This window comes from Streptomyces sp. NPDC038213 (genome assembly GCF_055600495.1).
In genome coordinates this window covers 1-54,621 of record NZ_JBVJYM010000015.1, presented here as the reverse complement: position 1 = coordinate 54,621, position 54,621 = coordinate 1, and the positions used below count along the sequence as shown (strand labels likewise).

Genomic DNA, 54,621 nt, shown 5'->3' with positions numbered 1-54,621 from the left:
GAGCGGCCCGTGCGTGGCGGGCGACGTTGGCCAGCGCCTCGCCGAGCACCGCCAGAGCCTCGTCGGCGACGGCCGGCGGGACGTCGGTGTCGATGAGCCCTTCCATGCGCAGCGCCGGGGCGAAGCCGAGGCCGGCGGCGGCCTCGTCCAGGGTCTGGACGGCGCGGGAGCGGAGCTTCGAGCCCGTGGCCGGGGATTCGTGCTCGCGCAGCCCGAAGATGGTGGAACGGATGATCTTGATGGTGGTGTCGAGGTCGTCGACGGCGCGGGTGAGCCGTTCGGCCGCCTCGGGGTGGTCGACGAACCGCTGGGCGCTCTGAAGGGTCATGCCGGTGGCGAAGAGGCGTTGGATGGCGAGGTCGTGCAGGTCGCGGGCGATGCGGTCGTGGTCCTCCAGCATGCTCATCTGCTCGGCGTCCCGTCGGCGGTCGGCCAGTTCCAGGGCCAGGGCTGCCTGCCCGGCGAAGCCCGGGAGCGCCGCGACCGCTGGGGGCGCGAACACGGGGCGTCCCTGGCGGCGGGCCAGCATCAGGACGCCGCTGAGCTTCTCCTTGGTGCCGACCGTGACGGCGACGGCGGGGCCGAAGCCCTTCCATCGTTCGGGCTGCACGGTGACGCGCCCGTCCGACTGGACGTCCGTCAGCGTGATCAGGCCGTCCTCGGCCAGGGCGGCTTCGGCCAGGGTGCCGCGGGTACTGGGCAGGACGATCCCCCGGTGCGCGTCGGCCCCTTCCCCGAGGGCCAGGGAGCCGCGTAGTTCTCCTCCGGCGCCCAGGAGGTAGAAGACGCCCATGTCCGCGCCGGTGATGTCCTTGGCGCGCTCCAGCATTCCTTGGAGGACCTCGTCCTGAGGGGTGCCGGAGAGCAGGGCGCTGGTGATGTCCGCACTGGCCTCGAGCCAGCGCTCGCGCAGGCGCACCTCCTCGAAGAGGCGGGCGTTCTCGACGGCGATGCCGGCGGCGACGGCAAGGGTGGACAGCACGGCCTCGTCCTCGGGGTCGAAGTCGGCGCCGCCGCGCTTCTCGGTCAGGTAGAGGTTGCCGAAGACCTCTTCGCGGACCCGGATGGGGACGCCGAGGAAGGAGTGCATCGGCGGGTGATGGGGAGGGAAGCCGTACGAGGCGGGGTGCTCGGACAGCTCCGGCAGGCGCAGGGGCTCCGGGTGGCGGATGAGCTCGCCGAGGATGCCGTGGCCGGACGGAAGCTCGCCGATGCGGGCGCGGAGTTCGTCATCGATGCCGACGGGGAGGAACTCGGCGAGCTTCTTGTCGTCGCCGATGACGCCCAGGGCGCCGTACTCGGCGTCCACGAGGACGACGGCGGCCTCGACGATGCCGCGCAGGACCTGGGGCAGGTCGAGTTCCCGGCCGACCGACATGACGGCTTCCAGGAGGCCGTTGAGGCGGTCGCGGGCGCCGCGCACTTCGTCGATCCGTACCTGGAGCTCGTCGAGGAGCTCGTCCAGGCGCAACCGGGGCACACCCGGTTCGGCAGGCCGGTCGCCTGCGCTCATGACCCACCTCCGGCCGGCGGCAGCGGTGCGGCACCGCATCCCTTCTTCACCGTAGTCCCGGCCGCAGGCGGGTGCCCCGTTCAGGGCCGGCGGGTGTGGTGCAGGTGGCGGACGCGGGCGTCGGGTCCGGGGAAGAAGACGGTGGTGCGGCCGGTGTCGGACCAGCGCACGTCGTAGGGCGGGGTGCCGTCCTCGTGGTGGAGGGCGACGACTTCCCCGTCCCTGCCGGGCTTGCCGACGGCGGGGCCGCCCACGACGATCTGGTCGCCGGGTTCGGCGCGGATCCCGGAGCGGTCGTCCCGTGACGGCATGTTCATGATCGTGCCTTTCTGTGGAACGCGCCCCGCAGGAGGCGGGCGGCGGCGAACGCGGCGACGGCGGCGGCCGAGGCGAGCCACACGCCGGACCAGCCCACGGGCTCGGTCCCCAGCAGCGACTGCAGAGCGGGAATGAAGAGGGCAGCCGCGGCAAGGAGTGCCGAGCAGGCCACGGAGACGGGCAGGAACAGGTTCGCCCTGGTCAGGAGGCGGGCCCTCAGACCGAGGGCCACCCCCAGCTGGGCGGCGAGCAGGGACAGGAAGAGCACGCTCTGCCAGGGCAGGCCCATGGCGCGCGCTGCGGTGCCGGCGAGGAGCGATACGACGGTCACCGCCGTGGCGAGGACGAGGAGGCGCTGCCAGACGCCTGCGGCGAGTATGTGCTGGCCGGGCGGCCGGGGCGGGCGGCGCATGGCGTCGGGGGCAGCGGGTTCGGCGCCCATGGCCACGCCGGTCAGGCCGTGCGTGAGGAGGTTGATCCACAAGATCTGGCCGGCCCGCAGGGGCAGGGGCAGGCCGAGCAGCGGGCCGGCCAGCATGACCAGGATCTCCGCGGTCCCGCCGGCCAGGCCGTAGACGAGGAAGCGGCGGATGTTGTCGTAGACGCGCCTGCCCTCCTCCACCGCCGTCACGACGGTGGAGAGCTCGTCGTCGGTGAGGACGAGGTCCGCCGCCTGCCGGGCCACCTCCGTGCCGCGGGCGCCCATGGCGACGCCGATGTCCGCCCGGCGCAGGGCGGGGCCGTCGTTGACCCCGTCGCCGGTCATGGCGGTGACCGCGCCGCGGGCACGCCAGGCGTGGACGATGTCCAGCTTCTGCTGGGGGTCTGTGCGGGCGAAGACCCGGACGGCGGTCAGGTCGGTGTCCGGTGCCGCGGCCAGCTCGGGACCGGTGAGCACGGCGCCGGCCGCGCCGTCCTCGACGACTCCGGTGCGTACGGCGATGGCGTGGGCGGTCGCCGGGTGGTCGCCCGTGATCATCACCGGGGTGATGCCGGCCGCGCGGCAGGCCGCCAGGGTGGCGGCGGCCGTCGGCTTCGGCGGGTCGCTGATCGCGATCAGGCCGAGCAGGCGCAGGCCCCGTTCCGCCCGGGTGGCGGGCAGGGGCTGCGAAAGCCGCTCCGCGCCCGCCACGGCCAGGACCCGGAAGCCCCGGCGGGCCAGGGTGGCGGCCTGTCGGCGGGCCGGCTCCAGCACACCCGGCTCGGCCGCCAGTACCTCGGGGGTCAGCACGCGCTCCGGTGCGCCCTTGAGGCAGACCAGCACGCGCCCGTCGGGCAGGCGGTGCAGGGTGGTCATCCGCTGGCGCAGGGAGTCGAAGGGCGCTTCCGCGATCCGGGGGCAGAGCCGGTCCAACTCGGCCCCGGAAGGGCAGTGGGCCTTGGCGGCAGCCGACAACAGGGCCGCCTCCATCGGGTCGCCGACAGGCGCCCAGGCGCCTGTCGGGTCAGGCGGCGGCCGCAGGCCCGCGTCGTTGCACAGAGCCGCCGCCGTGAGCAGCTCCCGTACCGGACGGGCTTCCTCGGCTGTCAGCTGCCGTCCGTCGCGGAGCAGGCGGCCGTGCGGCTCGTAACCGGTGCCCGAGACATCGGCGGCGCCCTCCGGCGTCCACACGAGCTGGACGACCATGCGGCCCTCGGTGAGGGTGCCCGTCTTGTCCGTGGCCAGGACACTGACCGAACCGAGGGTCTCGACGGCGGGCAAGCGGCGGACGAGGGCGCCCCGGGCCGCCATCCGACGCGCTCCCATGGCCAGGGCGAGGGTGACCACGGCGGGCAGGGACTCGGGGACGGCGGCGACGGCAAGGCTGATGGCAGTGACTGCCATCGTGCCTGCGGGGAGGCCGCGGAGCAGGCCCAGTGCGAAGAACAGCAGGCAGAGGGCAAGGGTGGCGGCGGCCAGGGCACGTCCGAGGGAGGCGAGACGGCGCTGGAGCGGTGTAGGTTCGCGGCCCGCTTCGAGCAGGGCGGCGATCCGGCCGAACGTACTGGCCGGGCCGGTGGCCGTGGCGGTGGCGACGCCCCGGCCGCGTACGACGACGGTCCCGGCGCTCACCGTCTCCCCCACTGCCTTGCCTACGGGCTCGGACTCGCCGGTGAGCATCGATTCGTCCGTGAGCAGCGCCGACGCTTCGGTGAGCTCGGCGTCCGCGGCGACGATGTCGCCCTCGCCCAGCAGCAGGGTGTCGCCGGGCACCACCAGGGCCGTGGGCACGTCGCGGGGAGCGCCGTCGCGCAGCACCCGGGCATGGGGAGCGGACAGGGCGGAGAGCGCGGCGACGGCGCGGTCGGCCCGGACCTCCTGGGCGACCCCGACCGTCGTGTTGACGACGACCACCAGGGCGATGACCACGGCGTCGGGGTGGTCCCCGATGGCGACGGTCAACAACGCGGCGCCGAGCAGCACCATGATCAGCGGGTCGCGCAGCTGCGCCAGGACCCGGCGGTGCAGCGGTACGGGGCGGGGTGGCGGCACCTCGTTGCGCCCGTACCGGGCGAGCCGGCGCTCCGCCTCGGCCTGGGTCAGGCCGGCCGCTTCCCGGGAGGGAAGGGCCGGCGCGTCGGTCGCGCGAGGGGTCATCGCCCGTCCGTCCTGCCGGTGGGGACGGTGATCACCGGGCAGTGCGCCCGGTGCAGGAGGCCGTGGGTGACGGAGCCGATCCGCATGCCGGTGTATCCGCCCCGGCCACGGCGACCGACGACCAGGGCGAGGGCGTGCTCGGCGGACCCTGCGAGTTCCTCGACGGGGCGGCCCGTGAGGACCTCGTGGGTCACGTGCACGTCCGGGTACTTGTCCGCAAGGCCTGCCGTGGCTTCGCTGAGCAGGAGCCGCTGGGCCTTCAGCGCGGCCTCTTCGTCGTCGAGCATGAACAGCGGCGGCTGCCGCACGCAGACGACACGGAGGGCGGCACCGCGCCGGTCGGCCTCGTCGAAGGCGAAGGCCAGGACGTCGGTGGCTGCCGCGCTGCCGTCTATGCCGACGACGAGATAGGCGGGCTGCTGGGTGACGTGCTCGGCGTCACCCACGACGACGACCGGGCACGGAGCCTGCGCGGTCAGCGGGACCACGGTCGAACCGACGCTCAGGAACTCTGCTGCACGGCCCAGGTGGCGGGAGCCGACGACGACGAGGCGGGCCTGCCGAGCCTGTACCCCCAGCACCTGGGCGGGGAACCCTGCGAGCAGGCTGCTGGTGACGCTCACCTCCGGGTGCCGGTCGAGGGCCCAGGCCTGGGCCTCGTCCAGCCTGTGGGCACCCGCTCGCCCCATGGCGGTCTGCCCCGGGGCATCGTCGTCCTGGCGGGTGTGGTGCTGCGGCGGCACCGCCAGCACCAGGCGCAGCGGCAGCCTGCGGCGGTGGGCCTCGTCGACGGCCCAGGCCAGGGCAAGGTGCCAGTCCCTGTCCGGGTCGATCCCCGTGACGATGTCGCGGGCGCCTTCCCAGGCGGCGGTCACGACCCGCCGCCGGAGTGGATACCCGACCGGGGGATCAGGAGGACCGGGCAGTGGGCGTGGTGGAGGACACTGTGCGTGGCCCGGCCCAGGTTTCGGCCGAGACCGAGCGCGGTCGGGGCACGGCGGCCGCCCATGACCAGCAGGTCCGCGTGCCGGGAGGCCTCGACCAGCGCTCCGGCCACCGACGTGCCCTTCTGGGCGGTGCCCTCGACGGTCAGGTCGGGGAACTCGTCGTGGATCGTACCGGTGACGGCGCGAAGGGTCTCCTCGTGTCCTGCAGCGATCTCGTCCACGCCGTCGAGCATGGTCGCCACCTCACCGACGGACCGGAGCGTGTTCCACACGTGCAGCAGGCGCAGCGATGCCGTGCGCAGTACGGCCTCCTGGGCGGCGTAGCGGGCGCACACGAGGTCGTGTGCGTCGCGGACGGCGGCAAGGACCGCTCCCCGCTCCTCACCGTCGTCGATGCCCCGGACCACGATGACGGGGTTCTTGGCCACAGCCGCCACACCCAGGCCGACAGAGCCGAGCATGAGGGAGTTGAACCCGCCCAGGCCCCGGTTGCCGACGACGAGCGTGCTGTACAGGCCGCTCGCCCGGTGCAGGGTGGCGACCGCACCCGTGCGGCCGAACTCCGTGGTCACCTGGAGGCCGGGGTGTTCGGCGGCCACGGCCTTCGCCGTGTCGTCCAGGAGTTCGCGGCCTGCGGTACGCACCTTCTCGACGGTCTCCGCCGACAGGTACAGGGCCCTGCCGTCGGTATCCGCTCCGTAGACGATGTGCAGGGGGCGGCCGCGGCGTACGGCCTCTCGGGCGGCCCAGAGGGCGGCGGCGCGCGCCTGACGCGAGCCGTCGACGCCGACGACGACAGAGCTGGTGTCCGGGGTACGGACGGTGCTTTCCACGGTTCCTCCCCACCGAGGAGCGGACGGTGTCACTCATGACGCTGGCACGGGCGCAGGGCGCGGCAGAGGGCCGTCAGGGGACGGGCCGGGGGCCAAAGGTCCCCATCGGGCCGGGTCGGTCCCGTCCAGGCCGGGTCGGGTGGTCCTTCCGGTCCCGGGACGGGACCGTTCGGCCCTCGAATCCCCCCTGGGACGCGGCGGAAGGTGGGGGCCACACACCGAATACCGGCTACGCCCACCGCCGGTACGGCGGAGCAGGAGGGCCTCATGCACCACATCAAGGTGGCGGACCTCATGACCGACGAGGTGATCTCCGTTTCCCCGGTGATGGCCGTGAAGGAGGTCGCGAAGGTACTGGCCCAGTACGACATCAGCGGAGTCCCGGTGCTGGACGAGGAGGACCGGGTGGTGGGCGTCCTCTCCCAGACCGACGTCCTGGCCCTCACCGCACCCGGTGACCGTCTGCGGGCCGCAGCCCACGCCGCACCGCTCACGGCCGGCGAGACCATGTCCGCACCCGCCGTCACCGTCCATCCGGAAGAGACCGCGGTCGACGCCGCACGGCTGATGACCCGCAGCGGTGTCGAGCGGCTGCCCGTCGTCGACGTGGAAGACCGCCTGGTCGGCATCGTCACCCGGCGGGACCTGCTGCGGATGTTCCTGCGGCCGGACGCCGAGATACGCCGGCGCGTCCACGAGGTCCTGACGGACGTGCTCGCCGTACCTGCCGGTGATGTCGCCGTCCACGTCGTGGACGGCGTCGTCACCCTGGACGGTCGCATCCCGGAGCACAGTCAGCTGCATGCCCTGCGCAGCCTCGTCGAACGCATCGAGGGGGTCGTGGCGGTCGCCTCACGCCTGACGGCCCGCAACGACGGCACGGCGACCACGACTGCCCACGGCGGACGCAGCGCCATGCCCTGGTGAGGCGTGACTGGATCCCGCGAAGGAGCCCGAAGCCATGAGCAGACATGTGACCGTCGGAGTCGACGGCTCCGCCGAGAGCCGGGCGGCCGCCCGTTGGGCCGCGCAGGAGGCCGTCCTGCGACAGGTGCCGCTGCGTCTCGTCCACGCCGTGGACTGGCCCCTGGAACCGGTGCTCCCGGGTGCGGGCCGACAGGACGCCGACCGCTGGGCCGACCAAGCACTGGCCGAAGCCTCCGAAGAACTCCGCCGACGCCATCCGCACTTGGAGATCACGGCCGGGGCCCTCTCTGCCCACCCCGCGGCCGCACTGGCCTCGGCGGCCGCCGACGCGGACCTGCTGGTCCTGGGCTCCCGAGGCCTGGGCGGACTGGTCGGGTTCATCGTCGGCTCGGTGGCGCTGTCCACCCTGGCCGCGACCGACACGCCCGTCGTGCTCGTCCGCCCCGCCGACGGCCCGGACGGGCCGGGTACCGGAACGGCCGGCGAGATCGTCGTGGGGGTCGACATCCACGAGGCGTGCGACCGCGTCCTCGCCTTCGCCTTCGAGGAGGCCGCCCGTCGCAGCTGCCCGCTGCGGGCCGTGCACGGCTGGAAGATGCCATCGGCCTACAGCTACGTCCCCTTCTTCGACCCCGCCAACGAACGGGACATCGGTGCGAGCGTCACCCGGATGCTGGACGACACACTCCTGCCGTGGCAGCACAGGTTCCCCGATGTCGCCGTCACCCGGACGGTGTTCAGGGGAGCGGCCGCCGAGCGGCTCGTACCGGCGAGCCAGGGGGCACAACTGGTCGTCATCGGACGGCATCTGCGCCGCTCCCCCCTCGGCACCCAGCTGGGCCCGGTCGCCCACGCCGTCCTGCACCATGCCGCATCCCCCGTCGCCGTCATCGCCCACGGCTGAACCCCTCCGCCCGCCCACGTGCACCCCACCGCCCCTCGGAGGAAGACCATGCAGCACCTGCGCACCGTCGACGACGTCATGACACACGCCGTGATCCACGTCGACAGGCACACCGCTTTCAAGGACATCGCCGAGTCGCTGAGGATGTGGCGGGTCGGATCCCTGCCCGTGATCGCCGAAGACGGGCGGGTGATCGGAGTCGTCTCCGAGGCCGACCTGCTGCGCGCCACACAGGAAGAGGCCCTCACGCCCCACGACGTCACTGCCGAGCAACTGATGAACCGCCCTGCAGTGACCGTGACCGAGAAGACCACGATCGCCGGCGCGGGCCGCCTGATGGCACGGGGCCACCTCAAACGCCTTCCCGTGGTCGACTCCGACGGTCGCCTGGTCGGCATGGTCAGCCGCGGCGACCTGCTGAAGGTGTACCTCCGGCCGGACGCCGACATCGGAGCCGAAGTCCGCGAACTGATCGTGTACCGGCTCATCCCGCGCGGCCACGGCTCGGCGGAAGTCCACGTACACGTCGCGAACGGCATCGTCCACCTCCGTGGAACCCTGCCGGACCCCGCCCTCGAAGACGTGGTCGTACGGGCCGCCCGCACCGTGCCGGGAGTTGTCGACGTCAAGGCCGACTTCACCGTCTCCATACCCGCATGAGGGGACTCCCGTCATGAGACACCGCAGTGCCGCCGACCTGATGACGCCCTTGGCCGTCACCGTCCGACGCGCCACCCCGTTCATGGAGACCGCCCGCCTCATCAACGAGTTCGCGATCACCGCCGTACCCGTCGTGGACGAAGGCGGCCACGCTCGGCACGATCTCCGAGGCAGACCCGCTCCACCGCCGGGCCGCCGATGCCGGCCGTGCCGCCGCCGCCGAGCAGCTGATGACGAGCCCTGCACGCCATTTCACAGGTCGCCGTCGTCGCGCACGACTGAAACCCCACGGACAGGAACACCGCCATGGTCACCACCCGCCTCGACGCCGAAACCGCCGCCCTGCTCGTCGGCGACGCCGTCACCGCACCCTCGATGCACAACGCCCAGCCCTGGCGGTTCGTGTTCCGCTCCGGCACGGGCGTCATCGAACTCCGCGGAGACCCGGAGCGCGGCATGCTCCGGAGCGACCCCGACCACCGCTCCCTGCACATCGGTTGTGGCGCGGCCCTGTTCAACCTGCGGGTATCGGCGGCCCGGTACCGACTCGGCGCCCGGGTGGAGCTACTGCCCGACATCTCCGACGCCTGGCTTCTGGCGACCATCGCCTTCGGTGACCCCGGCAGCGGCAGCGGCCTGAGATCGCTGCACGGGGCTCTCCGAAGCCGGCACACCAGCCGCCACCCGTTCGCCGACGAGCGCGTTCAGCCAGCGATCCTGGACGGGCTGAAAGCGGCCGTCCGCCTGGAAGGCTGTCGGCTGACGGTCCCGGACGCCTGGCACACCGAGACCGTGCTCGCACTGGTGCACGACGCCGAGTACGAGGAGAGGACCGACCCGCCCACCCGGGCGGAGACCGCCGCCTGGACCGACGCCGCACCGGGCCGGGCCGGTCCGCGCCGTGACGGGATCCCGTCCGCCGCCTTCGGCCCGCGGGCCCGCGGAGGCTCCGCCCTCGTCCGGGACTTCGGCGGCGGCCGCCCCGTGCCGGGTCGCGGCTGGGCCGTGTTCGAGGAGCACCCCCAGATCGCCCTGCTGGGGACCCGTGGCGACAGCCGCACCGACTGGCTGCACGCCGGCCAGGCCCTGGAGCGCCTCCTCCTCCAGGCCACTGCCGACGGCCTGGCAACCTCGATGACGTCCCAGCCCCTGGAGTGGCCGGAGCTGCGCCGGACCGTCCGCGACCCGCTGGCTTCCATGGGCCACGTCCAGATGGTCCTGCGCCTCGGTTACGGCCCGGCGGGCCCCTCCACCCCTCGCCGCCCGGTGGCGGAGGTTCTCGAGATACAGTGAACGCCTGACCAGGCGGACGGGCGGACCCGACGCCTCACCGCGCCGAGGACGGCCGGTGGACCGGAACAGCCGCGGATCCGGCATAGCCTCGTCGAATGGTGCGGAGCGAGGCAGGTGACGCCGAAGGCTGTCTGGCCGGCGGCCCCAGGAGCGCCGACGTGCTGGCCGGGGTGCGGCGGCCGGGCCTGGCGGAGCTGGCGGGGTTCGACGAGGTCATGGCGCACGGAATGCCCGCGTACGAGCGGGACGGGGCGAGCGGGTTCGCGTTCGCCAGCCAGAAGCAGCACATGTCCTCCTACCTGATGCGCACCGAGGTGCGCGAGGACGAAACGGCCCGGCACGGACTGCTGAGCGCCTCGTGCCGACCGTCGTTCAGGGTGTGAAGTCCCTTCGCTGGAGCACCAGATGAGCGGCGAGGATGCCCAGCACGCCCGTACCGGCCAGGACGAGGAACGGCCCCCAGGGCAACGAGCCGTCGGCCAGGGCGTCGCCGGGGGTGTAGTAGTGGAAGGGGCTGGCGAACCGCAGCGGCCGGGCCGGTGCCCAGGCCAGGGCGATGAAGTTGACCGCGAAGCCGACCGCTCCGACCGCGATGACCGCTCCGATCACCGGCGCCCGCCGCCGCCCCGCCGCCGACACCGCCAGCGCCGGCCCGATCAGGCACAGGGCGAAGCCGAAGCCCATGGCCCCCGCCGCGAACACCCCGCCCAGCGGCACGGCGCGGCGGATGTCCGCCGACAGGGCCACGCCCGCCGCGACGGTAAGTGCGGCCGCCGCGTTGAGGGCCAGGGCGGCGACCAGCAGGGCGCCCGCCCGCTCGGCCAGCAGCCGGGTACGGCTGACCGGGCGGACCACCACCAGCTCCGCCGTGCCCGACTCCACATCGGCGGCGACCGCGGCCGCCGCGAGCGAGCCGATGGCGGTCAGCTGCAGGGCGATCCAGAACGGGTGGACGAGCCCGGCGCCGAGCAGACCGGGGTAGCTGGCAATGGACACCTCCCCGCTGGAGCCGCTGAACGCCCGGTAGGCCGAAGGCGGCCCCTTCCCCCCGACGGAGAACAGGTCCTGCGGCGTGATCGTGTTCGCGACGACCACGATCAGGGTCTCGAAGGCGATCATCCCGGTCAGCAGGGCGGTCAGCATCCTGCGCCGGCGGTAGAGGGCGAGCCACAGCAGCGGCCACCGGTCCTTCACGACTCCTCCGTCGCAGCGTCGCCCCGGTAGAGGTCCAGGAACGCCTCGTCGAGCCCGGCCTCCTCCACGGTCACGTCGGCCACCTCCAGCGCCAGCAGGCCGCGGAGCGCGTCCACCACCTCGCTGGGCGGTACGAACAGTTCCACACGGTCGTCCTTCCAGCGCGGAGTCCACCGGTCCCCTGCTCCGAGCGGCCGGGCACCCTGCCCGTCCGCGAAGGACAGCCTGATACGTCGGGCGCGTGCCTCGCGCAGGCCCGCCACGCTCTCGACCGTGACCAGCCGCCCCTCCCGCACGATGGCCACCCGGCCGCAGCTCCTCTGTACTTCCGGGAGCACGTGGCTGGACAGCAGGACGGTGCGGCCCGCCTCCGCCGCTTCGTGAAGGAGCATGAAGAACGTCTCCTGCACCAGCGGGTCGAGCCCCTCGGTCGGTTCGTCAAGGACCACGAGCCGGGGATCGTGCTGGAGCGCCTGCACCAGGCCGAGCTTCTGCTTCATGCCGCGGGAGTATCCGCCCACGGGGCGGGAGAGGACAGCCGGTGTCAGCCGCAGCCGGTCGCACAGCTCGCCACGCCGGGGCACGGGCGCGCCCTGCAGGGAGGACAGGAGGTCCAGCGTCTGCGCTCCCGAGAGTTCCGGGTAGAAGCGCAGCTCTCCCGGCAGGTAGCCCAGCTGGGGGGCGAGCCTGCGGTGGTCGGCGATGGGGTCGAGGCCGAACACCCTCACCCGTCCCGCGCTGGGCCGGACCAGCCCGGTCAGGCACCGCAGTGTGGTCGTCTTGCCAGCGCCGTTGGGGCCCAGGAAGCCGAAGACCTCGCCGGGCCGCACCGTCAGGTCCAGCCCGTCGACCCCCATGACCGGCCCGTACCTCTTGGTCAGACCAAACAGCTCGACGGCCTCCGCGCCGTCCGCGGATCCCGGCCTGTCCTGCAGCGGCATGTCCGCCCCCTCATCCATGGAACTTCCTGCTTCCGGCCCCTTGGATGCGGACCGTGACGGCGCGAAGTTCCTCGAACAGGTTGACGCCCCGGTTCCATCCGTCCGTGCGGAACATGGCGGTCCTCCTGACGCGGCTGCTCCAGGCCGTGGTGACCGTCCTCCTGGTCATGCCGCAGCGAGCTCGGCGCTGATGTGGTGGGCCCAGGTCCGGATGCGCTCGGGGTTGCGGTAGTCGCCGCCCTTGCCTTCGTGCAGCAGGGCCTTGGCGAGGAATCCGGGGGTGCGGGCCGTGATGCTGCCGCCGAAGGTCATGTGCTCGCGGGCGCCCACCAGTTGCATCTGCTTGGCGACGGCGGCGACGGGCGGGATGGCCTTCTCCTCGGCAGAGCGGTCCAGAGGGCCGCTGCTGAACATCCAGACGGGGCGGTGCCGCAGCAGGTCGGCGTTGCGTTCGGCGCAGCGCTTGGCCTTGCCGCTCCAGTGGCCCGCGTAGAGGGCGCCGCCGATGACGACCGCGTCGTATCCGCGGACGTCGTCGACGTCGTCGGCGGGGAGCACGACGGCGTCGAGGCCGTCTTCGCGGAGGGTCTCGCCGATCTGCTCGGCGATGCCGGCGGTGGCGCCGTGCTTGGTGCCGTAGGCGATCAGGACTCGCTTGGTGTTCATGGCGGTCGCTCCTCGTCCTGTGCTGCCCGCCCTCTGAGCGGGGTTGACGTCACTGTCGCGCGGTGGTCCGCTCGGCCGCTTGGGCCGGGCGGGTCCCGGCGGGGGCCGTTCGGCCCTCCAGGTAGCCGTAGCGCCGCTCCTCGGCCGCGGCGACGTGCTGCTTGACGGCCGGGAAGCTGTCGGGGGCCACGGAGATCGAGTCGATCCCGACGCCGACGAGGAAGGCGGCGAAGGCGGGGTCGTCGCTCGGCCGCTGCCCGCACAGGCCCACGGGGCGGCCGACGGCCTGGGCCCGCGGGACGAGGATCCGGATCAGGGCGGTGACGGCCGGGTCGTTCTCGTCGAAGACGTCGGCCAGGGCTTCGGAGTCCCGGTCGACGCCCAGGGTGAGCTGGGTGAGGTCGTTGCTGCCGATGGAGAAGCCGTCGAACCGCTGGCCGAAGTCCTGGGCGAGCAGCACGTTGGCGGGTATTTCGGCCATCACGTGGACCTCGAGCCCGTTCTCCCCTCGGCGCAGGCCCTCACCGGCCATCACTTCCAGGACCTTGTCGGCCTCCAGCAGGGTGCGGCAGAAGGGGATCACGACGATGACGTTCGTCAGACCCATGCCGTTGCGCACCCGGGACAGCGCCCGGCAACGGACCATGGCCTGGACGCCGACGGACAGGGCGACGCCCAACTGGCCGAAGCCCGTGCGCTCGCGGTAGTCGATGGCCCGGTCGGTGTAGAGGGAGGCGAAGCAGCGGTGTACGGCGTCCAGCAGCTGCGCGGTTCCACGGACGTTGAGGTACGTCTCCTGCTGCCCGGCGAAGCTTGCCTCCGGCAGGTCCTCGGCCGTGGCGGAGCTGCGCACGGCAACATCCGGGTCGGTCCTCCCCAGTTCCCGGGCGAGAGCCTCGTAGGCGGCGGTGACCTCGTTCCTCAGTGCCTCCGGCAGCGGCTCGGCCATGATCAGTGAACGGATGCCCGCGCCGACATCCTCGAGTGCGACGCCGTCGCGGAACCGGTCGAGCTGTTCCTCGATGCGGATGCGCAGGTCGTGCCGGTCGAGCAGTTCTCCGTAGGCGTCGGCGGTCGTGGCGAAGCCTGGCGGTACGGTCACGCCGGCCGGGGCCAGCTGGACGGTGAGCTCGCCCAGAGAGGCGTTCTTCCCGCCGACACGGCTGACGTCGCCGCGGCCGATCCGGGTGAGCGGTATCACGCGTCGCGTGTCTCCCATGACGTCCTCCGTGGCCTTCCTGTCGACAGGGCGTTCAGCACGGCAGGGGGCGGCCGGACGGTGTGCGCAGGTCCAGCGGGGCGGGCTTGTGGGGCTGCTTCGGCCGGGTCCGGATCCGTATCCGCTGCATCGTGGTCACCCTCTTCGGCAAGCGGCGCCCGGTGTGGCGTCCGGGTTCCACGATCACGCGCAGGGACGTGAGCTTCGCAGTGCCGAGGGGGCCCGTTGCGCGGGGCCGAGTGGCCCGCTCCGGCACGGGGCCGGTCGGCCCACCGGGGGCATGACGCGACGGAGCGCCGGCCGTGTCCGACCGGCGCTCGATGCCGAGTGGTACCAGGGCACTGTCGTGGCGGGCCGCGGCACGGCCGGCTGCGCCCGCACTCCACTCGCGCCGCTCAGATCGTCCACCGCCGCCCCCGAGGGGGCGGCGACCCGGGCGAGGGTGCCGATGGCAGGCCCGGCGTGGTTCTGCGGGTAGGCGGTGTAGCTGCCGTCTGCGCCGCCCTGCCTGCCCGGTTCTTCCCGGCTCAGGCGCCGGCCGACGGGTACCGGGCGTGGTGGATGTGCTTCATTGCGCTCACGCCTCCTCGGGCGGTACGGCGACGGTGTCGTGCTGCGGACCACCGAGGACGACCTTCAGGGCGCCGGTCTCGCCGGCCCGGGAGAAGACGTCGTACGCCTCCTCCATCTGGTCCAGCTCGAAGCGGTGGGTGGCCATCGCGGCGCCGGGCAGCCGGCCCGCGGCCATCATGCGCAGCAGCATGGGGGTGGAGTGGGTGTCGACGAGGCCGGTGGTGAGGGTGACGTCCTTGATCCAGAGGTCTTCGAGGTGGAGGACTGCGGGCTTGCCGTGAACGCCGATGTTGGCAACGTGTCCGCCGGGGCGCACCATGCGGGTGCACATCTCGAACGCCTCGGGCACCCCGACGGCCTCGATGACGACATCGGCGCCGAGTCCGTCGGTCAGGTCCTCGACCAGTTTCTCCGGCTCCTCCTGCGCGCTGGCGGTGGCGTCGGCGCCGAGGTCGCGGGCTGCGGCGAGCCGGGAGGCGGCGAGGTCGACCGCGATGGTCCGGAAGGGGCTGTAGAGGGAGGCGGTGGCGATGGCGGCCAGGCCGATGGGTCCGGCACCGACCACGACGACGGTGTCGCCGGGGCGGACGTTGCCGTTGAGGACGCCGACCTCGTAGGAGGTCGGGAAGATGTCGGCGAGCAGGACCGCCTCGTGGCTCGGCAGGGCGCCGGGCAGCGGGTGGACGGAGAGGTCGGCGAAGGGTACGCGGACGTATTCGGCCTGGGTGCCGTCGATGGTGTGGCCCAGGACCCAGCCACCGCCCCCGCGGCACTGACCGTAGCGGGCTTCTCGGCAGAAGCGGCAGCGGCCGCAGGCGGAGATGCAGGAGATCAGGACGCGGTCGCCGGGGCGTACGGTGCGGACGTCGCCGCCGGTCTCCACGACGGTGCCCACGGCCTCGTGGCCCAGGACGCGGCCGGGGGCCACTTCGGGGACGTCGCCCTTGATGATGTGCAGGTCGGTGCCGCAGATCGTGACGGCGTCGACCCGGACGACCGCGTCGGCGGCGTCCTTGATCGAGGGGTCCGGGACGTCCTGCCAGGAGGTCTGCCCGGGCCCGTGGAAGACGAGTGCCTTCATGGCGCGGCCCTCTCTCTGTGTGCGGTGTCGGAAGGGGGGTCACCGCCAGGCTGTGCCCGCATCCCGCTGACCCGCTTGGGCCGGTCGGCCCCACACGGGGGACCGGTGGGGCCCCTCCCGTCAGGCCCGGGCGGTGCGACGGTGGATTCCGGCATCCGTCCCGAAAGCCGGAAAGGAGGGGTCTGCGATGTCCCTGCCGGCCCCGTCTCCCACCTCCGCCCCCGCCGCGTCCCGACCGGCGCTCCTGAGTTTCCTGGGGGGTGTGCGGACGGTGACCGGGAGCAAGTTCCTCGTCGAGAGCGACCACGCCCGGATCCTCGTCGACTGCGGGCTCTTCCAGGGTGTCGCGGACCTGCGCCGCCGCAACTGGGACAAGCTGCCCTGCGACGCCTCGGACATCCATGCCGTCGTCGTCACACACGCCCACCTGGACCACTGCGGCTACCTGCCGCGCCTGGTCCGGCACGGCTTCCGCGGGCCGATCCTGACCAGCGCCCCTACGGCCCGGCTCGCCGAGATCGTGCTCCGCGACAGCGCGAAGCTGCAGATGGAGGCAGCCGAGCACGCCAACCGGCACGGCTGGTCCAAGCACCGGCCCGCCAAGCCGCTCTACGACGATGACGACGTCGACCACACGATCAAATACTTCGACCCGGTACCGGTGGGCAGCGAGATCGAGATCACGGCCGGCACGAAGCTGATGCTGCACCACGGCGGGCACATCCTCGGCTCCGCCTGGGCCCACCTGACCCTGGAGGACGGCCACACCCTCGCCGTCAGCGGCGACCTCGGCCGCCCGGGCCACCCGCTCCTCCTGCCACCGGAGCCCTTCTCCGGCGCCGACGTCCTGCTCGTGGAGTCCACCTACGGCAACAGGCGCCACGACCGCGAGACCGCCCAGCGCGCATTCGCCACCGTCATCACCCGCGCCCTGTCCCGGGGCGGCACGGTCGTCATCCCGGCCTTCGCGATCGACCGCACCGAGGTCGTCCTCCACGAGCTCGCCGCGCTGCGCAGCGACGGCACCCTGCCCCGCCACGTACCCGTCTACGTCGACAGCCCCATGGCCCTGGCCGCACTCGACGTCTACCGCGACGCCGTACGGGCCCACTCGCCCGAGCTGCGCCCGGAGATCCTCGTCCAGGGCGAGGCGGCGATCAGCCCGGAGCCCTTCCTGGCCGCCCGGACCGTCCAGGAGTCGATCGACATCAACAACGCCACCGGTCCGGCGGTCATCGTCTCCTCCGCCGGCATGGCCACCGGCGGCCGCGTCCTGCACCACCTCCACCGGATCCTGCCCGACCCCCGCAACGCCGTCGTCATCGTCGGATTCGCCGCAGCCGGCACCCGCTCCCGCGACCTGGTGGACGGCGTGCGAACGCTCAAGATGTTCGGCGAGTACGTCCCCGTACGCGCCGAGATCGCCGACGTCCCGCACTTCTCCGCCCACGCCGACGCCGGCCAGGTCATCGACTGGCTGCGCGCCGCCCCGCCCCCGCGCACCACCTACCTCGTCCACGGCGAGGAGAGCGCCGCCGAAACCCTGCGCGACCGGATCACGGACGAGCTGGGGTGGACGGCCGTCGTGCCCAAGTCCGGGGAGGCCGTCCTGGTCCGCTGAGGCGGGCCGGACGGTCCCGCGGTCTGCACCACGCGGCCCTCCCGGCGCCGACGGCGCCCCGCGCACCGTGATCGGAAGGGGTTGGAGGCACACGATGAGCACCATGCACAGCATCCTCGAACAGATGACTCCGAAAGCCCGCGAGGCCCTGCTCTCCCGCTCCGACCACGCCACGTTCCCGGCCGGCACACGGATCTTCAGGGAGCACCAGCGCGCCGAGAAGTTCTGGGTCATCGAATCCGGCACCGTCGACCTCGACACCCACGTGCCCGGCCACGAGAGCGCCGTCATCGAAACCCTCGGCTGCGGCGAACTGCTCGGCGGGTCCCGGGCAACCGCCTCCCGTGAGGTGCGCACCCCGGAGTTCGACGCCGCAGCCGTACGGAGGCTGTGCCACGAGGACTCGGCCGTCGGCCGGTCCGTCTCCACCGCCGTGGCCGCGGTCATCGCCGACCGGCTCGACTCGACCCGCACCCGTCTCCTCGACCTGTTCGCACCCCACGGCAGCGGAACCCCGCTCGCCTACGCACGCTGAGGACCCCGCCATGACCTCCACCCCGTACACCGTCGCCGACGTCATGACCACCAAGGTCATCGCCGTCACCCCGGACACCGGCTTCAAGGACATCGCCGCCGCCATGGGGCGCTGGAAGGTGACCGCCCTCCCCGTCATCGAGGGCGAGGGCCGCGTCGTCGGCGTGGTCTCCGAGGCCGACCTCCTGCCCAAGGAGGAGTTCCACGAGCACCGTCCCGGCCTGATCGAGCAGATGCGCCGCCTCGGCGACACCGCCAAGGCGGGCTCCACCCGCGCCGAGGACCTCATGACCACTCCGGCCGTCACGATCAGCCCCGACGCAGCCCTCCCCCGGGCCGCCCGCCTCATGGCCGACCGCCACATCAAGCGCCTCCCGGTCGTCGACGCCGACGGCACCCTCCACGGCATCGTCAGCCGCGCCGACCTCCTCAAGGTCTTCCTCCGCACCGACGAAGAACTCACCACCGAAATCCGCCGCACCGTCGTCGAGCGCCTCTTCCCGCTCTCCCACGAAGCGGTCGAGGTCACCGTCTCCCACGGGATCGCCACCCTCACCGGCCGGGTCAGGGATCACGCACTGATCGCCCAGGCCGAACACCTCACCCATTCCGTGGAAGGAATCGTCGACGTGCGCTGCCGCCTTGAAGCCGGCTCGGACGGTTGACGGCCGAACCGATCAGCGCCTTATGCGCCACAAGGGCAGTCCCCGGTGTCCGTGTGGACGAGCATCTCGTCCTTGGCCCGGGAATACGCCTCCCAGCGGGTGAGGGACTCCAAGTCCATCGGGGAGAGCTTCCACCGCCGCAGCGGATCCGCCACGCGCCTGCGGAAGCGTGCCTCCTGGACCGCGTCACTGACGGGTTGAGGTGCTCCGTGACGCGCTTGATCGTGCCTCCCCTTGCCCGCGGCGTCGTGTCCCTCGAAGACGACGACACGCCTCGTCCTGCGGCTTCCCGGCGCATCAACGCCGACGCGCACGTTCCTGGATGTGCGGATCCGGGTCCGCGACGAGGTGTTCTGCACCCTCTGTCTGAACGACAAGCGGAGTGGCGTCGACTTCGAACCCGAGGCAGCTGCTGAGCAGATCGGCTCAGTCAGATGCACACCGCCCGTGCGGGGTGTGGCGGCTCCGCCTCCAACCGGAACCCGGTGACGAGATCCGGGCGGATCCGCACGGCACCGGCCATCGGCCGCCCCACGCCGGGGCGCACGAGCTCCGCACACCGCTCTGCATCGCCGGCATCCGTGACCGGGCGCGCGTAGCCGGTGACGACGACGCTCCATCCCAGCTGCGTGTCGGGGTCGATGACGTCCGCTTCGTAGGCCACCACGACACCGGTGCCGTCCGGCGGTCCCACCAGGGAATCCAGGGCCCCGCCCTCGTGGATCCGGATGATGATGTCCTCGCCGTCCACGAGGTGGCTCACCGGGCGAACGGCGGGAAGGGCATGCCGCGTGAAGACGAGACGCCCCAATGACACCGTGGCCAGGAGCCCCAGAGCCTCTGCCCTGTCCAGTTCCCGCATGTAACAGGCGGTCCCCGTCGCCCCCGGCTGGGCAGCGCGTCGCGGATTTCCCTCGTGATCCATGATGAGTACCTTCGTCCGGCCCCGACCGATCCATGTGTACGCTCCCTCCCAGCCTCATTCCCGACGCCACCGTGGAACCAGGGCCGAACGGTCCCCTCGGGGGATCCGGATTCGGACAGATCGCAGATCACGAGTCCACGAGCGTCAGGTCACGGTCCGCAGCGAGCACCCGTATGGACCTCACCACCAGGGGCGGCGTGTCGCACAGGAGCAGCTGCGTCCCGTCTGTACGGCAGCGGCGGTTCAGGTCGAGGAACAGGTCGATGCCCGCGCTGTCACAGAACGACAGGCCCCGCAGGTCCACGACCAGCCGACGGTGGCCCGACTCGGCGAACTCGCGCAGCCGCGGCCCCACGTGCGCCGCGGTGTGGAAGTCCAGTTCGCCGGCGAGGGCGATGCTCAGACCGCGGTCGTCGCTCGCCACGGTCTTCAGGTCGATCAAGGCGGTCGTCATCGAGTTCCTCCGCGCTGCGTGCGGCTCCGTGGAGTCGCGTCGTTCCCCGTGCCCTGCCAGTCCATCCGGTCACTCGGTAACCCGGGGAGGGCCGGCAGGGTCCTCCGGCAGGGCCGAAGGTCCCTTCCCGGAGGGCCCTGCCGGCACCCGGCCGGTCCCTGCCGTGGTGGCCGGATCCGCTGCTGAAGGCCGATCGGCCCTGTCCGTCCCACCCTGCGGGCGGCAGGATGCCGGTGTTCGTGCGTACGGAACGGACCCAGGTGAAGGAGTTGCGACATGAACGGCAGTGGTGCCCCCTCCCCCGCGACGGAGCCGATCACGGTGTTCCTGCTCGACGACCACGAAGTCGTGCGCCGTGGGGTGCACGATCTTCTGGACGCGGAACCAGACCTGACGGTGGTCGGGGAGGCGGGCACGGTGGAACAGGCGCTGGTGCGCATCCCCGCACTGCGCCCCAGGGTCGCGATCCTGGACGTCCGGCTCCAGGACGGCGACGGGGTGAGCCTGTGCCGGGAGCTGCGCGCGCGGATGCCCGGGCTGGCCTGCCTGATGCTGACGTCGTTCGACGACGAGGAGGCGCTGCTGGACGCCGTGATGGCGGGGGCCTCCGGCTACGTCCTGAAGCAGATCACCGGTACCGACCTGGTGACAGCCGTCCGTACGGTGGCGGCCGGCCGGTCGATGCTCGATCCCGAGGCCACCACTCGGCTGATGGCCCGGATGCGCGGCGACGTGCCCGAGGAGGATCAGGCCCCCGGGCTCCCCGGCTTCACGGACCGGGAGAAGGAGATCCTCCTCATGATCGGCGAAGGCCTCACCAACCGGGAGATCGGCAAGCGCCTGTACCTCGCGGAGAAGACGGTCAAGAACATCATCTCGCGGCTGTTCACCAAACTCGGGGTGGAGCGGCGCGTCCAGGCGGCGGTGATCGCCAGTCACGCGCTCACCCCGCCCGGCCGGCTCCCGGCCTCGGAGTAGGCCTCGGAGTAGGCCTCGGAGTAGGCGTCGTCCGCCGGGATGGCAGGGCAGGTCGTACGGTCGCCTGCCCTGCCGTTCCCTGGTGACGGCCCCCGGATCAGTGGTGCGGGACGACTGCGACGGGGCAGGCAGCGTGGTGGAGGACGGCGTGGGCAACCGATCCGATGCGCCAGCCCGGGCCCGACCCGCGGATCTGCCGGCCCACGACGAGCAGTTGCGCGTCCGACGCTGCGGACAGCAGCACCTGGCCCGCGCTGCCCATTTCGACGTGCGCGACGACCTCGACTTCGGGGTGGCGCGGCCGCCACGCTTCCAGCGCCTCTTCCAGCGCGGCCTTCTCGTACGGTTCCAGCCCGCCGAACTGGTCGGCGATCCACATCGAGCCCGGGCTGTACCCGTAGACCGGCGGCAGGCTCCAGGCCCGGACGGCGCGGAGCGGCACCTTGCGTGCCGCGGCCGCCTCGAAGGCGAAGCGGAGCACCTCCGCGGACTCCTCGGCTCCGCCCTGCAGGCCGACGACTACCCCGCCCTCGTCGGGACCGGACACGGGCCTGCCGTTCCGGGTCCGGACGGAGACGACGGGGCACTCGGCGGCGGCGATCAGCTGCTGCCCGTACGATCCGAGCAGGAAGCCGGCCAGGGCCCCGTGCCCCCGGGAGCCGAGCACCAGCATCTCCGCACCCTTGGCGGCGCGGAGGAGGGCCGGCACCGGGACGTCCGGAACCACCTCCGTGGAGAAGGACAGTCGCGGGTGGCTGCGGGTGAGCTCGGCTTCCGCATCCTCCAGGATCTCCTGAGCCCTGCGGGCTTCGACGTCGCGCTCCTGAACGACCGGGAGGTCGAGCGGCTGCCACAGCCAGGCGTGGACCACGTGCACGTGCATGTCGCGGAGCACCGCTTCCCGGGCGGCCCAGTCGGCAGCGGCCCGGCTCTCGGGGGAGCCGTCCACTCCGACGACGAGGGTGCGCTTCACAGCTCTGTCCTCCGTACTGATGCCCGAGGCATCGGACGAGTCGGCGGGGAGTGCGTGGCGCCCGCCGGGGGAGGACCGGGCGCCACCGGGATCCAGCGTCGTCGGCCGCGGCCGGCTCGGGACAGGGCCGACGGTCCCTCCCCGAGGGACTGTCCTCCCCTGTCGGCCGCCCGCGGCCGGGCGCAAGGTGGTCGGTGTCGGCTCAGTCGACGGAACGTCCCGGACCGCGCCCGTAGGAGCGGACATGACCACGCTCACAGCACACGCCGTCTCGGCGCTGGACGCCCATTGGCGCGCCGCGAACTACCTGGCCGTCGGCCAGATCTACCTCATGGGCAATCCCCTGCTGACCGAACCGCTGCGGCCTGAGCACGTCAAGCCCCGGCTGCTCGGCCACTGGGGCACCTCGCCCGGCCTGAACCTGGTGCACACGCATCTCAACCGCGTGATCAGCGAACGCTCCCTGGAGGCCCTGTGCATCTGGGGCCCCGGCCACGGCGGACCGGCCGTCCTCGCCAACTCCTGGCTGGAAGGGACGTACAGCGAGACCTACCCGGACGTGGCACGCGACGCCGACGGGATGGCCAGGCTGTTCCGGCAGTTCTCCTTCCCCGGTGGTGTGCCGAGCCACGTGGCACCGGAGACCCCTGGCTCCGTCCACGAGGGCGGTGAGCTGGGCTACGCCCTGGCACACGCCTACGGGGCCGCCTTCGACCACCCCGGCCTGCTCGTCGCCTGCGTGATCGGCGACGGCGAGGCGGAGACCGGGCCACTGGCCGCGTCCTGGCACTCCAACAAGTTCCTCGACCCGGTGCACGACGGAGCAGTCCTGCCCATCCTCCACCTCAACGGATACAAGATCGCCAACCCGACGGTGCTCTCCCGGATCCCCGAGGGGGAACTCGACGCCCTGCTGCGCGGCTACGGGCACGCACCCCTGTACGTGACCGGCAGCGAACCCGCCCTGGTGCACCAGGCCATGGCACGCGCAATGGACCGGGCTCTGAACCGCATCGCGGACATCCAGAGTCAGGCCAGGACGGCGGGCACCTACCCGGGTCGGGAGTACGCGCGCTGGCCGATGATCGTGCTGCGCACTCCCAAGGGCTGGACCGGACCGGCGGCCGTGGACGGCGAACCTGTCGAGGGCACCTGGCGATCCCACCAGGTCCCGCTTGCCGGGGTCCGCGAGAACCCGACGCACCTGAAGCAGTTGGAGGACTGGCTGCGCTCGTACCGTCCCGAGGAGCTCTTCGACGCCGACGGGCGCCCGACGCCGCAGGTCCTGGACTGCGTCCCCGACAGCAACCACCGCCTGGGCGCCGTCCGGTACGCGAACGGCGGCCGGTTACTGAGGGCACTGCCGCTGCCCGCGCTCGACCCGCACGCAGTGCCCGTGGACAAGCCGGGCCGCACGGTCCACGAACCCACCCGGGTCCTCGGGCGCTACCTCGCGCAGATCATGCAGGACACGGCCGACCGAAGGGACTTCAGGGTCGTCGGACCGGACGAGACCGCCTCCAACCGGCTGGACGACCTGTACGCGGCCACCGGCAAGGCCTGGCAGGGCATCGTCGAGGCGACGGACCGGAACCTGTCGCGTGACGGCAGGGTCATGGAGATCCTGTCGGAGCACGTGTGCCAGGGCTGGCTGGAAGGCTACCTGCTGACCGGCCGACACGGCCTGTTCTCCACGTACGAGGCCTTCGCGCACCTTGTGGACTCGATGGTCGGCCAGCACATCAAGTGGCTGAAGACCTCGCGCGAACTGGCCTGGCGGGCGCCGATCGCCTCCCTCAACTACCTGCTCACCTCGCACGTCTGGCGCCAGGACAACAACGGCTTCTCCCACCAGGACCCGGGCTTCGTCGACCACGTCCTCAACAAGAGCCCCGAGGTCGTCCGGGTCTACCTGCCGCCGGACGCGAACACCCTCCTCGCCGTGGCCGAGCACGCACTGTGCAGCCGCGACCGGGTCAACGTGATCGTGGCCGGCAAGCAGCCCTGCTTCGACTGGCTGCCGCCCGCCGAGGCCCGCGCACACGTGGCGCGCGGCGCAGGCACCTGGGAGTGGGCGGGTACCGACGACGGCTCCCGCACACCGGACGTCGTCCTCGCCTGCACCGGTGACGTGCCCACCCTGGAGGTGCTGGCCGCCGCGGCCCTGCTCCGCGATCACCTGCCCTCGCTGGCCGTCCGCGTCGTCAACGTCGTCGACATCGCCCGCCTGATGCCCCACGGGGAACACCCGCACGGCATGACGGACACCGAGTACGACGCCCTCTTCACCACCGACCGCCCGGTGGTCTTCGCCTACCACGGCTACCCGTGGCTCATCCACCGCCTGGCCTACCGCCGGACCGGCCACTCCCAGCTGCACGTCCGCGGGTACAAGGAGTCCGGCACGACCACTACCCCGTTCGACATGGTGGTCCGCAACGACATGGACCGCTACCGGCTCGTCATGGACGTGATCGACCGCGTCCCCGGGCCCACGCCGCGCACCGAGAGGTTGCGCGAGGCCATGGCCGACCAGCGCCTGCGCCACCACGGCTGGATCCGCGAGCACGGCACCGACCTGCCCGAGGTCGCGGACTGGAGCTGGCCGTACTGAACCGCATGTGCGACGACGCGGGGGCGGTGGCCGCACCTCGCAGCGGCACCCGGAGGGACTGGAGACGGACTCCACACCAGGCAGGCCCTTACCCCGGATTCCGCAAGCCGGACAAAGCGCCCGCGGCAGCGCCGTCACCGCCCACCGTGCCGGACCGTGCCAGCGGTCCGGTCCCCGTCGGGGTTCAGCCGAGGACCGCGGTCACCTCTCGGCGGGATGCCTCCGACAGGAGCGGGCTCCAGCGGGTGAAGAGGGCAAGCAGGTCCGCGCCGTTGCGCTCGCGGAAGGACGCGTTCACCGTGGCCAGGTCCAGTTCGTTGGCCACCGTCAGCTCGGCGAAGTCGCGGCGCTGCTGCACGGAGGGAGTGAACTCCTCGCCCTTGAAGCGGTCGCGGAAGGTCACCGTGGCCGGGTCCGCCGCGGCGAGTGTGGGGTAGGAGGCCTTGCGGTCGCAGCTGGCGTAGAAGTACACGAGCTCCTCGGCCTCCGTACCGATGGCCTCGGCCAGGCGGTCGCGCTCCGAGAGGTCCAGGAGGCTGAGCGGCAGGCCGTCGGTGCCGTAGAAGGCGTGGCAGAGGGCCGCGGTGCGCAGGACGGGGCGGGCGCCCCAGGCGGCGATCAGCGTCTCGACGCGCTGCAGGTGGGTCAGGAGCGTGCCGCCGGAGTGCTTGGCGTCCCCGGCTCCCAGCTCTCTGAGCAGGGCGATGGCCGGGGCGTGGGCGTTCGCATCCCTCTCGTTCCGCTCACCCTTTGCATCCTTCTCGTCTTCGCTGTGCATCATGTGCACATCATGGCGACGTTGCCGGTGGGACGTCGGCCGGGACCGTCATGCGGACACCGGAGCCGCCCGCGCGCAGGCGCGCCGTTGCGAGCGCCCTGTACGGGGCGGCCGGCGTTCCGTAACGTTGAAGCGTCAAGCGTTCCTTCCCGATCCTCCGGATTTCTGCCCGTCTGCCCCGTGCGTACCGCAGAAGGAGACGGCGTGACGGCATGTCGAGACTCCCAGGGCTCCGCGGGCGCGCGTCGGACGGGAGGGGGGCGGGGGCGGTGGAAGCGGCGTGCCGTCGGCCTCTTCTCGGTCCTCGGGCTCGCCGCGGCGTCGGTGACCGTGGTGCCTGCCGGGCCGGCGGCCGCGGTTCCGCCCGGCGACTACGCCGTGACGGCCAACTACGGCAGCGGTACCGTGACCCTGCTCAACACCGCCACCCTCGCCGTCGATGCGACCGTCGCCGTGGGCGTCGCACCGCGCGAGGCCGCGGTGACCTCGGACGGTACCCGCGCCTACGTCTCCCACTACGTCGGCGGAACGCTCTCCGTCATCGACACCGCGAATGAGTCCGTGGCCGCCACCATCGGCGTGGGTTCGGGCTCGGAAGCGGTCGTCCTCTCGCCGGACGAGACACGCGTGTACGTCGCCAACAGCGCCGACCACACCGTATCGGTGGTCGACACGGCGGTCGGCACCACGGTGGCCACCGTCAATGTCGCAACCGTCCCGCGCGGCATGGCGGTCTCCCCCGACGGCAGCCGGGTCTACGTGACCAGCGTCTCCGAGAACAGCCTGTCCGTCATCGACACCGCCACCCATACGGTCACGGCGACGATCGGCGTCGGTCTCAGCCCGATCGCGGTCGCGGTGACTCCGGACGGCTCCCGCGCCTACGTCGTCAACGCGGCGGGCCGGAGCGTCTCCGTGGTCGACACCGCCACCCACACGGTCATCGCGGGCATGGGCGTGGGGATCAGCCCGCACGGCATCGCGATCAGCCCCGACGGGGCGCGCGCCTACGTCGCCAACTACGGCAGCAACAGCCTGTCGCTCATCGACACGGCGACGAACACGGTGAGCGGCACCGTCGGCGTGGGCCACCTCCCGTGGGGCGTGGCCCTGAGCGCGGACGGCAGCCGTGCCTATGTGACCAACAGCGGGAGCAGCAACATCTCGGTGGTGGACACGGCCACCAACACCGTGACGGCCACGGCCTCATCCGGCGGAACACCGCTCGGTATCGCCCGGCCCGGTGCGGCACCGGCCGACCTGGAGGTCGGGCTGACCGCTCAGGCCGGTCTCCTGCTCCCGGCCTCCATCGGCTACACGCTGACCGCCCGCAACCTCGGTCCCGGCACGGTCACTTCCGCCACCGTCACGGCGACCCTGCCCCCGGCGACCACCGCCGCGGGCCTCTCCCCCGGCTGCACGGCCCTCGGCACTGCCGTCACCTGCACCTTCACGACGATCCCCGCCGGGACGGTGTCCACGGCCACCTTCAGGGTGCCCCTCTCCCTGCTCAGCGCCGGACCCGTCACCGTCACCGCGGCCCGGACGGCCTCCCGGCCAGCCGACCCCGACACCGCGAACGACACCGCCTCGGACACGTGCACGGTCGTGTCGTTCCTGCTCGCACTGTGCTGAGTGCCCGCCCGCCCTCCGGAGGTCCGGCGGCCTCCGTGCAGGCGGGGCCGTCCGGACCGGTGGCTTCCGTGCCGGTCAGAGGGACCGGGCCCGGCGCAGCCGCTCGTCGAAGGCCTCGGCCACGGTCTGCGGGACGGCGCTGCGGTAGTACGTGACCACTCCCCCGGTCCGTACGAAGGTGACGGTCCGGCCCGGTTCCTCGAGCAGTCCCGGTTCCAGCGGCACCCCCGCACCCCCGGAGGAGCTGTCCCATTTCGGCGGGGCCAGGACGCGGTAGCCGACCACCTCGTCGCCCACCGGGTATCCGAACTCCGCGCGGTAGCCGGGCAGTTCGTCCCCCCGAGGCAGTACGGCCATCAGCTGCGCCGTGTCCACCGGCCGCGCGGCTCCGCCGACGGGCGCCGAGGCCGCCAGAACCACGGCCGCGGCCAGCAGGCCCGGCGCAGCCAGCACCCACCGCAGCACCCGACGACGCATCCGACCCCTCCCGCACCAGCTGCACCCCGGTGGCGCGACCGGAGGCGCACACCGCCGGGGCTGCGGATCCGGGCAGGCCCCCACCCGGCCGGCACGGGAAGTGTACGCACCCGCTGCGGGCCGCGGTGAAGTGCCTCCCTGCCACGGGCCATGCCGAACGCGCTGGTCAGAGGCGCTCGAATCCCGGGTGCGCGCCGGCTTCGGCGTGTGGCAGGGTGCCGGGGTGTCCAACGGCGTCTCCTACCCCGTCCTCCGCACCAGCGACCCGGCAGCGGCCCTCTCCGCGGCGCGCCGCCTCCTCGCCCTGGGCTGGCAGGAGTACGCGCGGGTATCGGTGGACGTGGAGCTCTTCACGGTCGCGGAGGTGGAGGAGCTGCGGCGGTCGCTGCCGGACGCCTGGTTCCGCACGGAGAGCGACGAGTTCTGGGCGCGGGAGTACGGCAACACCGATCCCGGTTTCCGGTGCGACTGGCACGCGGCCGAGCTCACCGGGGACGCCGACGAGTTGACGGCCCTGCTCCCGGTCTGGGCCTCGATGCTCGACCAGCCGGTCGGCAGCATCGAGGACCACTTCACCGCACAGGTGGGCACGAGGTACGGCACGGTCAGGTGGGAGGGGCTCGCCTGGCCTGAGGTGCCGGAGCACACGTACGACGGACGCATCGAACACGACGGCGTCACCGTGGTCTTCAACTGCAACGACCCGGGAACGGACCGGCAGGCCGGCACCCACACCGTGTGCGTCGACGTCCAGCGCACCGAACACGCGCGGAGCTACGCCGTCCTGCTGGCCGGGCGGATCGGCCGGACGGTCATCGGCCCCCCGTACCGGTAGGCGGGCGGGGACGGCCGTCCGCCCTCTCACGGGTGCCGGTGGTAGGCCTTGTTGGCGATGCGCCAGCTGCCGTCGACGCGGGCCAGCAGGAAGGTGTCGGTGAAGGTGTCCGTGCCGTGCCGGAGCGTCATGGTGGCGGTCGCGATGCTGCCGTGGACGTCTACGGCGTCGATCCGGCGGGAGCGGGTCGGCTCGTCCGCGGCGGGGTGGCCGCCGAAGAGGGCGCAGTACGCGTCGAGGGGCCACGAGACGAATTCGCCGTCCCGGATCCCCTCGACGCGGGCGGTGGGGAGGAACGCGTCGCGGAAGTGGGCCGGGTCGCCGGTGGCGTGTCCGCGGATGTAGGCGCGGAGCGGTTCGAGGACGGCGTCCGGTACGGCGGGGACCGTGGCGGCCGCGGCGATGTCGGCCTCGGCAGCGGCGGGGGTGTCGGCCAGACCGGCGGCGCTGCGCAGGGGCGTGCGGGAGGACTCGGCCAGCAGGGCCATGTCCTTGGCCAGGGCACCGATCGTGAAGTCGGCGGTGCCGGTCGGCCGCTCGCCCGTGAGGAAGGGGCGTTTGCGGGCCACGAGCCCGCCGAGCTGGCCCAGTTCGAGGACGTCGAGTACCTGGGCGCGGTGCAGGCCGAGGGAGTCGGCCTGGCGGAGTGAGTCGCGCAGGGCGAGGACGGCGCCGGCGAGGCTGCTGTTGGCGATCAGCTTGAGTGCGGCGGAGGTGGGCGCGTCGTCGACGCGGCGCACGGTGCCGAGGGTGTCCAGGACCGGCCGGGCGCGGTGCAGCGCGTCCTGGCCGGCGGCGGCGAGGATCTGCAGGGTGCCTGCGGCGGCGGCCGGCACGGAGCCGAGGACGGGGGCGTGGACGTAGGAGGGGCCGAGTCGGCGGGAGAGGTACGACGCCTCGGCCGGGGCGATGGTGCTGGTGTTCAGCACGACCGTGTCGGGCCGCAGGGAGGGGCGGACTTCGTCGAGGACCTGCCGGCAGGCCGCCCCGTCGAACAGCGCGAGGAGTACGAGACCGGCCCCTGCCACTGCCCCGTGCGGATCTCCGGTCGTCCGGACGGCGCCTGCCGTGCGCCCGGAGCGCGTCCAGCCCACGACGTCCCAGTCCTGTGCGGTGAGTCGGGTCGCGATCGCGCGCCCCATCCGGCCCAGGCCGAGGACGGCGATCGAGTGCGGTGTGGTCATGCGCACCACGGTGACGCACCCCGGGGGCTGCGACAAGCGCATACTGTGCAGGCCCGCCATGTGGGATGCGCATACCTACCGGGCATACTGGCGCCATGGAACTGACGGTGTGGCGCACCTTCGTGACCGTGTGCCGACTCGGGTCGCTGTCGGCGGCGGCCGCCGAGCTCAACCACACACAGTCGGCCGTCTCACGGCAGATCGCCGGACTGGAGCGGCAGCTCGGCGTACCGCTGCTGGAGCGGCATGCGCGCGGTGTGCGTCCCACGCCGGCCGGCGAGGTGTTCCGGCACCACGCCGCGGCCACGCTCAACGAGGCGGACCGCGCCGTGCGCGCCGTACGGGAGGTGCGCGACGGGACGTGCGTACGGCCGCTCGCCATCGGCGCGACGCCGTCCCTGGCCGCGGGGATCGTGCCCGAGGCCATCCGGGGACTGATCGAGCGTGCCGGATCCATGCGGTGGAGCCTGCTGCCGGACCTGAGCGCACACCTGCACCGCCGCGTGGCCGCCGGCGACCTCGACATCGCCGTCGTCACCGACGCACCGCCGGGGCTGCCCCACGACCCCCGGCTCGCACGCCGGTTCCTCGGGCTGGACGAGATGGTCGTCGCCCTGCCCGTCGGCCATCCGCTGACCGGGCGCGGCCCGGTGCCCATCCAGGCGCTGGCCGAGCAGACCTGGGTCGAGGACAACGACGGCTCGGCGGCGCTCCTGCGCCAGCACGCCGCCCGCGCCGGGGTCGGCGTCCGCATCGACCTCACCGCGGCCGACCTGGCCGGCAAGCTGGCCCTGGTCGCCACCGGTCACGCGATCGCGCTGATCCCCGGCGTGCTGACGGGCGCGCTCCGGACCGGCGTCACGACCGCGCCCCTCGTCGATCCCCCGACGCGCGGCATCTACGCGATCACACCGCGCCGTTCCCCCCACCCCTCCGCAGCGCCCCTGCTCGACCAGCTCGCCACAAGCCGGCTCGCCCACCGACGCGGACAGCAAGCCGTCGCAGCGCCGTAGGTGTTCGGCTGCGCGTACGGCGGCCTGGAGCCCGTACGCGCACGGAGCTCGGTGAACCCGGTTGGAATTCCTTCCCGTTCGGCGGCAACCTTTCGGGCTGCGGCGGCCACCAGGAGGTGAGCGCCCGGTCGGCGGCCCGTTGCGGCCGGCCGATCCGGGCTGCTCGGGCCGGCCCCGGCAGGGGGGTCGGCTTCTCCGACCTCTCCGTAAGGAAGCATTCAACGTGAGCAGCAGAAGAGCCGTACGCCCCCGCCGGATCCGGATCGCCGTGCTGGGCGGTGTGGTCACGCTGGCTGTGGCGGGGGGCGTCTGGACCGGTGCCGGGGCGAGCGAGCCGGTGTCCGTCCCCGCCTCGCCCGCGGCCGGCTCCCCCGCCGCCGGGGCGGCGGTGCAGGCGGCCGGCCGGAAGGCGGCGCGGTGGCCGAAGCCGGCGCAGGACGTGCCGGTGACGGCCACCCGCAAGGTCGGGAGGTTCTTCGACGGCGGCGGGCGGCGGTACGTCGGCCGGGGCCCGCTGGGCAGCGGCGGGCAGTCCGTGGGCCAGCCGCCCATGTTCGAACTCGCCGACGGTGCCGTGCTGCAGAACGTGGTGCTCGGCAGTCCGGCGGCCGACGGCGTGCACTGCAAGGGCAGTTGCACCCTGAAGAACGTGTGGTGGGAGAACGTCGGCGAGGACGCGGCCACCTTCAAGGGCACCGGGCCGGCCCAGGTGATGACCGTCGACGGCGGCGGGGCGCGCGGGGCGTCGGACAAGGTGTTCCAGCACAACGGGCCCGGGACGATGGTGATCCGCAACTTCCACGTCGAGGACTTCGGCAAGCTCTACCGGTCCTGCGGCAACTGCAGGAAGCAGTACGCGCGGCACGTGGTCATCGACAACGTGGTGGCCGCCGCGCCGGGCAAGACGGTCGCGGGGGTCAACTCGAACCTCGGTGACACCGCGCGGATCTCGCGGCTGACGATCGTCGGGGACGGCGCGCGCCGGATCACGGTGTGCCAGCGGTTCAGGGGCGTGACGAGCGGCGAGCCGAAGGCGGTGGGGACGGGGCCCGACGGGACGCACTGCCGGTACGGGGCCGGGGACGTGAGGTACCAGCCGTAGCGGCAGCGGACGGCCGGCCGCGGAGAGCGGGCAGCTGGTCGCCGGGGCGCTGACAACCGGTGCGGCTGCCGGGCGGGCCGGGGCCCCGGCTCAGGCGGCGGGTGCGAAGCCTCCCCGTACGGTGGCGGGCTTCGCACCCGGCGCGGTGGTGCGGGCGTCCGCGCGGTAGGTGTCGCCGGAGGCGTCGCGGGCGCCTTCGGCGTGGTTGTACTGGGCGGCGAAGACGTGGCTGCCCGGGGGGACCGTCCGGCCGGGTTTGAGGGTCCAGCGGTAGACGAGGGCGGGGCCGTCCCGGCGTACCGAGAGGGTGAAGTCCGCTCCGGGGCGGGTCTGCCAGCTGCCCGTGCTCGCCACCCCGCCGGTCTGGCGGACGCGCAGCTCCAGGGTGAGCGCACGGAGGGGTTCGCGGGTCTCCAGGGTGAGGTTGCTCTGCGCCCAGTAGCGGTTGCCGTGGGGATCGAGGGCGCCGGCGGCGGTCAGCGGGCCGTCCTGGGCGCGGGGGCGGGCGGGGGCGGGGCTGGCGGCGGGAGGGGGCGGGGGCGTGGCGGGTCCGGCGGCGGGCCGCTCCTGCGGTGGGCCGTCGCGGAAGACGGTGCCGACGGCCAGGGCGCTGAGGAGGAGGGTCGCGGCGGTGGCGAGGGTGGCGAGCGCGATGCGCGGCGCGAGCCGGGTGCGGCGGCGGCTGCCGCCGGGGGTGCTGCCGGGTGCGTGGACGGGCGCGAATGCGGGCGGGCGTGCGGGCGCGGTCGCCGTCATGCCGCGTTCGATGCGGGCGAGCATGCGGGTGCGGTCGGGCCGGTGGGCGGCGGCGGCGTCCCGGAGCAGCCGCGGTACGTCGGGCCGGGGGCGGTCGCCGTGCCCGTCGGGTCCGCTGCCGCCGTCGTGCCGGGTGCGGTCCATCAGCTCCTCCTCCCCGCCAGTGCGTCGGCGGCGCGTCCGCCCAGGATGCGTTCCAGTTCGGCCAGGCCCTTGGAGGTCTGGCTCTTCACGGTACCGACCGAGATGCCGAGGGCCCGGGCGGTGTCCCGTTCCGAGAGGTCGAGGGCGTGGCGGAGCACGACGCACGCGCGCTTGCGGAACGGCAGGCGGGCGAGCGCGGCGCGCACGTCGACGGCCCCCGCCACGTCCGGGGCCTCGATCCGGTCGGGGCGGCGGGTCCAGAACAGGGTGGTGCGGCGGCGCTCGCGGACGGCGCTGCGGATCCGGTTGCGGGCGAGGTTGGCGACGACACCGCGGGCGTACGCGGCCGGCCGGTCCGCCGTGCGCACCCGGTCCCAGCGGTGCCAGAGGGCGAGCAGGGCGTCGGCGGCGAGGTCGTCGGCCGCGTCCGCCTCACCGGTCAGCAGGTGCGCCAGCCGGGCCAGTTCAGCGTAGTGGCGCTCGAAGAACGCATGGAACTCCGCGGAGGCGTCGTCGAGGGGCATGCGGTGCGCCCCCTCCCGGACCGGGACCGTCCCTGACAGAAGGCGGCAGCGTACCAACCGGTCGGAAGCACTGCGGCAGGGGGGCGGGCGGTGGATCTCCGGCACGGGGCGGACCGACTCGGCTCGACGTACCGTACGGGGTCAGTCAGGCAGGGCCACGGTGAGATCCACCTCGACGAGCTGTCCGGGGAAGCCCAGCTGGGACACGCCCAGGAGCGTGCTGGCAGTGGTGAACGCTGGCCCCAGGGCGGATTCCGTGAGCCGGCGCCATGCGGATGCGAGGGTATCGCGCGCATCGCTCCGTACGTAGATCACCGACCGCACCACGTGGTGGGGCCGGGCACCCGCCGCGGCCAGGGCGGTGAGCGCGTTCGCGATCACCTGGTCGACCTGGGCCTCGAGGGAACCGGCGCCGACGAGGTCGCCGTCGCGGTCGAGCGGGCACTGTCCCGCCAGGTAGGCCGTACGTCCGGCCTCCACCACCGTGACGTGGTGGTAGCCGGGCGTCTGGTGCAGCTGCGCGGGGTTGATGCGGGTGATCTTCTCAGTCATGCTGGCGAGTCTGCCCGGTGCGGCGCGGCCGCGCACCGGGGTTTCCCGTCAGCCCCCGCAGGCGCGGTGGCCGCGGTCGAGGGCGGCGACCGCGCGGGTCCAGCGCCGGGTCTCGTCCGCAGCGACGCGAGCGGGCTGTGTGTCGACGGCTCCAGGGGCCGCGGGGAGCAGCTGGTCCAGAACCCCAGCGGCGACGGTCTGGGACGGACCTGGAAGATCCGCTCCCTTCCCGGCCCGACCGGCATGCAGCACGCCGCCTACCCCGGCCGGTGCGCGGACATCTCCCACTGGGGCCGCAGCTCGGTGGTCATGCGGCTCGCACGACACCCCTCCCGTCCCGCCGCCTTCAGCGCGCGCCGTGGCCTTCGGGGTCCGGCGGGGCGGGATCGTTTCCGGCGACGGGCGTGACCCGGGCGGTCCACGACCAGGGTTCCCGCGGCGGGTTCCAGATCACTTCGACGCCGGTGTCGTGGAAGTCGCGGGCCAGTTCCGTCACCATGCGGGCAGCGGCATCCCGGGCGTCCTGTGAGCCGGCGTTGGCCGGCAGCCCCAGGCGGCGCCTGCAGAGCATGCCGCCTTCCGGGGTGAGGACGCTGTGGCACCAGCCCTCCGGAGTCGCGAACAGCACGATCCCCTTCGGGACGCCCCAGTCGGGCCGCTTCCTCGGCTGCTCCTTGCGTCTCGCCATGCCGCTATTCAACACGGTCGCGGTCTCGCGCCCTCCGCCCCCCGCATGACTCTGCGTGGATGCCTTGTGGCGCGGGTGACGCCAGGGATGGGCGTCACATGATGCCCGCTTTCATCACCATATGCCCGGTGAAGTGGATCACTCTCCGCCATGCCTTCCACATGCATGCCGGGGCCCGGGGCAGGGGCGCGGTCTCCGGGTGACCGGTAGGGGGTCCTGAGTCTCCGGGTGACCGGTGGGGGCTCCGAAGCAGCGAAAGGCAGTACCCGAAGTGACCGCAGCACAACAGACCATCCACGTGGGCGGCGAGTGGCGAGCAGCGCTCTCCGGCGACACGCGCCCGATCATCGATCCCGTCGACGAGACCGTCTTCGCGGTCGTCGCGGAGGGCGGGGTCCGGGACACCGACGAGGCCGTGGCCGCGGCACGGGCCGCGTTCGACGCGGGTGCGTGGCCGCGTACGCCGGTCGCCGAGCGTGCGGCGCTGCTGCGCCGGGTCGCCGACCTGCTGGAACGCGACCGGGAGCGGATCGGTGCGCTGGAGAGCCGGGACGCGGGCAAGACGCTGGAGGAGGGCCGCACGGACGTCGACTGCGTACGCGACGCCTTCCGGTACTTCGCCGACCTGGTGGAGGAGGAGAGCGGGGAGCGCGTCGTCGACGCCGGTTCGGCGGATGTGCGCAGCGTGGTCGTCCAGGAGCCGGTGGGGGTCTGTGCGCTGATCACGCCGTGGAACTACCCGCTGCTCCAGGCGAGCTGGAAGATCGCGCCGGCCCTCGCCGCCGGCAACACCTTCGTCGTCAAGCCCAGCGAGACCACTCCGCTGACGACCGTCGTGCTCGTGGAGCTGCTGCTGGAGGCGGGACTGCCGCTCGGCGCCGCCAATATCGTCACCGGTCCCGGGGACACCGTGGGCGCCCGGCTCGCCGAGCACCCCGGCGTCGACCTGGTCTCGTTCACCGGCGGGCTGGCCAGCGGTACGAGCGTCGCGCGTGCGGCGGCCGACAGCGTGAAGAAGGTCGCGCTGGAACTGGGCGGGAAGAACCCGAACATCGTCTTCGCGGACGCCTGCGCGACGCCCGAGGGCTTCGACACCGCCGTGGACCAGGCGCTGAACGCCGCGTTCATCCACAGCGGCCAGGTGTGCTCCGCCGGGTCCCGGCTCATCGTCGAGGAGTCGCTGCGGAGCCGGTTCGTCGCCGAGCTGGCCCGGCGGGCCGAGCTGATCCGGCTCGGGCGCGGCACCGACCCGGGCGTCGAGTGCGGGCCGCTGGTCTCCGCCGCGCAGCGGGTGCGGACGGAGGAGTACGTGGCCTCCGCGCTCGCGGAGGGCGCGGTGCTGCGCGCCGGCGGGCGACGGCCCGAGGGATCCGGCTTCTTCTACCGGCCCACCGTCCTGGACGGCTGCCACCGCGGGATGCGCGTGGTGCGCGAGGAGGTCTTCGGGCCGGTCCTGACCGTCGAGACCTTCCGTACCGAGGAGGAGGCCGTCGCCCTCGGCAACGACACCGAGTACGGCCTGGCCGGTGCGGTGTGGACCGCGGACGGCGAGCGTGCCCGGCGGGTGGCCGGGCTGCTGCGCCACGGCACGGTGTGGATCAACGACTACCACCCGTACCTGCCGCAGGCCGAGTGGGGCGGTTTCGGCAGGTCCGGCATCGGCCGTGAACTGGGGCCGACCGGCCTGGCCGAGTACCGCGAGGCCAAGCACGTCTACCGCAACCTGTCGCCGCGTCCGGTCCGCTGGTTCTCCGGCGCAGGGGACGTGGGCTCGGGCGTGGAGGACACGGGCGGCGCGGGCAGCGCGGGCGCAGGTGTACGGGACGAGGACAAGAAGGACCAGGCGTGAACCACCCCCACGACCAGCAGGACCAGCAGAACCAGCAGGACCGGCAGGACCGGCAGGACCAGGTGTACGACTACGTCGTCGTCGGCGGCGGGACAGCCGGCTCGGTCATCGCCTCCCGGCTGACCGAGGACCCCGCGGTGAGCGTCGCCGTCATCGAGGGCGGTCCCAGCGACGTGGGCCGCGAGGACGTGCTCACCCTGCGCCGCTGGATGGGGCTGCTCGGCGGCGAGCTGGACTACGACTACCCGACCACCGAGCAGCACCGCGGCAACTCCCACATCCGGCACAGCCGGGCGCGGGTGCTGGGCGGCTGCTCCTCGCACAACACGCTGATCTCCTTCAAGCCGCTGCCGTCCGACTGGGACGAGTGGGCGGACGCGGGGGCGGAGGGCTGGGACGCGGCCTCCATGGACCCGTACTTCGACCGGCTCCGCAACAACATCGTCCCGGTGCACGAGGACGACCGGAACGCGATCGCCCGGGACTTCGTCGACGCGGCGCAGGGCGCCCTCGGGGTCCCGCGGGTCGAGGGGTTCAACAAGCAGGCCTTCCACGAGGGGGTGGGGTTCTTCGACCTGGCGTACCACCCGGAGGACAACAAGCGCTCGTCGGCCTCGGTCGCCTACCTGCACCCCTTCCTGGACCGGCCGAACCTGCACATCGCCCTGGAGACCTGGGCGTTCAGGCTGGAGCTGGACGGGACGCGGGCCACGGGCGTGCACGTCCGCACCGTGGACGGCCGGGAGCACCTGGTGCGGGCCCGCCGCGAGGTGGTGGTGTGCGCGGGCGCGGTGGACTCGCCGAGGCTGCTGCTGCACTCGGGCATCGGGCCGCGGGCGGACCTGGAGAAGCTCGGCATCCCGGTCGTGCACGACCTGCCGGGCGTCGGCGAGAACCTGCTCGACCATCCGGAGTCGGTCATCGTGTGGGAGACGAACGGCCCGATTCCGGAGAACTCGGCGATGGACTCGGACGCCGGGCTGTTCGTACGCCGGGACCCGGCGGCCGAGGGGCCGGACCTGATGTTCCACTTCTACCAGGTGCCGTTCACCGACAACCCGGAACGGCTGGGCTACGAACGCCCCGCACACGGGGTGTCGATGACCCCGAACATCCCCAAGCCGCGCAGCCGCGGCCGGCTCTACCTGACGAGCGCCGATCCGCAGGTCAAACCGGCCCTGGACTTCCGGTACTTCACCGACGAGTTCGACTACGACGGGCGGACCCTGGTCGACGGGATCAGGATCGCCCGGCGGATCGCCGCGACCGAGCCGCTGGCCGGCTGGCTCAAGCGCGAGGTGTGCCCGGGTCCCGAGGTCACCTCCGACGAGGAGCTGAGCGCGTACGCACGGCAGGTCGCCCACACCGTGTACCACCCGGCCGGCACCTGCCGGATGGGAGCTGCCGACGACGATCTCGCCGTCGTGGCACCCGACTTGAGGATCCGCGGCCTGTCCGGCATCCGGATCGCCGACGCGTCCGTCTTCCCGACCATGACCGCGGTCAACCCGATGATCGGGGTGCTGATGGTCGGGGAGAAGTGCGCCGAACTGCTGGGAGGTACCAGCCGATGAGCAAGCCCGTGAACCAGACCGGCAACCAGGCCGTGAACCAGACCGCGGGCAGGTCCGCGGAGCGGCCGGGGAACCGGCGGCGGGGCGGGCCCGCCGCGTCCGTCTTCGCCGTGCGGAACCTCTGGAAGGTCTTCGGGCCGAAGGCCGGGCGGGTTCCCGCCGACCCCGAGCTGGCGGGTCTGGACGCCGCCGAGCTGCGCGAGCGGACCGGCTGCACGGCCGCGGTGCGGGACGTGTCCTTCGACGTCCGCAAGGGCGAGGTGTTCGTGGTGATGGGCCTGTCGGGTTCCGGCAAGTCGACGCTGGTCCGCTGCCTGACCCGGCTCATCGAGCCGACCTCGGGGAGCCTGTCCATCGACGGCGAGGACGTGCTCGCCATGGACCCCGCGCGGCTGCGCGCACTGCGCAGGCACCGGGCCTCGATGGTCTTCCAGCACTTCGGGCTGCTCCCGCACCGCACGGTCCTGGACAACGTCGCGTACGGCCTGGAGATCCAGGGCGTGGGCCGCGGTGAACGGCGCGAGCGGGCAGCGGAGTTCGTGGCGAAGGTCGGACTGGAGGGCATGGAGCGGCGGCGCCCGGGGCAGCTGTCCGGCGGCCAGCAGCAGCGGGTGGGGCTGGCCCGCGCGCTCGCGGTCGATCCCGAAGTGCTGTTGTTCGACGAGCCGTTCAGCGCCCTGGACCCGCTCATCCGGCGGGACATGCAGGAGGAGGTCGTCCGGCTGCACCGCGAGGAGGGCCGCACCATGGTCTTCATCACCCACGACCTCGGCGAGGCGCTGCGGCTCGGCGACCGGATCGCCCTGATGCGCGGCGGCCGGATCGTCCAGCTCGGCACCCCCGAGGAGATCGTCGGCTCCCCCGCCGACGACTACGTACGGGACTTCGTCCGCGACGTGCCGCGGGAGCAGGTGCTGACGGTCCGCTCGGCGATGCGCCCCGCGCTGGCCGGGGAGGCGGGGGCCGGACCGGCGCTGGCGCCGACCGCCACCGTGTCCGAGGCCATCGGGGCGGTCGCCCGGACCGGGCAGAGCGCGCGGGTCGTCGAGAACGGGCGGTGCCTGGGGGTGGTCGACCAGTCGGTGCTGCTGGGCGTGGTCGCCGGGGTACCCGCCGCGACCGGGAAGGCGGTGGCCTGATGCACCCGCACACCAGCCGACCGCAACAGCGGACCGTGCGGCCGTACTGGCGCACCACCCGGCCGCAGCAGCACATCACCGGGCTGCGCCCGCGCACCACCTGGCCGCAGCAGCACACCACTTGGCCGCCGCCGTGCGGTACAGCGCGCATCTGCACCGCCGGGCGGTGCGGCCGATGAGGGCCCCCGCCACCACCACCGGCACGGCCGGCACTGCGGGCAAGGCAGTCGCTGCGGGCACGGCCCCTGCCGACCGCCGCAACACCCCGCCCGGCGCCGCCCCCGCCCCCTCGGCAGGCACCTCCGCACCCGGCCGCGCTCCGGCCGCGGGCCGGGGCCCGGACGGCGGCCGCCCCCGCGGCCCCCGCTCCCTGCTGCGGCAGCGGCGCGTCCTGCTGATCGGCGCGGGCGCAGCGCTCCTGCTGGTGCTGGGCGCCGTACTGCCCGGACCCGGCGGCAGCTGGCCCGCCGGGCTCTCGGTCGACGTCTCGGGGCCGCTGGGCCGCGCCGGCGACTGGATCATCGACAACCGCGACGGGCACCCGCTCTTCCTGTACTTCCTCGGGCACGTGAGCAACGCCGTCGTCGTCTCCGTCCGCGCCGTGTACCTGCTGCTGCTCGCCCTCGGCTTCGCCGGGGTGGGCGCCGCCGCCGCGCTGGTGGCCTGGCGGCTGGCGGGCGTGCGCCTCGCACTGGTCTCCCTGGCCGCGTTCGCCGCCTGCGGACTGCTCGGCATGTGGGTCCCCACCCTGCAGACCCTCGCCCTGATGGTGGTCGCCGTCGCCGCGTCCGTGGCCGTCGGCGGGCTCCTCGGGCTGGCCGCCGGCCTGTCGGACCGGATGGACCGCCTCCTGCGTCCGGTGCTCGACACCATGCAGGTGCTGCCCGCCTTCGCCTACCTGCTGCCGGTCGTCCTGGTCTTCGGGATCGGCGTGCCCGCCGCGGTCCTGGCGACCGTCGTGTACGCCGCCCCGCCGATGGCCCGCCTCACCGCCCTCGGGCTGCGCGGCGCGGACGCCGGGGTCATGGAGGCCTCCGCCTCCCTCGGCGCGACCGGCCGGCAGCGGCTGCTGACGGCCCGGCTCCCGCTGGCCCGCAAGGAGCTCCTGCTCGGCCTCAACCAGTCGATCATGATGGCGCTGGGCATGGCCGTGATCGCCTCCGTCATCGGCGCGGGCGGTCTCGGCGACCGGGTCTACCAGGCGCTGGCCTCCGTCGACGTCGGTGCCGCGCTGGCCGCGGGCGTGCCGATCGTGCTGCTCGCGGTGGTCCTGGACCGGGTCACCGCCGCCGCGGGGGCCCGCGTCGGCGCGGCCCCGGTCCGGCGGGCGGGTACCGGCCGCGCTGCAGTCCTCGTACCGGCCGCCCTGGCCCTCACGGTCGCCGCGATCTCCGCGGCCGGCCACCTCACCGGCCGGCTCGACTGGCCGCAGGCCTGGACCGTGGACACCGCGGGCCCCGTCAACCGGGCCGTGGACTGGATGACCGCCCACCTCTACTCCGGGGTGCCGGTGATCGGCGGCACCGCCGACTGGGCCGCCCACTTCACCACCGGGGTCCTCAACCCGCTCCGCTCCGGCCTGCAGTGGCTGCCCTGGTGGTCGGTCCTGCTGGCCGTCGGTACGCTCGCCCTGCTCATCGGCACGTGGAGGACGGCCGCCACCGCGGTCCTGGCGATGGCCGCGATCGGCGTCCTCGGCGTGTGGGGGCCCGCCCTCGACACGCTCTCCCAGGTCCTGGCCGCCCTCGCCGTGACCCTGCTCCTCGGCTTCGCCCTCGGCGCCGCCGCCGCGCGCAGCAACCGCCTGGAGCGCGCGCTGCGGCCCGTACTCGACGTGTTCCAGACGCTGCCGCAGTTCGTGTACCTGATCCCGGTGGTCGCCCTGTTCGGCGTGGGCCGCGCCCCGGCCGTCGCCGCGGCCGTGGTGTACGCGCTGCCCGCCGTGGTGCGGATCACCGCGCAGGGACTGCGGTCCGTCGACGCGGGCGCGGTGGAGTCCGCGCGGTCGCTGGGGGCCACCGGGCGCCAGCAGCTGCTCCAGGTCCAGCTGCCGCTGGCCCGCCCGGCGCTGCTGCTGGCGGTGAACCAGGGCGTCGTCCTGGTCCTGGCCGTGGTCGTCATCGGCGGCCTGGTCGGCGGCGGGGCGCTGGGCTACGACGCGGTGTTCGGCCTCGCGCAGGGGGACCTGGCGACCGGTCTCGTCGCCGGGGCCGCGATCGTCTGCCTGGGCCTGGTCCTCGACCGGGTCACCCAGCCGACACGGCGCCGTACCCGTACCCACAGCCCTGCCCCTACCGGAAAGGGGGCCTGAGATGGCCCGCACCCGTATCGCCGCCCTGACGGCGGCCGTGGCCCTGACCGCCGGGGCAGGCCTCACCGGCTGCGGCGCCGCCGACATGACCAGCCAGGCATCCCCGTACGCGGCGGCCGCAGGCTCGCGGACGGTGACGCTGTCCGTGCAGTCCTGGGTGGGCGCGCAGGCCAACGTGGCCGTCGCGCAGTACCTGTTGGAGCACGAGCTCGGCTACCGCGTGGACACCGTACAGATCGACGAGGTCCCCGCCTGGGACGCGCTGAGCCAGGGCCGGGTGGACGCCATCCTGGAGGACTGGGGCCACCCGGACCAGGAGGAGCGGTACATCGAAGGCAGGGGCACCATCGCCCGCGGCGGCGGGCTCGGGGTCACCGGGCACATCGGCTGGTTCGTACCGGCGTACTTCGCCGAGAAGCACCCGGACGTCACCGACTGGAAGAACCTGGACAGGTACGCCGCACAGCTGCGCACCCCGGAGAGCGGCGGCAGGGGCCAGCTGCTGGACGGCTCCCCGTCGTACGTCACCCACGACAAGGCCCTCGTGAAGAACCTGGACCTGGACTTCCAGGTCGTCTTCGCGGGCTCCGAGGCGGCCCAGATCACGCAGATCAAGCAGTTCGCCAAGGAGGGGAAGCCCTTCCTGACCTACTGGTACAAGCCGCAGTGGCTGTTCGAGAAGGTGCCGATGACGGAGGTCAAGCTCCCCGCGTACAAGGAGGGCTGCGACGCGGATCCGGAGAAGGTGGCGTGCGCGTACCCGCACACGCCGCTGCAGAAGTTCCTCAACGCGCGGTTCGCGCGGGACGGCGGCGACGCCGCGCAGTTCCTGAAGAAGTTCCGCTGGACCACGGACATGCAGAACGACGTCGCGCTGATGATCGCCGAGGAGAAGCTGGCCCCGCAGGAGGCCGCCGCCCGCTGGGTGAAGGAGAACCCCGACACCTGGCGGACCTGGCTGCCGACGGCCTGACGCGGATGGGGCGGCGGGCTCCCGGGCCGCGGGAGCCCGCCACCCGCGGCTCAGCGGACCACGCGGTAGCGGAGGTAGGCGACCTTCGAGGCGAACGTGCGGGTCTCCACGAGTTCGAGGTCCACGCGCCGCTCGTGCCGGGGGAAGAACGGGACGCCGCCGCCCACCAGCACCGGGTAGACCATGGCCCGGTACTCGTCGATCAGACCCAGTTCGGCCACGGCGTCGGCCAGTGCCGCGCCCCCGATCGCGATATCGCCCTCGCCGGGCAGGGCCCGCAGCCGCTCGATCTCCTCCCCCAGGCCGCCGGCGAGCAGGCGGGCGTTGCCCTGGACCTCCGTCAGCGTGGTGGAGAACACCACCTTGGGCAGCGCCTTCCACAGCGCGGTCCACACCCGGTCGGCCTCGTCGAGCCCGGGGTCCTGGTCGGCCGTCTCCCAGTACAGCATCGTCTCGTACAGGCGCCGGCCCAGGAGGTGCACGCCGAGCTTGCGGGTCTCGTCCGTCCAGAACTGGAAGACCTCGGGGATCGGGTCCGACCAGTCGAAACCGCCGTCCGGACCCACGATGTAGCCGTCCAGCGAGACGTTCATGGCGTAGGTGACTCTGCGCATCTGAAGCCCTCCTCGGTGACGGCTCCGACCCTACGGCCACCCCCCGCCGCCCGCCCGGCACCGGCTCGCGGAACGGCCCGGCGGAGCCGGGGCGCACCGGTTCCGGCGGCAGGTTCAGCCCGGCGTCCCCACAGGACACCAGGGGTCAGGCGGTGGCGGCGGACCTCAGCCGCGCTGCCGCGCCCTGGCGGTGTTGTCCCGGGCGGCCTCGGTCGCGTCGAGGACCTCGGACGCGGGCGGAGCTGAGATCTGCTTCGCCGCGCCGTAGCTGAGGAACTCGATGGTGACGGTGCTGCCGCCGACGGCCTGGGCCAGCTTTGCGGGGCGGCCCGCGTCATCGATCCAGACGTCCACCCGGACCGCTGTGACCGGGTCGACGCCCATGCCGGAGAGACTGCGGGCCAGTTCGGCGCTGATCGGCTTGGTACCGCTGTAGTGGACGGCCGATCGCCCGGCGGCGGTCTCCCGGCCGACCTCCCGGACGCCCTCGAGGGTGGCGAGCTCGCGCACGCCCTCCATGAAGTCGCCCCCGCCGCCCATGCCGCTGCCGCCGGCGAGGGCGTTGCCCTCCACCTTCAGCCACGACTTGCCCGCGTGCTTCGGATTCTCGAAGGGCTTGTCCACCTGGTAGTAGTGCACGTTGTCCACCCAGCGGTGCAGCACCTTGCCGTCCGCGTCGAGGTGGGGCGCGGCAGCGCCGAACATCTGCCGCGCGTCGAGGGTGTCCTCCATCGCGGGGAACCTGCCGGCTCCTCCAGCCGGTCGGGGGGGGCGCGCCGCTGCCGTGCGCCATGCGGTTGCCGAGCGGGAACATCCCTGCATCCTCCGTGGCACCGGCGGCACCGGGAACCCGCACAGGGCCGTCTCGTGGCACGAGTGGCTCCCGTACCGGCGAGGACCGGCCTGAATAGCACCTTCACAGAGCCCTCCGGCAGTGCTTGGCTCCACAGCAACCAGCACGGCAAGCCTGCGATCCGACGACCAAGGAGTCGCACGTGCACATGCGCACATCTGCCCGCTCCCGCCGCGCCCGAGGTCCCCTGGCAGCCCTCCTGGGCCTGGCCGCAGTGGCTGCGCCCGCCCCCGTGTCCGCCGAACCCGTCCGTGCACAGACCGGAGGGATCACCGTCCAGGAGGCGCAGCACACTCCGCAGGAGGTCGCCGCCTACTGGACACCGGCCAGACTCCGGTGGGCCCTTGCACACCCTGTCGCCGGCTCGGGGGGTGAGAGCCCGGGAACCGGCGCCGTTCCTGGCGGTTCCGGTCTCCGATCCGCCGGTTCCGGTGTCCTGACCGCCGGTTCCGGGGTCCTGTCCGCCGAGCCGACCGAGCCGGGCGTGCGGGCCGCCGTACGGACGGGCTCCGCCCTCGCGCCCTCGCACTCCAGGTCCACGCGGGTGCCCTACAGCGCCTCGTGGCCGAACAGGCTCGTCGGCAAGCTCCTGCACTCCGGCGGAAACTGCTCGGCGGCCGTCGTCGTCTCGAAGCGGAAGAACACGATCTGGACGGCCGGGCACTGCCTGTACAACCGCAGGACGAAGAAGTTCTACACGAACTTCGTCTTCTACCCGGCCTACAAGGGGAGCCAGACCCCGTGGGGCTCCTGGGTCCACGCGAAGGCGTACGTACCGACCGACTACATCCGCACCGGCGACGTCCGCTTCTCCGACATGGGGGCGCTCGTCCTCAAGAAGCACGCCACGTACGGGAACATCGAGACCGCGATCGGGGCCTTCGGCTACAAGTTCGGGAGCGGGCCCAAGCAGGGCGACCTCCGGTCGTACGGCTACCCGGCCCGCGGATACGGCCGGCCGGACCGGGACTTCGCCCAGGGCGAGCACATGATGTTCTGCCGCGGCAACACCGCGGACGCGGCCCCCGGCAACCCCAGGGACCAGCGCCTGCGGATGGCCTGCGACATGGGCGGCGGAGCGTCCGGCGGGCCCATGGTCGCCGGTGTCTCCTCCGGGAGGATGTACATCGTGGGGGTCAACGGGCACCGCAACTACAAGCCCGTCGGCGGCTACCGCGACATCGGCCTGTTCTCCTCCGAGCACTCCACCCTGGCGAAGTCGCTGATGCGCAACGTCAACCGGTAGGGCGGCGGGGCCGGCCCGGGCGGCCCCGTGCCCCGGCCCGGCTGCTCCGGCTACTCGGCTACTCCGGCACGACGAAGCCGGGCATCTCCACGGGCCTGCTGTCCCGCACCCGCTCGGGCGTCCAGTACTCCCGGACCTCGGCCTCGGTCTCCGTGGACTCCTGCACCGTGATGCCGGTGCCCTGCACGAGTGCCTGACCGGCGCCGGCCATCCCGGTCACGGCGGCCGCGGCCGCGAGGACCGCTCCCACCCGCCACCAGCGGGCAGACGCCCTGCCGCGCTTCCGCTCGCCCACGGCGCACGCTCCTCGACTCCGGGACCAGGCGGTCCCCCTGCCGCGAGGATAGGGCGCCCCCGTACCCGCGGGAGCCGGTTTCAGCCGAATCACGCCGCAGGGGCGCGGCGCCCCGGACCCGGAGGCGGCCGGTTCGCACGGGCGGCAGGCCGCTACGGCGCGGGGACGGTCAGGTCTCCCCCTAGGATCGCGTCGAGCAGCGCGTCCTTGATCTGGGGCGGCACGAGGTTCAGTGCCCCGACGGCTTCAACGGTGAGCGGGACCTCATCGAGCCGGTACTCGCCGCGGTCGTCGCGGTCGTCGCGTGCGAACTCGGGCCCGGTGCGGTCGTCGACGTCCCAGGCGACGATCCGGGCGGTGTAGAAGTGCTCCGTCTCGCCCCTGTCGTTCGCCGACCGGCTGAACGGGCGCAGGTCGACCGCCTCGCCGGCGACCTCCTCGCGGATCTCCCTCAGCAGCGCATCTTCCAGTCCGGTGTCCCCGCGCTCCACCCCACCCCCGACAGCGGAGAAGGCCCGTACCCCCCTCTGGCCTGAGCCGGGCATTACCTCGGGAGTAATCGACCCCTGCCCCGGCGGACGGGCATGTTGGTCCCCGCACGGGCGGTATCGGGCCGCATCGGGCGGGAACGAGACGGGGGTTGGGAATGGTTACGGGTCGTCGTGGTGTGGTGGGAGTCGTGGTGGCGGCGGTCGTCGCGGGGGTGGCGACCTCGGCGGTGGCGCTGCCGGGCGGTGGGGAGGCAGCCGGCCGGGGCGACTGCCCGGAGGTGCGCGCCAAGGTGGAGCGGCTGGAGGGCCGGATCACCCCGAACGCCTGCGCGTTCATGCGGCGCCAGATCGCCTTCGGTGAACTGCCGACCGGCGCCCCGCCCGCTGTCGGAGACCTGGGCCACCCCCGGGTGAAGGCCTATCTCGACATCTTCGACGAGGAGGCCACCCTCTGGGAGGCGGGCGGCGCCCCCCAGCGCGGCCACAGCGTGATCGGCACCTCCATCACCGGATCGCTGAGGCTGGTACCCGACCTGCGCTACCGGGGCACGGACGTGGTGGCCGAAGGCGGTGTCATGATGTTCGGCCAGTGGAACGAGGTCACGCTGAAGGGCCGCAAGGTGGCCTACCCGCAGATCGCGCGCAACGTCCTGGGGGACGACGGCAGGAGTCTCCAGGCCCGCCGCTACTACGACCGCTACGCCCTGTTCCGGGACACCGTCGCGGAGGCGCCCCAGAGCCTCTTCGACGGGATAGCGGACTCCGGCCCGGCTCCTTCCCGGGGCCGGGCACCTCAGCGCCTGACGGCTGCGGAGATCCCGGACCGCCTGGCGGCATGGAACGGGGAGGACGTCGACGCCCTGCTCGCCCGGATGGGCCGCGCACGCCTGTCGGGGCCGGGGCTTGACGCTCCGCTGGCGACGGAGGCCGGCAAGCGCGCCTACCTCCACCGGTTCTTCGGTACGGCGGACGTACGCTTCAAGGCCGGGCAGACCGCCTTCGGCAGGACCACGACCTACGTGGAGTGGCACGGCACGGTCTCCGGACCGAAGGGCAGGGACATCCCGTTCGGGATCGTGGAGCGCTTCGGCCCGGGCGGTGAGTGGGAGCTGTACTTCGACACGCTCCCGCTGGTCGCCGACCGGGCGGAGATCGGCGCGCTCTTCGAGAAACTGGGCCAGCCTTAACCTGCTCCGTGCCTTCCGGCCTCGAAGAGCGCTGCTGCTCTCCGTCCCGAGGCCCCCAGGACCTCGCGCACCTCCGGCGACCATTCGTTCATCGCAGACCCCGGCTCCCGTGCACGTGCGCCCCCGTCAGAAGTCGTCGGTGCCCAGTCCGTACGAGCAGTGCACCGTCTGCTTGAAGAGCCGCCCGCCCTGCCGGTACACCAGACGGCAGCCCTCGACGACCCGGGGCGGCTTCTTCACCAGGGTGAGGCGGACCATGTAGAAGCGCTTGCCGTCCTTCTTCGCCTTGATCTTGATCGGGGCCTTGGAGTAGTCCGTGAAGCGGCCCTTGCGGACGTCTGCGTCCCGGAAGGCGAGGGGCAGGCCGTCCGTTTCCCGGAGGTCGAAGGCGGCGATCCTGGTGATGCGGACGCCGTCCGGGAGTCCCGGTACCTCGGGGCGCAGCAGTTCGAGGTCCTGGCGGCTGCGGTTGCGGACGGGGCTGAGGGCGAACCAGTAGCTCTCGCCCTTCTTGGCCGCCGCGAAGGCGATCTGTCCGGTGCCGAAGAGCGGCTCCAGTGCGGTACCCCGGGCCGGGGCCCCGGGCATGAGCCAGCCCTGGGCCGCCAGCGCGCCCAGCGCCAGTCCCGTTCCCAGGACCCTCAGTCGTGACCTGCCCATGTGCTCCCCCGTGCTGCGTGTCTTTGCAGAGCAGATGGTACGGACAGGCGGGGCGCGGGGACGGACCGGGCCCCTCGGGCGTACGGGCGGAGCACGGGGCCGGGGCCGCGCCGGGCGGGCGGTGCCGGGCGCCCGGGCAGGCCTCACGCGCGCGGAAAGGGGACGGTCCGGGCTGTTTCGGGGCTGGCCGCCGAAGCGGCCACGGCACTCGCCGCCGCGGACCGCTGGCCGGCCGCCGACACGGCGTACGCGCGCGCCGTGACCGCCCACGGCGAGGCCCCCCACGCCGCGCCGGTCCTGCGGATGATGTGCGAGTTCGCCCGGCTGACCATGGAGGCGCGCGGCAAGGACGGCATCGACACCGCCCTCGAACACCTCGCCCGGGCCGACGCACTGCTCGACGGCCTGCCCGCCGACGACTCGTTCGCCGGATGGTGGGAGCGGGGCCGGGTGGCGTACCGGCGCGCCCGCGCCCTCGCGGACGCCGAGCGCTTCCCCGAGGCCCTCACCGCCGCCGAGGCCGCCGTCGGCCACTACGCGCAGGGCGGCGGCGACGGCGAGGGGCCGCGCGCCGAGTCGCAGCGCATCGCCGCCCTCATCGAGGGCAACGGCCTCGGCCGCCACGACCTGGCCATGACCCGGCTGACCGCCGCCGCGGACCACTGCCGCACGGCCGGCCTCACCGACGAGGCCGACCTGCTCCAGGCCCTCTACGAGGACTACCGCGACAACGCCCCGTCCTGACCCGCACGGGGTGGTGCCCGGCTCCCGGAAACCGGGACACCGGGCACCACCCCCGCCATCCCCTCCCCTACTTGGGCAGGGCGCGGTAGGCCGCGCTCACGAGCGCGGTGTACGCGGCCTGCCCGCGCGGCGCGGGGTGGAAGCTCTCCTGCCCGCCGACCAGGCCGTGGATCCACGGGGCGCGGGTGCAGACCTCGTGGCCCGCGAAGGCGGCGGTGGGGTTCACGAAGGAGAAGCCGGCGGCCTTGGCCGCCTGCGCCAGGGCCGTGTTCAGCCGCCCGCCCATCTTGTTGAGCCAGATCTGCTCGGACCGGTCGACGGCGAGGGGCCCGGCGACCTTGCACGGCCCTGCCGGGGCGGCGGGGAACAGGCGCGGGTACCCGACCACGATGGCCCTGCCGTGCGGGGCCCGGCGCTTGACCTCGGCGAACATGAGCGGCAGGTCCACCTTGAGCACGGCGAGGTTCGTGTCGAACGTGGACTGCTGGGTCCGGTCGCACGGCCGGTAGAGCGGATGGAGGCAGTTCGTCAGCAGGGCCTCGAACCCGATGTCGTTTCCGCCGAACGACAGGGTGGTCAGCCCCGTCCACTGGTCCACGGCCTTGCCCTGGGCCGCCTCCCTGCCCCGGTTGGCGAGGGAGTTGGCCCTCCAGAACTCCTTGACCCGGGAGCCGCTGCACGCCACGAACGTGAAGCGCGGCAGCTGCGCGGCGGCCGTCTTCGCCAGCGCCGGCCCGTAGGCGCGGGCACTGCGGTGGCAGGTGTTCCCCCGGACGTCGGTACCCCTCAGGTACGCGCCCGCACCCTCGCCCGAGGAGTACGAGTCGCCCATCGCCACGTACTCGTCCGGCTTGGCGGTGACGACCACGTCGTCGGAGCGGGTGAGCTCTCCGTCCGTGGCGGTCAGCCGCAGGACGTACCGGCCCGGCCGGGACACGGCGGCCGTGGTGGCCGGGGCGGAGGGCACCCCGAACTTCACCGTCCCCGGACCGGACACCACCTTCCACGCGCTCTCCAGCCGGTTGCCGGAGGGCAGGCCGTCGTCCTCGGCGCTCCCGGTGAGCACGAACTCCCGCGGCCCGGCCACCGTCCGGTCCGGGCCCGCCTGCACCCGCGGCGGCCGGTTCTCCGGCAGCGGGCAGCCGTCGTTGGACGGCGGTCCCGGGACGTACCGGCAGGGGTCACGGTAGTCCGGCGTCCCGTCGCCGTCCCCGTCCAGGGGCTCCGGGCAGCCGAAGAAGTCGACGGAGCCGGGCACGTCGGGGCACTCGTCGGCCGCTCCGCGGACCCTGTCGCCGTCGTAGTCGTCGGGGTACGGCGTCTGGATCCAGTGCGAGACCCCGTGCTCGTCGGAGAACTCCCAGGAGCCGGTCACCCCGTCGTCCAGCGTCGTCGTCAGCAGGACGCAGACGTTGCACCAGGGCCAGGCGTCCACGGACACGTCCGCCGGGGTGATGCCGAAGGTCGCCGAACCGCCCAGCCCCGTGCTGAACGTCCGCCCGCTCGCCTTGATCCGGTACGTCACCTTCAGCACCGCGCCCGCGCACTCGGGCCGCGTGCTCTTCTCCATCGGCGACATCTGGTACGCCCGGCCCTTCGCGGGGAACCGCGCGATCGTGTATCCCCCGCCGCGGCCCTGACCGCTTCCGTCGTCCACCACCTCGGAGGAGAAGACCCCGCCGCCGAAGCACCACCCGTCGGGGGCCGGCGTTCCGGCGGCCGCGGGCGCCGTCCCGGCGGCGACCAGCAGGCCGGCCAGCAGTGCCAGCACGGCCAGGGCCCGTACCGCACCCCGCACCGCACCCGCGGCCGCCCGGGCCGTCCGGCGCGGCCGCGCCGGGTCCGCAGCTCCCTCCGCGTGCTCGTCACCCGTGCCCGTCCGCCGCCGCCCAGACACCCGCATCCGTGCCACCCGCCCTCGTCCCGCCATGACCCGCCCCCGGCCGCCCGGCACCGCGCACACCCGTCCGGCCCGCAGCACGACCCTAGCCGTGCGGGCCTCCCGCCCGGGCCGGGAATCCGGAACCACAGCCCCCGGCCTCCGCCCGGTGCAGGACCCGCACCCCCGTCATCGGTACGGGGCCGGGGCAGTACCGGGATGCAGGACGCGGGGAACTCACAGGCCGCGCGACGCGGCGGGCGGCACGGTCCGCTACTGGTTCGGCGACGGCGGCCCGTGGTACGGCCCCAACGGGATGTCCTGACGGGGCCGGACGGCCCACGGGCTGCTTCGGGGAGGGGCGGACGGTCCGTCAACAGCCTTATTCAGTCAGGGAATTGAGGCGCCTGCCGCCGCCATCCCCCGGACTGTCCGCCCGCCGCGTTTACGGTCGCCCACCCGGGGCACGAGCGCGCAGGGCCGGAAGGTGAACGGCTCTGCTGCGGGCCGTGCGCGTCCTCCCCCCCCTCGCGCACGGCCCGCCCGGCGTGCGCGGTGCGGGGCTCTGAGGACCCGGGTCAAGGAGTTCCCGACTTCGGTATGCGGGTCCCGGCCGGGCCCGGCTCGCCGTCGCCGCCGCCGCGGAAGAGGTCGAGGTTCTCGTGGAGGAAGTCTTCGAGGCTGCGGGGCGGCCGGCCGAGCAGGCGGCGGGTGGTGTCGTCCGGCTGCTCGGGGTGGGTGGTGGCCATGTGCTGGATCTCCACGAGGTGGGCGGCGAGCCAGTCGGGCATGCGGGCGGTGGTGGTGAGGTGGCGGTGCAGGTCGGCGCCGGGCAGGTCGACGTACCGGATTTCGCGTCCCAGGAGGCTGCCGAGCAGGCCGACGAGCTCGGGGTGGCTGTACGTCCTGTCGCCGGTCAGCGTGTAGGTGTGCCCGGCGAGTTCGGGCCGGGTCAGAGCGGCCGCCGCCACGTCGGCGATATCGCGGCAGTCGATGTAGTTGCAGGCCGCCTCCGCCATCGAGCCGTGGACGACTCCGCCCGCGGCGACCCCGGGCGCGAGGAGGAGCAGCTTTTGCATGAACGCGTAGGGGCGCAGCACGGTGGAGGCGGTCCCTGAGGCCCGGAGGGCCTCCTCGATGCGGTGGTGTCCCCGGGCGATGGCCACGGGGGATTCCGGTCCCGCGCCGGGGGCGGAGAGCTTGACGATGTGCCGGATGCCGCTCTCGGCGGCCGCCGCGATCGCGTTGGTCTCCAGGGCGACCTGGGCAGGGCTGTTGGCCATGGTGAGGAAGAGCTGGGTCGCGCCGGTGAACGCGGCCCGCAGGGATGCCGGGTCGGCCGCGTCGGCGGCCAGGAGCTCGGTCCGCGCGAGGGTGGTGTCGTCGAGCCGGGCCCGCAGTTGCCCAGGGTTGCGGCTCAACGCCCGCGTGGTCTGGCCGAGTTGCGCGAGGCGTTCCAGGAGGGCGCTGCCGGTGGCTCCGGTGGCTCCCATGACGGCGATCATGCGGTGTCCTTCCGTAGGGCCCGCGCGCGTGCCGCGCAGGGGCGGCGGTCGTGGCGGGTTGAGGGTGGCAGGTGTGGTGGTGGGGGTTCAGCGCGCGGCGCGGGCGGTTCCGTGCCAGCGCCAGGTGGTGAGGGTGGCGGCGAGCGCCGCGGACAGCGGCAGGTCCAGGCGGAGGCGGCCGGGCCATGGCGTGCCGGAGGGGAACGGCACCGGCCATGCCGCGAAGCCCCGTACGGCCAGGTGTGCGGCCCCTGCCGCGACGGCCGCCGCCACCAGCCCGGCTCCTGCTGCCCGTACGGCCTTCGGCAGGCGGGCGGGGCGGCGGGGGCGGGCGCGGGTCCGCTGGAGCCGGGCCCCGGTGAGGGCGGCGGCGAACGCCGAGGTGCCCGCGATGGAGGTGAAGGCGGCGACGGTCAGGCCGGGCTGCCCCGAGACCAGGCCTCCGGTGCCGGCGGTCACGGCGGGTGCGGCGTAGGCCACCAGTACCTCGCGTCCGAGGGCGAAGCGGCGCGGGGGGCGTTCCCCGTCGGTCGACATGCTCCGTCTTGCCATGGCGGTTCCCCTTGCTTCTTTCGGTCGGGAATATAGTTAGGTGCCTAACTATTTGGGCGTGCAGAACTACCTGCCCTCGGACTACCGAGGGCCGATCACCTGCAAGTTCGCCCTAAGCGACGGCTACTGGTCGGTCAAGGCGCCGATGCCCCGGGTGACGCGCGAGAGCAGGTCGAGGAAGACCGTGCGCTCCTCCACGCTGAGGTCGGCGACCATCGCCTGGAGGCGGCGGAAGTGGTCGGGCGCGAGGTCGCGCAGCTTCTGGGCACCGCGAGCGGTCAGGACGACCACGGCTGCGCGCCCGTCCTGTGCGGACGGACGGCGCAGGACCAGCCCGTCCCTCTCCAGGGAGTCGATGAGTCCGGTAACCGTCGCACGGGAGACGCCGAGACTGGCCGCCAGCAGCGACGGCGACTTCTCACCCTCACTGTCCTCCAGGTCCGCGAGCAGGCGGTAGCGGCCGGTGGACAGCCCGAACCGGGAGAAGTGGGCCTCGCTCGCCTGGCCGAGCCGGGCGCCGGCGGCCATCAACCGCACCGCGACCAGCACGGCCTGCGGGTCGGAGTCGAGACCGTAGCGCCGGATCTGGCGCCTGGCCTGGTCCAGCGACGGGGTCTCCTCGGCTGAGGCTTCGCGTGCGTCCATGGGGATAATATGGAGGCTAACTAAATGCGCGTCAAGGGGAGAGCCCTCTTCTGGGCCACTGCACGTGGGACGCCGTCCGGCGGGACGGGGCTTGGTCAGCGGTACCCGCCCGGCTCTTCGCCTGCCGTCGCGACCTGCTTGCGGTAGACCCCCGGCGGCGACCCGAAGTGCCGTTTGAAGGCTTTGGCGAAGGCGAACTCCGATGTGTACCCGGCGTGTCGGGCGATGGCGCTCAGCGGGGTCCGCGACTGGTGCAGCAGCCGCGCCGCGGTGGCCATCCGCCAGTTGGTCAGGTAGGTCATCGGCGGCTCGCCGACCACCGAGGCGAAGCGGCGGGCGAACGCCGCGCGGGACAGCCCGGCGCGGGCTCCCAGGGACTCCACGGTCCAGGGACGGCCGGGATCGTCGTGGATCGCCTTCAGGGCCGGGGCGACTGCCGGGTCGGTCAGCGCGGCCGCCCAGCCCCGGGTCCGCCCCTTCGGCAGTTCGGCGTACCACGACCGGAGGATGTACAGCAGCAGCAGGTCGATGAGCGCCGTGACGACCGCATCCGAGCCCGGCTGGGGCGCGTGGAACTCGGCGCACAGCTGGTCGACCGCCGAGCGCAGCACCGGGTGGCGGCCGGGAACCGCGGGGAGGTGGACGACCTCCGGCAGATCGCCGAACAGCGGATGCGGGCGGTCGGCGTCGATCGCGTACGCGCCGCACACCAGCACCGTGCGCGGCCCCGGTCCGGCCACGGTGACCTGGCCGATCGGCGAGGAGCGGTCCACGCGGTCCGGTACGAAGTCCACCGGATCGCGGTCCGGCACGTCGCACAGGGTGTGTCCGCTGCCGCGCCGCAGGAACACGATGTCGCCGGGTCCGAGCGCGAGCGGTCGCCCGTGCGGTGGCAGGAGGTGGCAGCGCCCTTCCACCACCACGTGGAATCCGGCTCCCGAGACGGGCTGGAACTTCAGGGCCCACGGGGCGTGCGCGTCGGTGCGGGTCACCATCGGGCGTCCCGTGCGCAGGACTTCGAGGGTGTCGCTCAAGATGTCCACGGAGCCACTCTAGTGCCCGTACGGCGAGACGATAGGACAGGGAATCGAGATCTTGGGGCATTCAGCGTCTCGATGAGCAGGCTTACGTTCTTTCCATCGCGGCTGCCGCCCCCGGCACCGCACCGACGAAGGAGCGGATCCCATGTCTCTGGCCGGCAAGAAGATCGTGATCATCGGTGGCACCTCCGGCATCGGCTTCGCCGTGGCCCAGCAGGCCGCGGCGGCCGGCGCGGACGTCGTGGTCGCCTCCAGCAACCAGGGCCGCGTGGACGCCGCGGTGGAGCGGCTGGGTGAGCCGGCCGAAGGCCGCCGCCTGGACGTCGCCGACGGCGACGCCATCGCCGCGTTCTTCGAGCAGGTCGGGGAGTTCGACCACCTCGTCTACACCGCGGGCGAATCCCTGCTGGTCAAGCCGATGGCCGACACCGCCCCGCAGGAGGCCAGGGCCGTCTTCGAGCGCCGGTTCTGGGGCGCGTTCCTCTCCGCCAAGCACGCGGCACCGCGGCTGCGCGACGGCGGCTCCATCACCTTCAGCTCCGGAGTCCTCGCGATCCGCCCCCTGTCCGGAACCGCGCTCACGGCAGGCATCACCGGCGGCATCGAGGCCCTGTCCCGGGCCCTCGCCGTCGAACTCGCCCCCCTGCGCGTCAACGTGGTCCAGCCCGGTGTGATCCGTACCGAGCTGTGGGACGGCAGCGTCCCGGACCCGGAGGCCTTCCTCCAGGGCGCGGGGTCCGGGCTGCTCACGCGTCGTGTCGGCACTGCCCAGGAAGCAGCGGCGGCCTACCTCTTCGTCCTGGCCAACGCCTACGTCACCGGCACCACGGTCGCGATAGACGGCGGCGCGGCACTGGTGTGACGCCGCAAGGCTAGGCCCAATGCTGGTGACTTAGATGTTCTGTGCTCGTTGGTTGTGGTGTGGCGAGGGTGGGGCAGGTCAAGTCGCCTGCGGGTGAGCGGTT

Annotated in this window: 52 protein-coding genes and 2 pseudogenes (1 of these 54 only partly in view); 23 read left to right on the top strand and 31 right to left on the bottom strand. The window is 73.2% G+C overall.

Features of this window, described 5'->3' with window-relative positions; all coding sequences use genetic code 11:
• From ACZ7JZ_RS21220 to ACZ7JZ_RS21200, 5 genes and pseudogenes are all read right to left on the bottom strand, one after another.
• Window positions 1-1,513, bottom strand: the 5' portion of a protein-coding gene (locus tag ACZ7JZ_RS21220; RefSeq protein WP_470941404.1) for a sensor histidine kinase. 218 nt of this gene lie to the left of the window's left edge; 1,513 of the gene's 1,731 nt are visible here — the first part of the coding sequence; the start codon lies at window positions 1,511-1,513; its stop codon lies beyond the left edge, outside the window.
• A gap of 95 nt (window positions 1,514-1,608) precedes the next feature.
• Window positions 1,609-1,797, bottom strand: a pseudogene (locus ACZ7JZ_RS21215) (DUF1918 domain-containing protein); the annotation flags it as partial.
• Between the two features lie 29 nt (window positions 1,798-1,826).
• Complete coding sequence (locus ACZ7JZ_RS21210) at window positions 1,827-4,409, bottom strand: cation-translocating P-type ATPase (protein ID WP_470941402.1); 2,583 nt, start codon at window positions 4,407-4,409, stop codon at window positions 1,827-1,829.
• Window positions 4,406-5,284, bottom strand: coding sequence for a universal stress protein (locus ACZ7JZ_RS21205; RefSeq protein ID WP_470941400.1), 879 nt, complete (start codon window positions 5,282-5,284; stop codon window positions 4,406-4,408). Before ACZ7JZ_RS21205 ends, ACZ7JZ_RS21210 begins: the two co-directional genes overlap by 4 nt.
• Entirely contained in the window at window positions 5,281-6,189 is a 909-nt protein-coding gene (locus ACZ7JZ_RS21200; protein WP_470941398.1) for a universal stress protein, read from the bottom strand. The genes ACZ7JZ_RS21205 and ACZ7JZ_RS21200 overlap by 4 nt, the downstream gene beginning before the upstream one ends.
• Window positions 6,190-6,456: 267 nt before the next feature.
• On the opposite strand from ACZ7JZ_RS21200, the gene ACZ7JZ_RS21195 reads away from it, so the two are divergent.
• From ACZ7JZ_RS21195 to ACZ7JZ_RS21175, 5 genes are all read left to right on the top strand, one after another.
• Window positions 6,457-7,116, top strand: a complete 660-nt coding sequence (locus tag ACZ7JZ_RS21195; protein WP_470941396.1) for a CBS domain-containing protein — start codon at window positions 6,457-6,459, stop codon at window positions 7,114-7,116.
• A gap of 34 nt (window positions 7,117-7,150) precedes the next feature.
• Window positions 7,151-8,020: a universal stress protein gene (locus ACZ7JZ_RS21190; protein WP_470941394.1), complete on the top strand. Its 870-nt coding sequence runs from the start codon at window positions 7,151-7,153 to the stop codon at window positions 8,018-8,020.
• Window positions 8,021-8,068: 48 nt separating this feature from the next.
• Window positions 8,069-8,680, top strand: coding sequence for a CBS domain-containing protein (locus tag ACZ7JZ_RS21185; RefSeq protein WP_470941392.1), 612 nt, complete (start codon window positions 8,069-8,071; stop codon window positions 8,678-8,680).
• 306 nt (window positions 8,681-8,986) lie between these two features.
• Window positions 8,987-9,973, top strand: coding sequence for an Acg family FMN-binding oxidoreductase (locus ACZ7JZ_RS21180; RefSeq protein WP_470941390.1), 987 nt, complete (start codon window positions 8,987-8,989; stop codon window positions 9,971-9,973).
• A 95-nt stretch (window positions 9,974-10,068) separates the two neighbouring features.
• Window positions 10,069-10,356 carry a hypothetical protein gene (locus ACZ7JZ_RS21175; protein ID WP_470941388.1) on the top strand — a complete coding sequence of 96 codons (288 nt, stop codon included), beginning with the start codon at window positions 10,069-10,071 and terminating at the stop codon, window positions 10,354-10,356.
• Here the strand turns inward: ACZ7JZ_RS21175 and ACZ7JZ_RS21170 are convergent.
• The 5 genes from ACZ7JZ_RS21170 to ACZ7JZ_RS21150 all read right to left on the bottom strand — a co-directional run bounded on the left by ACZ7JZ_RS21170 (window position 10,346) and on the right by ACZ7JZ_RS21150 (window position 15,647).
• Complete coding sequence (locus ACZ7JZ_RS21170; protein WP_470941386.1) at window positions 10,346-11,167, bottom strand: hypothetical protein; 822 nt, start codon at window positions 11,165-11,167, stop codon at window positions 10,346-10,348. The genes ACZ7JZ_RS21175 and ACZ7JZ_RS21170 overlap by 11 nt on opposite strands.
• Window positions 11,164-12,126 carry an ABC transporter ATP-binding protein gene (locus ACZ7JZ_RS21165; protein WP_470941384.1) on the bottom strand — a complete coding sequence of 321 codons (963 nt, stop codon included), beginning with the start codon at window positions 12,124-12,126 and terminating at the stop codon, window positions 11,164-11,166. Before ACZ7JZ_RS21165 ends, ACZ7JZ_RS21170 begins: the two co-directional genes overlap by 4 nt.
• A gap of 147 nt (window positions 12,127-12,273) precedes the next feature.
• Window positions 12,274-12,774: a flavodoxin domain-containing protein gene (locus ACZ7JZ_RS21160; protein WP_470941382.1), complete on the bottom strand. Its 501-nt coding sequence runs from the start codon at window positions 12,772-12,774 to the stop codon at window positions 12,274-12,276.
• Window positions 12,775-12,823: 49 nt separating this feature from the next.
• Window positions 12,824-13,993: a PEP/pyruvate-binding domain-containing protein gene (locus tag ACZ7JZ_RS21155; RefSeq protein ID WP_470941380.1), complete on the bottom strand. Its 1,170-nt coding sequence runs from the start codon at window positions 13,991-13,993 to the stop codon at window positions 12,824-12,826.
• A 577-nt stretch (window positions 13,994-14,570) separates the two neighbouring features.
• Window positions 14,571-15,647, bottom strand: coding sequence for an alcohol dehydrogenase catalytic domain-containing protein (locus ACZ7JZ_RS21150; protein ID WP_470941378.1), 1,077 nt, complete (start codon window positions 15,645-15,647; stop codon window positions 14,571-14,573).
• A 271-nt stretch (window positions 15,648-15,918) separates the two neighbouring features.
• Here ACZ7JZ_RS21150 and ACZ7JZ_RS21145 point away from each other — a divergent pair, with 271 nt between their 5' ends.
• The 3 genes from ACZ7JZ_RS21145 to ACZ7JZ_RS21135 all read left to right on the top strand — a co-directional run bounded on the left by ACZ7JZ_RS21145 (window position 15,919) and on the right by ACZ7JZ_RS21135 (window position 18,467).
• Entirely contained in the window at window positions 15,919-17,268 is a 1,350-nt protein-coding gene (locus ACZ7JZ_RS21145) for an MBL fold metallo-hydrolase RNA specificity domain-containing protein (RefSeq protein WP_470941376.1), read from the top strand.
• Window positions 17,269-17,362: 94 nt separating this feature from the next.
• Complete coding sequence (locus ACZ7JZ_RS21140; RefSeq protein WP_470941374.1) at window positions 17,363-17,803, top strand: cyclic nucleotide-binding domain-containing protein; 441 nt, start codon at window positions 17,363-17,365, stop codon at window positions 17,801-17,803.
• A gap of 10 nt (window positions 17,804-17,813) precedes the next feature.
• Complete coding sequence (locus tag ACZ7JZ_RS21135) at window positions 17,814-18,467, top strand: CBS domain-containing protein (protein ID WP_470941372.1); 654 nt, start codon at window positions 17,814-17,816, stop codon at window positions 18,465-18,467.
• Window positions 18,468-18,499: 32 nt separating this feature from the next.
• Here the strand turns inward: ACZ7JZ_RS21135 and ACZ7JZ_RS21130 are convergent.
• The 3 genes and pseudogenes from ACZ7JZ_RS21130 to ACZ7JZ_RS21120 all read right to left on the bottom strand — a co-directional run.
• A pseudogene (locus ACZ7JZ_RS21130) lies at window positions 18,500-18,661 on the bottom strand (polyphosphate kinase 2); the annotation flags it as partial.
• Window positions 18,662-18,897: 236 nt separating this feature from the next.
• Complete coding sequence (locus ACZ7JZ_RS21125) at window positions 18,898-19,392, bottom strand: pyridoxamine 5'-phosphate oxidase family protein (RefSeq protein ID WP_470941370.1); 495 nt, start codon at window positions 19,390-19,392, stop codon at window positions 18,898-18,900.
• Window positions 19,393-19,519: 127 nt separating this feature from the next.
• Window positions 19,520-19,846, bottom strand: a complete 327-nt coding sequence (locus tag ACZ7JZ_RS21120) for an STAS domain-containing protein (protein ID WP_470941368.1) — start codon at window positions 19,844-19,846, stop codon at window positions 19,520-19,522.
• A gap of 276 nt (window positions 19,847-20,122) precedes the next feature.
• On the opposite strand from ACZ7JZ_RS21120, the gene ACZ7JZ_RS21115 reads away from it, so the two are divergent.
• The gene (locus ACZ7JZ_RS21115; RefSeq protein WP_470941366.1) at window positions 20,123-20,824 is read left to right on the top strand and encodes a response regulator; all 702 of its coding nucleotides are present in this window, start codon (window positions 20,123-20,125) and stop codon (window positions 20,822-20,824) included.
• Window positions 20,825-20,921: 97 nt separating this feature from the next.
• On the opposite strand, the gene ACZ7JZ_RS21110 is transcribed toward ACZ7JZ_RS21115, so the two are convergent.
• Complete coding sequence (locus tag ACZ7JZ_RS21110; RefSeq protein ID WP_470941364.1) at window positions 20,922-21,797, bottom strand: universal stress protein; 876 nt, start codon at window positions 21,795-21,797, stop codon at window positions 20,922-20,924.
• A gap of 244 nt (window positions 21,798-22,041) precedes the next feature.
• Here ACZ7JZ_RS21110 and ACZ7JZ_RS21105 point away from each other — a divergent pair, with 244 nt between their 5' ends.
• A complete protein-coding gene (locus tag ACZ7JZ_RS21105; RefSeq protein ID WP_470941362.1) occupies window positions 22,042-24,411 on the top strand; it encodes a phosphoketolase family protein in 2,370 nt (789 codons plus the stop codon).
• A 184-nt stretch (window positions 24,412-24,595) separates the two neighbouring features.
• On the opposite strand, the gene ACZ7JZ_RS21100 is transcribed toward ACZ7JZ_RS21105, so the two are convergent.
• Entirely contained in the window at window positions 24,596-25,192 is a 597-nt protein-coding gene (locus tag ACZ7JZ_RS21100; protein WP_470941360.1) for a DUF6817 domain-containing protein, read from the bottom strand.
• A gap of 201 nt (window positions 25,193-25,393) precedes the next feature.
• On the opposite strand from ACZ7JZ_RS21100, the gene ACZ7JZ_RS21095 reads away from it, so the two are divergent.
• Window positions 25,394-26,824: a YVTN family beta-propeller repeat protein gene (locus ACZ7JZ_RS21095; protein WP_470941358.1), complete on the top strand. Its 1,431-nt coding sequence runs from the start codon at window positions 25,394-25,396 to the stop codon at window positions 26,822-26,824.
• Between the two features lie 75 nt (window positions 26,825-26,899).
• Here ACZ7JZ_RS21095 and ACZ7JZ_RS21090 read toward each other — a convergent pair whose 3' ends face one another.
• The gene (locus ACZ7JZ_RS21090) at window positions 26,900-27,301 is read right to left on the bottom strand and encodes a hypothetical protein (RefSeq protein WP_470941356.1); all 402 of its coding nucleotides are present in this window, start codon (window positions 27,299-27,301) and stop codon (window positions 26,900-26,902) included.
• A 223-nt stretch (window positions 27,302-27,524) separates the two neighbouring features.
• On the opposite strand from ACZ7JZ_RS21090, the gene ACZ7JZ_RS21085 reads away from it, so the two are divergent.
• Window positions 27,525-28,136 (top strand): hypothetical protein, encoded by a 612-nt coding sequence (locus tag ACZ7JZ_RS21085; RefSeq protein WP_470941354.1) that lies wholly within the window; start codon window positions 27,525-27,527, stop codon window positions 28,134-28,136.
• 26 nt (window positions 28,137-28,162) lie between these two features.
• On the opposite strand, the gene ACZ7JZ_RS21080 is transcribed toward ACZ7JZ_RS21085, so the two are convergent.
• The gene (locus ACZ7JZ_RS21080) at window positions 28,163-29,320 is read right to left on the bottom strand and encodes a nuclear transport factor 2 family protein (RefSeq protein WP_470941352.1); all 1,158 of its coding nucleotides are present in this window, start codon (window positions 29,318-29,320) and stop codon (window positions 28,163-28,165) included.
• A gap of 95 nt (window positions 29,321-29,415) precedes the next feature.
• Between ACZ7JZ_RS21080 and ACZ7JZ_RS21075 the strand changes: the two genes are divergently transcribed.
• The gene (locus ACZ7JZ_RS21075) at window positions 29,416-30,333 is read left to right on the top strand and encodes a LysR family transcriptional regulator (protein WP_470941350.1); all 918 of its coding nucleotides are present in this window, start codon (window positions 29,416-29,418) and stop codon (window positions 30,331-30,333) included.
• 223 nt (window positions 30,334-30,556) lie between these two features.
• A complete protein-coding gene (locus tag ACZ7JZ_RS21070) occupies window positions 30,557-31,435 on the top strand; it encodes a pectate lyase (RefSeq protein WP_470941348.1) in 879 nt (292 codons plus the stop codon).
• Between the two features lie 90 nt (window positions 31,436-31,525).
• On the opposite strand, the gene ACZ7JZ_RS21065 is transcribed toward ACZ7JZ_RS21070, so the two are convergent.
• The 4 genes from ACZ7JZ_RS21065 to ACZ7JZ_RS21050 all read right to left on the bottom strand — a co-directional run bounded on the left by ACZ7JZ_RS21065 (window position 31,526) and on the right by ACZ7JZ_RS21050 (window position 34,099).
• Entirely contained in the window at window positions 31,526-32,335 is an 810-nt protein-coding gene (locus tag ACZ7JZ_RS21065) for a hypothetical protein (RefSeq protein WP_470941346.1), read from the bottom strand.
• Window positions 32,335-32,859 (bottom strand): SigE family RNA polymerase sigma factor, encoded by a 525-nt coding sequence (locus ACZ7JZ_RS21060; RefSeq protein WP_470941344.1) that lies wholly within the window; start codon window positions 32,857-32,859, stop codon window positions 32,335-32,337. Before ACZ7JZ_RS21060 ends, ACZ7JZ_RS21065 begins: the two co-directional genes overlap by 1 nt.
• A 141-nt stretch (window positions 32,860-33,000) precedes the next feature.
• The gene (locus tag ACZ7JZ_RS21055; RefSeq protein WP_470941342.1) at window positions 33,001-33,411 is read right to left on the bottom strand and encodes a RidA family protein; all 411 of its coding nucleotides are present in this window, start codon (window positions 33,409-33,411) and stop codon (window positions 33,001-33,003) included.
• 346 nt (window positions 33,412-33,757) lie between these two features.
• Window positions 33,758-34,099: a hypothetical protein gene (locus tag ACZ7JZ_RS21050; RefSeq protein ID WP_470941340.1), complete on the bottom strand. Its 342-nt coding sequence runs from the start codon at window positions 34,097-34,099 to the stop codon at window positions 33,758-33,760.
• A 271-nt stretch (window positions 34,100-34,370) separates the two neighbouring features.
• Between ACZ7JZ_RS21050 and ACZ7JZ_RS21045 the strand changes: the two genes are divergently transcribed.
• The 5 genes from ACZ7JZ_RS21045 (at window position 34,371) to ACZ7JZ_RS21025 (ending at window position 41,945) form a co-directional block, all read left to right on the top strand.
• Complete coding sequence (locus ACZ7JZ_RS21045; protein WP_470941338.1) at window positions 34,371-35,948, top strand: aldehyde dehydrogenase family protein; 1,578 nt, start codon at window positions 34,371-34,373, stop codon at window positions 35,946-35,948.
• A 62-nt stretch (window positions 35,949-36,010) separates the two neighbouring features.
• Window positions 36,011-37,522 carry a GMC family oxidoreductase gene (locus tag ACZ7JZ_RS21040; protein ID WP_470941569.1) on the top strand — a complete coding sequence of 504 codons (1,512 nt, stop codon included), beginning with the start codon at window positions 36,011-36,013 and terminating at the stop codon, window positions 37,520-37,522.
• Complete coding sequence (locus ACZ7JZ_RS21035; RefSeq protein WP_470941336.1) at window positions 37,519-38,661, top strand: quaternary amine ABC transporter ATP-binding protein; 1,143 nt, start codon at window positions 37,519-37,521, stop codon at window positions 38,659-38,661. Before ACZ7JZ_RS21040 ends, ACZ7JZ_RS21035 begins: the two co-directional genes overlap by 4 nt.
• A 175-nt stretch (window positions 38,662-38,836) precedes the next feature.
• Window positions 38,837-40,972, top strand: coding sequence for an ABC transporter permease subunit (locus ACZ7JZ_RS21030; RefSeq protein WP_470941334.1), 2,136 nt, complete (start codon window positions 38,837-38,839; stop codon window positions 40,970-40,972).
• A gap of 1 nt (window position 40,973) precedes the next feature.
• A complete protein-coding gene (locus tag ACZ7JZ_RS21025; RefSeq protein WP_470941332.1) occupies window positions 40,974-41,945 on the top strand; it encodes an ABC transporter substrate-binding protein in 972 nt (323 codons plus the stop codon).
• Between the two features lie 50 nt (window positions 41,946-41,995).
• Here ACZ7JZ_RS21025 and ACZ7JZ_RS21020 read toward each other — a convergent pair whose 3' ends face one another.
• Entirely contained in the window at window positions 41,996-42,559 is a 564-nt protein-coding gene (locus ACZ7JZ_RS21020; protein WP_470941331.1) for a dihydrofolate reductase family protein, read from the bottom strand.
• A 165-nt stretch (window positions 42,560-42,724) separates the two neighbouring features.
• Window positions 42,725-43,291 carry an SCO4651 family lipoprotein gene (locus tag ACZ7JZ_RS21015; RefSeq protein ID WP_470941329.1) on the bottom strand — a complete coding sequence of 189 codons (567 nt, stop codon included), beginning with the start codon at window positions 43,289-43,291 and terminating at the stop codon, window positions 42,725-42,727.
• A 665-nt stretch (window positions 43,292-43,956) separates the two neighbouring features.
• Between ACZ7JZ_RS21015 and ACZ7JZ_RS21010 the strand changes: the two genes are divergently transcribed.
• Entirely contained in the window at window positions 43,957-44,658 is a 702-nt protein-coding gene (locus ACZ7JZ_RS21010) for a trypsin-like serine peptidase (protein WP_470941327.1), read from the top strand.
• 58 nt (window positions 44,659-44,716) lie between these two features.
• Here the strand turns inward: ACZ7JZ_RS21010 and ACZ7JZ_RS21005 are convergent, their stop codons facing one another.
• Entirely contained in the window at window positions 44,717-44,953 is a 237-nt protein-coding gene (locus tag ACZ7JZ_RS21005) for a hypothetical protein (RefSeq protein WP_470941326.1), read from the bottom strand.
• Window positions 44,954-45,105: 152 nt separating this feature from the next.
• The gene (locus ACZ7JZ_RS21000; RefSeq protein ID WP_470941324.1) at window positions 45,106-45,498 is read right to left on the bottom strand and encodes an NUDIX domain-containing protein; all 393 of its coding nucleotides are present in this window, start codon (window positions 45,496-45,498) and stop codon (window positions 45,106-45,108) included.
• 122 nt (window positions 45,499-45,620) lie between these two features.
• Between ACZ7JZ_RS21000 and ACZ7JZ_RS20995 the strand changes: the two genes are divergently transcribed.
• Window positions 45,621-46,631, top strand: a complete 1,011-nt coding sequence (locus ACZ7JZ_RS20995; RefSeq protein WP_470941322.1) for a hypothetical protein — start codon at window positions 45,621-45,623, stop codon at window positions 46,629-46,631.
• 126 nt (window positions 46,632-46,757) lie between these two features.
• Here ACZ7JZ_RS20995 and ACZ7JZ_RS20990 read toward each other — a convergent pair whose 3' ends face one another.
• A complete protein-coding gene (locus tag ACZ7JZ_RS20990) occupies window positions 46,758-47,291 on the bottom strand; it encodes a hypothetical protein (RefSeq protein WP_470941320.1) in 534 nt (177 codons plus the stop codon).
• A gap of 258 nt (window positions 47,292-47,549) precedes the next feature.
• Between ACZ7JZ_RS20990 and ACZ7JZ_RS20985 the strand changes: the two genes are divergently transcribed.
• A complete protein-coding gene (locus tag ACZ7JZ_RS20985; protein WP_470941318.1) occupies window positions 47,550-48,035 on the top strand; it encodes a hypothetical protein in 486 nt (161 codons plus the stop codon).
• A gap of 67 nt (window positions 48,036-48,102) precedes the next feature.
• Here the strand turns inward: ACZ7JZ_RS20985 and ACZ7JZ_RS20980 are convergent, their stop codons facing one another.
• The 5 genes from ACZ7JZ_RS20980 to ACZ7JZ_RS20960 all read right to left on the bottom strand — a co-directional run bounded on the left by ACZ7JZ_RS20980 (window position 48,103) and on the right by ACZ7JZ_RS20960 (window position 53,659).
• Window positions 48,103-49,938 (bottom strand): SGNH/GDSL hydrolase family protein, encoded by a 1,836-nt coding sequence (locus tag ACZ7JZ_RS20980; RefSeq protein WP_470941316.1) that lies wholly within the window; start codon window positions 49,936-49,938, stop codon window positions 48,103-48,105.
• A 554-nt stretch (window positions 49,939-50,492) separates the two neighbouring features.
• Window positions 50,493-51,419 carry an NmrA family NAD(P)-binding protein gene (locus ACZ7JZ_RS20975; RefSeq protein WP_470941314.1) on the bottom strand — a complete coding sequence of 309 codons (927 nt, stop codon included), beginning with the start codon at window positions 51,417-51,419 and terminating at the stop codon, window positions 50,493-50,495.
• An 87-nt stretch (window positions 51,420-51,506) separates the two neighbouring features.
• Window positions 51,507-51,971, bottom strand: coding sequence for a hypothetical protein (locus tag ACZ7JZ_RS20970; protein ID WP_470941312.1), 465 nt, complete (start codon window positions 51,969-51,971; stop codon window positions 51,507-51,509).
• Between the two features lie 123 nt (window positions 51,972-52,094).
• Window positions 52,095-52,616 (bottom strand): MarR family winged helix-turn-helix transcriptional regulator, encoded by a 522-nt coding sequence (locus ACZ7JZ_RS20965; RefSeq protein WP_470941310.1) that lies wholly within the window; start codon window positions 52,614-52,616, stop codon window positions 52,095-52,097.
• 95 nt (window positions 52,617-52,711) lie between these two features.
• Window positions 52,712-53,659 (bottom strand): AraC family transcriptional regulator, encoded by a 948-nt coding sequence (locus ACZ7JZ_RS20960; protein ID WP_470941308.1) that lies wholly within the window; start codon window positions 53,657-53,659, stop codon window positions 52,712-52,714.
• Between the two features lie 142 nt (window positions 53,660-53,801).
• Between ACZ7JZ_RS20960 and ACZ7JZ_RS20955 the strand changes: the two genes are divergently transcribed.
• Entirely contained in the window at window positions 53,802-54,518 is a 717-nt protein-coding gene (locus tag ACZ7JZ_RS20955; RefSeq protein ID WP_470941306.1) for an SDR family oxidoreductase, read from the top strand.
• The last annotated feature ends 103 nt before the right edge of the window (window positions 54,519-54,621 follow it).

Bases quoted from the DNA above. Each gene is read 5' to 3' on its own strand.
- ACZ7JZ_RS21210 (WP_470941402.1), bottom strand. From the start codon at position 4,409: ATGACCCCTCGCGCGACCGACGCGCCGGCCCTTCCCTCCCGGGAAGCG.
- ACZ7JZ_RS21195 (WP_470941396.1), top strand. From the start codon at position 6,457: ATGCACCACATCAAGGTGGCGGACCTCATGACCGACGAGGTGATCTCC.
- ACZ7JZ_RS21190 (WP_470941394.1), top strand. From the start codon at position 7,151: ATGAGCAGACATGTGACCGTCGGAGTCGACGGCTCCGCCGAGAGCCGG.
- ACZ7JZ_RS21185 (WP_470941392.1), top strand. From the start codon at position 8,069: ATGCAGCACCTGCGCACCGTCGACGACGTCATGACACACGCCGTGATC.
- ACZ7JZ_RS21180 (WP_470941390.1), top strand. From the start codon at position 8,987: ATGGTCACCACCCGCCTCGACGCCGAAACCGCCGCCCTGCTCGTCGGC.
- ACZ7JZ_RS21175 (WP_470941388.1), top strand. From the start codon at position 10,069: ATGGTGCGGAGCGAGGCAGGTGACGCCGAAGGCTGTCTGGCCGGCGGC.
- ACZ7JZ_RS21165 (WP_470941384.1), bottom strand. From the start codon at position 12,126: ATGGATGAGGGGGCGGACATGCCGCTGCAGGACAGGCCGGGATCCGCG.
- ACZ7JZ_RS21160 (WP_470941382.1), bottom strand. From the start codon at position 12,774: ATGAACACCAAGCGAGTCCTGATCGCCTACGGCACCAAGCACGGCGCC.
- ACZ7JZ_RS21155 (WP_470941380.1), bottom strand. From the start codon at position 13,993: ATGGGAGACACGCGACGCGTGATACCGCTCACCCGGATCGGCCGCGGC.
- ACZ7JZ_RS21150 (WP_470941378.1), bottom strand. From the start codon at position 15,647: ATGAAGGCACTCGTCTTCCACGGGCCCGGGCAGACCTCCTGGCAGGAC.
- ACZ7JZ_RS21140 (WP_470941374.1), top strand. From the start codon at position 17,363: ATGAGCACCATGCACAGCATCCTCGAACAGATGACTCCGAAAGCCCGC.
- ACZ7JZ_RS21135 (WP_470941372.1), top strand. From the start codon at position 17,814: ATGACCTCCACCCCGTACACCGTCGCCGACGTCATGACCACCAAGGTC.
- ACZ7JZ_RS21125 (WP_470941370.1), bottom strand. From the start codon at position 19,392: ATGGATCACGAGGGAAATCCGCGACGCGCTGCCCAGCCGGGGGCGACG.
- ACZ7JZ_RS21120 (WP_470941368.1), bottom strand. From the start codon at position 19,846: ATGACGACCGCCTTGATCGACCTGAAGACCGTGGCGAGCGACGACCGC.
- ACZ7JZ_RS21115 (WP_470941366.1), top strand. From the start codon at position 20,123: ATGAACGGCAGTGGTGCCCCCTCCCCCGCGACGGAGCCGATCACGGTG.
- ACZ7JZ_RS21105 (WP_470941362.1), top strand. From the start codon at position 22,042: ATGACCACGCTCACAGCACACGCCGTCTCGGCGCTGGACGCCCATTGG.
- ACZ7JZ_RS21100 (WP_470941360.1), bottom strand. From the start codon at position 25,192: ATGATGCACAGCGAAGACGAGAAGGATGCAAAGGGTGAGCGGAACGAG.
- ACZ7JZ_RS21090 (WP_470941356.1), bottom strand. From the start codon at position 27,301: ATGCGTCGTCGGGTGCTGCGGTGGGTGCTGGCTGCGCCGGGCCTGCTG.
- ACZ7JZ_RS21080 (WP_470941352.1), bottom strand. From the start codon at position 29,320: ATGACCACACCGCACTCGATCGCCGTCCTCGGCCTGGGCCGGATGGGG.
- ACZ7JZ_RS21075 (WP_470941350.1), top strand. From the start codon at position 29,416: ATGGAACTGACGGTGTGGCGCACCTTCGTGACCGTGTGCCGACTCGGG.
- ACZ7JZ_RS21065 (WP_470941346.1), bottom strand. From the start codon at position 32,335: ATGGACCGCACCCGGCACGACGGCGGCAGCGGACCCGACGGGCACGGC.
- ACZ7JZ_RS21060 (WP_470941344.1), bottom strand. From the start codon at position 32,859: ATGCCCCTCGACGACGCCTCCGCGGAGTTCCATGCGTTCTTCGAGCGC.
- ACZ7JZ_RS21055 (WP_470941342.1), bottom strand. From the start codon at position 33,411: ATGACTGAGAAGATCACCCGCATCAACCCCGCGCAGCTGCACCAGACG.
- ACZ7JZ_RS21050 (WP_470941340.1), bottom strand. From the start codon at position 34,099: ATGGCGAGACGCAAGGAGCAGCCGAGGAAGCGGCCCGACTGGGGCGTC.
- ACZ7JZ_RS21035 (WP_470941336.1), top strand. From the start codon at position 37,519: ATGAGCAAGCCCGTGAACCAGACCGGCAACCAGGCCGTGAACCAGACC.
- ACZ7JZ_RS21030 (WP_470941334.1), top strand. From the start codon at position 38,837: ATGAGGGCCCCCGCCACCACCACCGGCACGGCCGGCACTGCGGGCAAG.
- ACZ7JZ_RS21025 (WP_470941332.1), top strand. From the start codon at position 40,974: ATGGCCCGCACCCGTATCGCCGCCCTGACGGCGGCCGTGGCCCTGACC.
- ACZ7JZ_RS21020 (WP_470941331.1), bottom strand. From the start codon at position 42,559: ATGCGCAGAGTCACCTACGCCATGAACGTCTCGCTGGACGGCTACATC.
- ACZ7JZ_RS21015 (WP_470941329.1), bottom strand. From the start codon at position 43,291: ATGGAGGACACCCTCGACGCGCGGCAGATGTTCGGCGCTGCCGCGCCC.
- ACZ7JZ_RS21000 (WP_470941324.1), bottom strand. From the start codon at position 45,498: ATGCCCGGCTCAGGCCAGAGGGGGGTACGGGCCTTCTCCGCTGTCGGG.
- ACZ7JZ_RS20990 (WP_470941320.1), bottom strand. From the start codon at position 47,291: ATGGGCAGGTCACGACTGAGGGTCCTGGGAACGGGACTGGCGCTGGGC.
- ACZ7JZ_RS20980 (WP_470941316.1), bottom strand. From the start codon at position 49,938: ATGCGGGTGTCTGGGCGGCGGCGGACGGGCACGGGTGACGAGCACGCG.
- ACZ7JZ_RS20975 (WP_470941314.1), bottom strand. From the start codon at position 51,419: ATGATCGCCGTCATGGGAGCCACCGGAGCCACCGGCAGCGCCCTCCTG.
- ACZ7JZ_RS20970 (WP_470941312.1), bottom strand. From the start codon at position 51,971: ATGGCAAGACGGAGCATGTCGACCGACGGGGAACGCCCCCCGCGCCGC.
- ACZ7JZ_RS20965 (WP_470941310.1), bottom strand. From the start codon at position 52,616: ATGGACGCACGCGAAGCCTCAGCCGAGGAGACCCCGTCGCTGGACCAG.
- ACZ7JZ_RS20955 (WP_470941306.1), top strand. From the start codon at position 53,802: ATGTCTCTGGCCGGCAAGAAGATCGTGATCATCGGTGGCACCTCCGGC.